Here is a 57,671-nt window from a genome sequence, read left to right on the forward strand (position 1 = left end):
CGTTCGCCACTCGCCACCAGGATTGCTCCCGTGCTGCCGTTCGACTTGCATGTGTAAGGCATGCCGCCAGCGTTCAATCTGAGCCAGGATCAAACTCTTCAGTTCAAACCTGTTACTGTTTTTCGGTCTCTTTCGAAACCGGTCGCTCACTCAACGTACTGACGAATGATTAACCTGTCGGCGTGAATCCACCCCAACAGGAAAACCTTCCTTTAATACTCGTGTGAGACTTGATACTTTTGCTTTATGGCAGGCTCCGAAGAACCCACCCGCATCGCGCATCAAGCGCCCACACTTATCGGCTGTTAATTTTTAAAGATCGAGTCCGCATTCACTACCAAACCGGCACCGCGTTGCACCCACATCACAACCACCCGGTACCGCTTCGTTCTGCGTCGCTGCATCAGCAGCAGAGAAACGAGATTATGGAGAACGGTCGGCATGTCGTCAACCCCCTTTTGTGAATTTTCTTTTGGGCAAATGCGATTTGACGCCAAAACATGCGCACCACTATATGTAGCAAGATCGACGGAAGTCATCCCGTCGTGCAGGGGCGACCGACATCGCCTATAGTGAAGAGCCTGCATACGCGCACGGCGAGCAGTTGAAGTGCCGCCTCCCGCCCCCACCTGAACGTACGGATGACAGGCGATGAACGGGCCTGCGGCAAGAGTGCACAACGAAAGGTGTGCTCATAATGAGCGCAAAGGCGCAAGCTCGTATATAATGCGAGCCGCGCGAATTTCGCACATTTCTATCGGCCCGCTTCGCGCGGGCTCATCTTTTTTGCTCCCCAAGAGCACAGCCAAACAACCGCGTTGAGTCACTCAGGTGATGTTGAGCCATGCTCGAAACGCCTGACGGTAGCGTCTTGCGTCTCATAGCGAAGCCTCTAGAGGAGAATACGTGAACCCTTTTGATCGCGAAGATTCGCAACACGAAACTGCCGGATACACCGCCAAAGCGCCCGCTGGCCGTACAGCCAAGGGCAAAGGCGCAGGCAAAGCGATCCCCGTAGCGGCTGAACTGCTGCCGCAACAAGCCGAAGAGCGCCAGCGCCAGATGCGCGCGCTGATCCAGCTGGGCAAGGAGCAAGGCTACCTGACCCACGCGCAGATCAACGACCACCTGCCCGACAACTTCGCGCAGACGGCGGCGATCGACAGCATCGTCAGCGCCTTCAACGACATGGGCGTGCAGGTCTATGAGCAGGCTCCGGATGCGGAAACCCTGCTGCTCAATTCGAACACCCCTGCTGTGGTGTCGGACGATCAGGCAGACGAGGAAACCGAAGTCGCGTTGTCGACCGTCGATTCCGAGTTCGGCCGTACAACCGACCCCGTGCGCATGTACATGCGCGAAATGGGCGCAACCGAGCTGCTGACCCGCGCGGGCGAAATCGCGATTGCGAAGCGCATCGAAGACGGTCTTCACGAGATGGTGCAGGCGATTGCCGCTTGCCCGCTTGCGATCTCCGCCATTCTGGCGAGCGCCCAGCAGGTCGCGGACGGCGAATTGCGCATCGACGAGATGGTCGACGGTCTGAATGAAGACACGGTCGCCGCGGAAGACGCGAGCGCGGACGCCGCAGCCGACGTTGACGCCGACGCGACCGACGATGACGACAGCGATAGCGAAGACGACGACGACGCCGGTCCGGCCGACTCCTCGGCAGCGGACGAAGCACGTCTGAAGCAACTCACGAACGATTGCCTCGAAATCTTCGCCCAGGTCGGCATCCTGTCCGACCAGATGAACGCCTCGCACACGCGCGGCGACGTCAGTTCGAAGGCTTACCTGCGCGCCCGCGAAGAGATCCAGCAGCACCTCGCCAAGATCCGCTTCACGGCACGCACCATCGACCGTCTGTGCGGCGACGTGCAAAGCCAGGTCGCGCAGGTTCGCGCGATCGAGCGCAACATTCTGCAAATCGTCGTGACGAAGAGCGGCATGCCGCGCGAGCAGTTCATCGAATCTTTCAAGGGCCACGAAGCCGACCTCGGTTGGACCGAGCGTGCCGCGCGCGGTGCGTCGTCATTCGGTGCAGCGCTGGAGCGCCATCTGCCGGCAATCCAATCGGAACAACAAAAGCTGATCGACATCGAGGCGACCGTTTCACTGCCGCTCAAGCATCTGAAAGAGATCAATCGTCAGATGGTCGCGGCCGAGTCGAAGATGCGCAAGGCCAAGAGCGAGATGATCGAGGCGAATCTGCGTCTCGTGATCTCGATCGCGAAGAAGTACGTGAACCGCGGCATGTTGTTCCTCGACCTGATCCAGGAAGGCAACATCGGTTTGATGAAGGCGGTGGACAAGTTTGAATACCGCCGCGGCTGGAAGTTTTCGACGTATGCAACCTGGTGGGTTCGCCAGGCCGTGACGCGCTCGCTCGCCGATCAGGCGCGCACGATTCGCGTGCCGGTGCACATGATCGAAACGATCAACAAGCTCAACCGCATTTCGCGCGAGATCCTGCAGCAGACCGGTCAGGAAGCCCATCCGTCGGTGCTGGCAGAACGCATGGAACTGTCGGAAGAGAAGGTGCGCGGCATTCTGAAGATCGCCAAGCAGCCGGTGTCGATGGAGACGCCGGTCGGCGACGACGGCGACGCCACGCTCGGCGACATGATCGAAGATTCGGCCGCTTCCTCGCCGGCTGACGCAGCGATGCAGGCCGACTTGCGCGCCGCCATCGACGACGCGCTCGACTCACTGTCGCCGCGCGAAGCGAAGGTGCTTCGTATGCGCTACGGCATCAACACGAAGTCGGACCACACGCTCGAAGAAGTCGGCAAGCAGTTCGACGTCACGCGCGAGCGGATTCGTCAGATCGAGAGCAAGGCAATGCGTAAGCTGATGCATCCGAGCCGCGCAGACCGCCTGAAGTCGTTCCTCGACCGTTAAACCGGTCGCGGCGCTTGTCGTGCATCGTGCACGACAAGCGCATCCCCCTCTCCCCATCTTCGATTTGTCCACAGAAATTGTTTGCAAGCCTGTGGATATCCTGAGCAAGAGTCACCCAAGTCGTTGAGCCCATTGGCTTTCATACCTACGCTTCCGACAGGTCGCGCGGCTCACGGCTTCCCGCACATCGCCTGAACCTCCGCCCATTGCTGCGCCGTCAACGCGCTTTCGCCGAGTGGCGATCCCTGACTCCGCTTTTCCCGGTCGATCGTACGCGGATGATCCGAGAGAAATTCAATCGCACCGCTGGCGCTGCCGCTACGTTTTTCGGTCAACGCAAAAAATGCCGCGTGAGGCGCGGCACTGCAGCCGTCGTAATAACGTGTGCCGGTTGGAACAGGAGGTTCCAAAACCGCGTCAGAACGCGCCGCCATGATCGAGCAGGTTCAGCATGCCCTCGCCCGTTCGCGGCGGCGTCTGATCGTTCTGACCGAGCGTCTGCGGGTCGAGTTGACCGGACACCTGCAGCGTATCGGCTGCGAACCGCATCACGCGATGCACCACGATCGGCAGACCCAGACCCAGCGTGAAGATGATGATCGCCAGATTACCCAGCATCATGCCGAGCAGACGCCCGGCGGTGATGCTGCTGCCGAAGCGCAGTTGCGTGCCAAGCGTCGTGTTGCCCATAACATGGCGCGTCACCAGCGCCAGATAGAAGCACTGAATCAGCAACGCGCCGACGATGAACAGCACATAAAACAGGAACAACGAGCCGAAAGCGGCGAACGCAGCGGGATCATGTGCCTTCAGCGGCGCATGCCCGATGGGCAGAAACGCCACGATGCTCTTGAGGAAAACGGCCCCGAGCACAACGAGCAACGCGACGATGCCCAAAAACGTGCCGACGAACGCGCCATACAGCGCACCGGCGCGGCCTTCAAAATGAAACGGCAGGCTGCCGAAACTGCTCGCGTTGATGCGGCGCTCAGTAAGACGCATGGACACCCACGGCACCATCTGTCCAAGCGTGACGATGCACAGCAGGCCATACAGCAATACATACACGCCGTAGACCCACGACGAGCCGGTCATGCCTCCGCGAATCCCACACCATTGGGTGCGGCTCAGGCGGTAACGCTGCGCACTGAAATACGCCCCCGCCGCGACCACCGCAATCACGATGTAGAGGACAATGATCGGCAAAATGGCCAGTGCCGCGCTCCCTGTGATGGCGCGCAGAACCGCGCTGAGAATGCCTGCGCCGACAATCGCTCCGAACATAATCGCAATCGCCAGCAGAAAACCTTTGAACAATTCGCCGCCGGTTCCGGTGTACTCAAAACGCTCACCTTGAAAACGCATGCGCGACCAGATATAGCGGCGGTTATTGGTGGTGGCCCAAAAACGATAAATGCCGAGCGTGATGATCTGCAGCAACAGATTTTTAACGAATATCCCGTACAGCTCTCCAATCTTGCCGTCGTAGCTCAACAGTGGCTGCTTCTGGTCGAGTGAGTTCATTTTTGCTTCCCCTAGCTGGCAATTGTCGTTTTTGTGGCCCGCATGCGCGTAAGCGCGTATGCGTTGCGGGCGGGCGGTCTTTCTAAAGTTACTTCGCCAACCGCTTTAAGGCATCACAAACGTCTTCACGAGCGTCAACTCGCCCGGCTTACGCATCGGCACCCGAATCGTTTCGCTCTTCTCGCTCGGCGTATTCTCGTTCGTAATGATCGTCACCTGCGCGACGGTCATATCGCTGCCGCTGTTTCCGTTGCCGAAGTAATTCACGTAGACCAGATACGTGCCTTTCAACGGCGCCGACGACGAGTAAATCTCCGGTCCATAGCCGGTCGTCACATCCACGTCGAGCGCGCCGCCGTTCGGCGCAACGCGGTCTCCATACCAGGTATGCACGCCGTCCGGCGAGACCACGTGCAAGTCCAGATCCGTGCCATCGGTGTCCCATGCGAGCACCACGCGCAACTTCGGCTGCGTTTCGCCGCTGTACGCGTCGTAAAACTGCACGCGCTTGCGCGAACCATCCGGCGCCCGCAGTTCAACGCTGTTGCTGCCGGACGGAAACGCGTAAGGCCGCGAGAACTTGCCGTCTTCCTCAACGCGTTGCGGCAACGGCGTACCGTCGACCACCAGCGTGCCCACCGTGGTGCCCTTCTTCTTCGGCGCATTGCGGATGTGCCCTTCGATCAGCGCGAATTTCGACTGGCCTTCCGGCGTCGTCACCGACACCGCCGGGTAATGCACATCCTGCGTATAGCGCTCGCTGTCACCGCTGGTGTTGCGCCAGCCGTTCAACGGCGCGCCGAAGTCTATATCGCTCGCGCGCGCCACCGTCGCAGCCTGCAAACAGGCAACGACGAGCATCATCCAGCCAGCCTTCACCCAATCCGTCGTCTCGACCTTCATCGTCACCGCTCCCATCCCGCCGTCAGAGTCGCTCGCTTTTCACGAGCAGCAGGTCGCCGATCTTGCGCAGCGGCACGACCATCGATTCACGCCGTTCGTTCGGCGTGTTTTCATTGAAGACCAGCGTCAGCGTCGCGGTAATCACGTCGCGCTCGTGCGCGGCGGCGTCGAAGTTATAGCCGGTCGAATCGAAGTTGCCCCAGTAGTTCAGAAAGAACAGCCACGTACCGTGCTCGGGCGCCGCCGACGAAAATATTCCCGGTCCCGCGCCGTCCACCGAATCGACGTCGAAGCCGCTGCCGTCTTCGAGCGTGGGATTGGCGAAGAACGCGTGCAGGCCGTTCGGCGTGATCACGTGCAGATCCACCTGCGCTTTCGGATCATCCCACGTGACGATCGCGCGCAGCTTCGCCTGCGGTTTGCTGCGGTCGGCTTCGTAGAACTGCATGCGCTGGTGCTGCTTGCCGTCGGCGGAAATCAATTCGATGCTGTTCGAGCCCGCACCGAACGCCCACGGACGCGCGAATGCGCCTTCGTCGTCGGTATAGAGCGGCGTCGGGTTGCCGTTGACGACCAGAGTGGGCGGCTTGCGCGCGTGTTTGTCGATGTGCTTCAGGCGCCCTTCGATCAGCGTGCGATAGCGTTGCGCGCCACGGTCGACCGGCGGCCGGGGATACGCCGCGACGAAGTGCTCGCCTTCGTTCGTCAGTCCGCTGTGGCGCCAGCCGCCAAACGCACCGGTCAGATCGGCAACCGCACCGCCGCCGCCATCCGCTCCGGCTGCTTGCACATTCGTCGTCGTGCTCGCCGCCAGCGCAGCCAAGGTCACGGCAATTGCCATGCGAACTCGAAAACCGCGCGGATGAGGCGGCAAGGGAACCGCCGTGCGAACTCGACCGCGGCGCGTAAGTGGGGGTGCGGTAACTGCCGAAGGGATCCGAACGCGGCGCATCGAAGGGGGCGCGCAGAACGTGGGAGAAAGCGAGCGCGAGATGGTGTTCATTGGATTGGATTGTCGGTACGGATCAGCGTGCGCGCGGTGCGTTCGACAAACTCTTCATCGAGGCCACGCGGATGATGCTGGAACGCGAGATGAATATATTCATGCGCCAACGCGATGCGGTCCTCTTCGGTCTGTAGGCGATAAACGTACACGCGATTGCGCTGCGCGTCCGCATAGGGCCGTCCTTCGCGCACCGCGCACACGGCCGGCAGATCGGGCGTCTCGTAGCCGGCTGCGCCGTCCATGCGCCTCGCCCACAACGGCGCGTTGTGCTGCAGCCATTGCTCGGCGCCGGTCACCTGGATGCAATCGCCGGACAACGGGCTCTCGAACGACGTCAAGGTCGCTTGCGGCCAGGTGCGCGAGAGAATAGCGTCGAAAGTGAGACCGGCTTGCGCGGAAGCCTTCGCGGCAAGCCAGCTCATCTGACCGGGCGCGGCCTTGTCGTGGTGATACTGAACCGGCACGCCGGTAAGCACAAGCGCGTCGGTCTGATCGGCCGCACGACGCGCAGCAGCGGTCGGTGCGCGCGGCAGAACGCGCTGTGTGCTGCTGCTGTCGTCGATACGGAAGCAGCCGTGATCGTGATTGCCATGCTGTACGACGTAAGACCGCGCCGCCACCGCCAAAGCTTTCGCCGCTTCCGGCTGGCTCGTGTCGCCTTCCCGCTCGACCACCCGCGCGACGTAGTCATTCATGCCGAAGCGGCCCTCTACTTGCGGCGCACCTGCGGCGTCGCGATCGAGCCGCAGTTCGCCGCGGCTTTCCACACGCGCCCAATTGCCGTTCACGAAGCCGATCCGGAAATCGCCCCGCAGCGGACCGTCCGGTACCGCTGCCGACCCTTTGTCGCCGAGCACCTGGCGAATCGGATAACGGCTAAAGAAGTCGACCAGCACACACGCGTTGTCGTCCGGTACTGTGACTTGCGTAAGCAATGGCGCGATGCGCGGCGCGGCGGCCGCCAGCACGCGCGCGCTGCCGCCGGGGCCGCCTAGCCACACCGGCGTGCCGTCGGCAAGCCAGCCTGCCGCACCGCCGATCGATGCGCCCGGCCGAGCCGGGTCCGGCATGGTCCACGTCTTGGCCCGCAGCACGCTGCCATACAGCGACACGGTGCCCTCGCCGCGTCCACTGGTCAGCACCGACACTAGCGTGCTCGCCGCCGCTTCGCGCGGCCGTGCCGGCATCGATTGCAATGCGGCGAGCAAGTCGGCCACCGGCACGCGGCGCGTGGGCGTCATCGCGTGGAGGTCGCGCAGCCAGACGGGCGCATGCGCGGCCGTCCAATACTTGCGCCAATCGGCGGGATCGAGTTGCAGGCGCGCAGGCTCGAAAAAGCGTCCGCACGATTGCACCAGCGCATGTTCGCGGTCGACGTGGCCGCCCTTCATGCAGCAATACACCTCTTCAGGATCGCCGCCGCTGCAGGTGTAGTCCGGCGTGGCGATATTGCGCTCGACCAGATAACCATAGACGAACAGCTTCCACACGCTGCCGAGAGGCGTCTCCAGTGTCGCCGGCAAGGGACGAGCGGACTGCGGCGCGAGGCCGTCCGCGGTGGTGGTGGCAGCGGTGTTGAATTGCCAAAGCTGCGATTGACCGTCGCGCAACCAGGCGAAATGCAGCATGTGCTCCGAGGACGCGGCCGCACCACTAAAAACACACCCCGCTCCCACGGCGAGCACAACCCGCAGCGTAGCTGCCAGACGATCGCGCGAGTGCCGAAGAGCGGAGAACATAGCGGTCTCGCTTACTGAATGCGCAGGGTCGTCACGCGATCGCTCTTGCCGCCTTCGAACGCTTTGGCGTCCGGCTGATACATGCGGAAGTAGCGCGCGGGCGGCAACGCGAACGTGCCGGGCAACGCGAAGCGCACCAGTTGCCGCAGCGTCACCGGACGATCGAGCAAAGGCACCGGCTGGTGATACGCCAGTTCACCCATCTCAAACGAAGCGGCGCGCGCGAACGGCTGCGGACCGCTTGCCCCATCCTTGGCGCCCGGCAAACCGTCGATCGACACGCCCCAGCTGGTCGCCTCGACATCGCCGCCCGGCGGCAGCGGCACGTCGAGCAGACCGTAGTGGTACGCATTGCCCGAGCGCGGCGTGAGCGTGACTTCGTCGACGTACAGCGCATTGCTGTCGATCGCATCGCCCTGCTTCATCAGCCGCGCGGTAAATGCCGAGCGACCCAGTTGACTCTCAGCGCCACCCGCCTTCTTCGGATCAACCTTCACTTCGAGCGGCTCCAGCTTGTAGAAACGGCGTTCGACAGTGATGTTCAGACGACTGTCCTCGCTCGTATGGCTGCGGAGCGAGACCAGTGCGTTCACATCGGTGCGCGCGCCGCCTGCATCGAGTGTGGCCGGCAATCCGGCGCCGGTCCACTTCCAGAGCGGCGTGCCGGTCGGCGTCGCAGCGCGCGTCCAGCCCGCGGCTTGCAGCGACGGCAGCGAAGCCGGCGCCGTGTCGCCACCGAGCGCTTTACGCACCCACAGCAACGTCAACGCACGATCGAGCGTCGGGTAGTCGGCGCTGCTCTTCGCGAGCAAGGCCGATGCATCGGCCGCCGCGCCGCCGTCGCCACCTGTCATGTAAAGCAGGCTCTGCACGAGCGGTGCGGGATCGTTAGCCAATGCCGTACGCGCGGCGCTCGCCGCAGCATCGAAGCCATCCGGCAGTTGAGCACTCGTGCTGCGCGCCATGTTGGCGATCAGCAGCGTCGCCATCTGCTTGCCGCGCGGCGAATCGGCTTGCGCGAACACGATGCTGTCCGATGGGCCATACGTGGCGTTACCAGAAGCCGCCTTGCCGGTAGCCGCTGCATCGCTCATCAAATCCCCGGCGACGCCTGAAACCGGCGTCGCGACTGGCAAGCCCATCTGCTGCATGAACCACAGCGCCAGCGCGCGATGCAACAGCGGCTCTTTCGCACCGGCATCGCGATAGACGTCCATCGCATGCTGCCAGTTGTCGGCGGGCAGCGTAATGCCGAGGCTGCGGCTCGCGAGCCAGTCCGCGTAGTACGCGTAAGCGGTAATCAGCGAACTGCCGCCGGTCGTATCACCCCACCAGCCGAACGTGCCGCCGACACCCGCCAGCATCGCCAGACGTTGCCGCTGATTGCGCAACAGTGCCTCGAGCCCCTGCGTCGAACTCGCATTGTCACCGTGACCGATGGCATCGTGGGCAAGCGCCAAAGGAATCAGACGGCTCGACGTCTGCTCGGCGCAACCGTATGGGTAATTAATCAGATCGTCGGCGACGCGCGCGAACTGGCTCGCGGCACTGCCGATGAAACGCACGCTGACGTCCTGCGCATCCTGCGGCAGATTGAGCGGCTTGTTCGAGCCGTCGAGCGCCATCGTGTTCTGATGCAGATCGAGCCAGCCGCTTGCGTCGAGATGGATGGTGGTCTGCAAGCGATCCACATCCTTACCCCCACGACGCAAGGTCGCGTTGATCACACCTGCCTTCAGCGCGCCGCTCGGAAGACGCAGATAGTTGGCGCCGCGCTTGAGCGTGACCTTCTGGTTCAAGGAGAGACCGCCACCGTCGACCACCCACTCGGCGTCCATATCCGCGTCGGTCTGATTGAAGGCGATCATGTCGATGGCCGGCTGATCGTTGACGCGGAAATGCGACGGCCCGCTCCACTTGAGATACAGCGCCTTGTCCGAACGCACGTAGGCGGTGCGTTGACCGACCATGCCGTCCGGCGCCGCCGCGCGCACGGTGACGCGCCAGCGGGCCAGCGAGTCTGGCATCTTGAACGTCATAGTGGCGTGACCGTTCGCGTCGGTCTTCAGCGTACCTTCCCACGCGGCCGTGTCCTGATCGTCACGACGCGGCCGTTCGAGCACCTTCACGCCGCGCTCGTTGTAGTTCGCGCGTTGCGGGCCGCCTGGCGCGCCCTTCAACGGCGAGCGCGCAAGGTCGTACGTAATGAACGAAAGACTCGACGACGTCCGCACATTGTTGCGGCGCGGGTGATAGAAAAAGTCGACGATATTCGGCGCGATTTCCGGCTGCAACACGTAGACCATTTCATCGACCACGCTCACCGTCAGGTTCGCCGCTTCCGGCTTGCCGTTCAGCGTGCTGTCGAAATTCAGCGTGACCGTATCGCCCGGACCGTACACCGGCTTGTCGCTCTTCACGTTCAGTTCGATCTGCGGTTGCGCGACCACGATGCCCGCGTTCTGGAACACGTATTCGCCGGCATGCACGTACAGCACCGAGAACGTCATGTTCGGTGCGAATGCTTCACCGACCTTGATGCGCGCTTTCCATTGCGAGGGTGCCACGCGTTGCAGTTGCAGCCAGTCGCCGCCGGCTGTCAGCAACGCGCGATGTTCGACGTTGTCGCGCTCCAGCGTCAGGAGTGCATCGTCGACCGGCATCGGGAAGGTGATCAGCGCTTCGGCGGTATCGCCGATCTTGTACCTGTCGCGATCGAACACGATCTCGACGCTGCCCGGAATCGCCTTCAGACCATCGCCCGCAACCCAATGGCTCGCGGCGGCGAGCAGATTGCCCGTGTCGTCCTTGACCGACAGCATGTATGACCCCGGATCATTGAATTGCACCGGAAACGATAGCTTGCCGCCTGCCGTTGCGCCTTTGAGTGCGCCTTCGCCGTGTGTCTGCGATTCGAGGCGCGTCCATTCCCACTTGGCCGGCGCATGCGAAGACGGATCGATCGTACCGAGTGCTTGCAGATCGAAATTGACCGCTTCCTTCGGCTGCGAAAACGACTTGGCCGTCGACAGGCGATAAGGCGTCGCGCCGCGCGCGATCAGCACCTCACGCGTCACACGCACCTTGTAGGCCGCGCCGTCCTGCGCGAACAGCGTCAACGCATAGCGGCTCGGTTCTTTGGCGGCGGGCAGCGTGAGACTCGCGTTGCCGTCGCTATCGGTCGTGAGCTCCTGCTGTTCCAGCTTGACCGGAAACAACCCTGCATAGCGCAGTTCACCGTCGACGATCGTCACTTTCTGCGCACGCAGCGTGACCGAAACCTTGCTGTCGCGCACCGGCTTGCCGTCCGGATAGCGCAACTGGATCTTGCCCTTCAGTGGCTCACCCGTCGCATAGTCGGCTTTATCCATCGACAGATTGACGTCGAAATGCGGCTTCACATATTCGGCGACGCGAAATGCGCTGCCGTATACATCGCCGTTGTAATCGAAGCGCAGCGTGTAGCCGCCGGCGGTGGCATCGGCGGGAAGCGTGAAGGACGCTTCCGCGCCCGTATCGGAAGCAAAATGCACCTTGCTGGTCGCGACCGGCGCGCCGTTCGGATCGAGCACGTCGAGCTTGATATCGGCGTCGGCAGGCGCGGTCGATTGCGTCGCGTTCTGGAACGTGCGGCCGATGAACTTCACATGCACCGCGTCGCCCGGCCGGTACATCGGACGGTCGGTCACCGCGTAGATCTTGGTGTTGTAGATCTCGCTGTCGTAATAGAAATTTTCCGAGACGAACACGCCGCCTTGCGGATCGGTGCCCAGAACATAGCTACGCTCAGGGCTCACGTGTTGCAGCACCAGCGCGCCGTCGTTGCCGGTGGCGCCGCTTTGCAGCACGCCAACGCCGTCGGTCCAGCTCACATCGGTATTCGGCACCGGCTTGCCGTTGTCGCGCCGTGCGGTCCACACCAGCATGCCGCTCGATGCCGCTTTCACGACCGCGACCGTGTCCGACACGAACAGCAAGGTATGCGCGCGATAGTTGCCGATCACCGCCTCGACGATATACAGCCCCGGCGGCAGCTTGCCGACCGGAATCATCACGTTGCCCGAACTCGCTTCGATGAAGTTACTGCTGCTGCCTTCGAGATTCACGCCCTTCGGCGGCTCGATCACCTTCGCGTCCCAGATCGGATAGCGAAAGCGCGCCACCATGTCATAGCCTTTCAGCGGCGCGAACTGCGAGTTCTGCTGGAATTGCGTCTGCTTGCCGGTCTGCTCGCCGAGCTTGAATTGCGGCTCGGCTTGGGTCGCCTTGCTACGCGTCGCGAACGACAGCACACGCTGCCAGGCGCGGCGTGCTTCGGTGAACCAGCGGTCCCACAGATAAGCCAGCGTATTCGCCAGCCCTTCGCCCTGATAATTCGGCGCGACATTCAAGCGATGCAGATTCTTCTGCGCCTTCAAAAAATCCAACGGCTTCGGCACGCGATACACGACGATGTCCGCTCCGCCGTACGCTTGCAGCGCATCCTTGAACTCGCGGCCGGGCGCTTCCAGCCGCACCTGCGCCAACTGATCGCTGCCGAAGCTCGCATCCGACAGCAGGAAAAACGGCTGGCCGTCGACCTTCTGCGAAGCGAAGTTGCTCGACGGCGCCGATTGCAGCGTCGGGTTCGCGGCGATGTTGGTATCGGCGGCGGTGCTCGATGCGCTGTCGTCGGCATAGGCCGTTGGTGCAATGACGAGCGTCATTGCCGCGAAGAGCGCGACCAGCGTGACGCCCACGCGACGATGCAAGTTGCCGAGCCAGGCGCGCGACGCGGTGACGGAATTCATTCGGGTCATGGTGTCAGAAAGTCCAAACGAAACACGCCAACGAAATTCGGATTGCCGTCGAGCGGCTGCCAGCGAGAATCTTTCCATTGCATCAGGTCGGAAACGGCCACGGCGCGCAGACCGGTATCGGTCGGCGTAACGGTGCCTGTGTGATAAGCGATGTAGCGATCCAGCCAGATCATCAGATGCTGGTCGTCACACTGATCGAAGAACAGCAGGTCGCCGGGCAGCGCCTGGTTCACGTCCTTCGAAACAAAACGGCTATTGCGTTGAATCAGTGCGATCGCCGACGCGTACGCGCCGGTAGAACCGTCGAGCTGGGTCCAGCGATTCGCGATTCCGCGTTGCGATGCGGACAGCTGCAGTTCGGGCGGCATGCTGCTGGTGTCCGCGAGACTGGTCATGCCGTTTGCACGCAGCCATTTGGTGTCGTGCGGCTTGAGCGTCTCGCCGACGGCAAAACGCACGAGGCCCGCGCAATCGCGTTGGGTCCAGCGCGGCGTCGGGCCACGACGCATTTGCTGGTCGACGATGCGCACGAACCAGGCGCGGAAAGCGGCGGATTGCTGCGGCGAGAGCGCGTCGGGGTCGGGTGCGGACGTGGTGCTGGTCAGCGCGTTCGCGTACGGCGCGAGGCTGGCCATCACAAACGCGGAAGCCGCGCGACTGAGCCAGACGCGGCGCGTGGTGGCGATGGCACGGGTCATCTGCGAAGTAGCAGCCACGGCAGTCGCGGCAGGTGCGTCGCCCGCGCCAGTGGCGAAATGCGCGGCTAGTACCAGCTCACGCGCCTCACACTCACGCGCCTGCGCCTGCTCGCGTGCATACGTCGCGAACACCACGTTGGAGACGTGAAGGCGGCGCATTCAATCGCCCTCAGTGCCGGGTTGATCCACAGGCGCGTCAGCCACACCGGCGTCCGCACCGCCACTGGCACCCGCCTTCGTACGATCGAACCACCACTCCACGGGCACCCAACCCGTCGAACTCGGCAAGTTTTGCGGCAACGTCAACGAAACCGGCGGGTAGTGTGCGAGCGCATGCAGCTTCGGCACGAGATGCGTGCGCGATGCATTGCGGAACACCGCTTCCTGATCCGCCGGCAACGCTGCGCCCGCTTCGCGTTCGATCAACGCAGCCGCGGACGAAGGCGTGAGCGTCAAAATCGTGCGCGGCAGACGTTGCGGCGCAAGCGTATCGGCGAGTGCCGGATAGCGCTTGTCGAGCACGGCGAGCGTGTCGTCGACCAGGCGTGAATCAGGGGAGAAGATTAGATAGCCGTGCGCCAATGCGAGTGTCACCGGGAAATAGCGCTCCGCCGACAGTTGCGATGCGAACGACGCCTTGCTGGACAAAGCGGTACCCGAGCGCGCACTGACCGGGCGTTGCCACACAGTGACGCCGGCGCCCTGGTCGTGCTTCGTGACCGGCAAGCGGCGATAGTCCGAGTCGGCGTCGCCGGATTTGGCGGCCTTCGCCTCGTACGCGCCGATCACGTCGCCAAACGTCTTGCCGAGTGTGGTCTTCAGCGCAGCGATGCTCGCCGCGTCCTGCGTCTTCACGCGAGCGACGAACACCGGCGCGACCAGCGTGGACTTCGCATACCAGCAGACGGCCGCGGGTCCGGCGAGCTGACCGCCGATCGCAGCAGCGCCATCCGCACCAACATCCGCAACCTTGCCCAACAGGCCCGACGCTTCTTTCCAGTCGGCCGGCAAGCTCGTGCACGCCGCCGGATTGGCCGGCAAGGCGCGCCACAAGTCGGCGCTATTCCACTCCTGTGGCAATTTGCTCGGCTCGATCAGTGCGGAGGTCTGCCAATTTGCCGCCGAGTTTCCGTTCGCCGAAAAATCGAATCGCAGTGCATCGATGCCGGAGAAAAATGCCTGATAGCCAAACGACAAATAATTCGCCGACACCACCAGCCGATGCCCCTTCGGCGCATCGCCGGGCGCATCCAGTTGATAGGCGCGCGCCGCATCGTCGCGGCCGGACGAAAGCATCTCGGACACGGCGTCGGCCCGCTCGCTCAGCACGCCGCCTTTCGGGTCGAGCAGCACGCCAGGGGCGGACATCACAACAAGGCGCTCATCCTTCGTCGCGAACAGAATCGTGCGGCCCACCGCCAGCTTCAACGCGTATACCGGTACGTCGCCAGAAAGCTTGGCGACCTGGCTCAACTGCGAGTCGCTCGCGGTGACGTTGCCGAAGCCTTGCAGCAGCTTCGCGAGACCGTTACGGTGGATCGACATCACCCAGTAACCGAGGCGGCCATCCGGCGAGCGCCACAGCAGCACATGCGCGGGTTCGTCGAATACGCGGCGGATCAATTCATCGCGCCAGTCCAGTTGATGTTCGAATGCGAGACGCCGCAGCGCGCCTTCGGTGGACAGCCGCGTGTCGTTCGATTCGTAATAGTCGACGAAGTCCTGAGTCAACACGTCATGCAACAGCGGCACGCGCAAGATGTCGCGCGGCAAACGCGAGAGCGCTTCGCTGTCGATCACCGCGTCCGGGTGGTGAATATCGAGCACGATTTCGCCGGTCTCGCCGGCTTTGCGATGCGCGAATGGACGCCACAGCGCCTGAATGACCACGCCGGCCACGACCAGAAGACCGACTACCAGGATTGCAATCTTTTTACGCGACATCTTCATCTGATTTCTTCTGGTTCGATGCGACGGTATTAACGTGAATGGCCGATGAATTAACTCATCGGGATCATTCTCCGAATGGCAACGATGATAACCGATATTTTTAGCTAAAAACCAGCGGCACTCTCCATTTAACAGTTAGCCATGTTTCAGGAGTTTGACGAAAATATTGAACGGGAGGAATTAAACCATTAGACAACGCATCCAATCGAAGCGGCGGCTTGAGTTAAAACGGCGTACGAGGAGGCGACGACATGCAAAGGAAACGGCGTGCGCACCTGCTGCCTTGAACGGAGCAGACGAAAGCCCGCGAGCGTAGTCCGGACGCGTGTGACATTACGCTGCTTTACCGGATCGGGATGTCTATGCTAAATCCCTGCGATTTAGCATTTGCATAAAAAAACCCGGCTGCGCACCGCGTGCTCACCGGGTTATTTCAGGTATTGTTCTTACTGCTTTTCCGCCAATACTGCGTTAGCCGCGTTATCCGTCATCAAACGAGTGCGAGTGCCTGCTTCATTCTCTGCACGCCGGTTTCGATATCGGCTACGCCCGGCGCCGCAAATGACAAGCGCAGTGCCGCCAGATCGATATTATCTTTATAGAACGCGACGCCCGGCACGAACATGACATTGCGCTCGATACACGCGCGCAGAGTGTCGGACGCATTCTGCCCACCCTTCAATTGCGCCCATACGAACATGCCGCCGGCAGGACGATGAAATACGATTGCGTCACCCAAATGCTCATCGAGCGCATCGCACAGCGTGCGGCATTTCACGGCGTAGGCGTCGACGATCCGCGGCAGATGTCGCTCGAGCGCGCCGCTCGCGAGGTATTCGGCGGCGATCGCCTGGGTCCACGGCGAACTGCACAGGTCAACCGTTTGCTTGGCGACCACGCAACGGCGCAAGATTTCCGCATGCGCGATCATCCAGCCGACCCGCAAACCCGGCGCGACGATTTTCGACAGACTCGAAAAATGCACAACCCAGTCGCGTGAACCGGGCACCTGATCGCTCAACGCGAGCAGCGACGGCAACGCCGCGCCGCTGAAACGCAGGTCGCCGTAGGGATCGTCTTCGACAATCAGAAAATGGTGACGCGCCGCCAGCCTCAACAACGCCATGCGGCGCTCGAGCGACAAGGTCGCGCCGGTCGGATTGGCAAAGGTCGGTACGGTGTAGAGCAGCTTCGGCGGCCGCGCTAATGTGCCCGCTTCGGTGCCCGTTTCGAGCAACGCGGCGAGCGCGGCAACATCGAGCCCGTCCTGATCGACCGGCACGGTCACCACGTCGGCCTCTTGCAGCTTCAGCGCCTGCAAGGTCGCCGGATAGGCGGGCTGTTCGACCAGCACCACGTCGCCCGGTGCAACCATCACGCGCAGCAGCAGATCGAAGCCTTGCTGCGAACCGGTCGTGACGAGCAATTCATGCGGCGTGCAAGGCGTACCGCGCCGTGTCATCAAATGCGCGAGTTGTTCCTTGAGAACAGCGAGACCATCCGTCGGTCCATATTGCAGGCAGAGCGTGGCCTGCTGCGACGCACGCGCCGCGGCCATATCGAGGCCTTCGCGGTCGAACAGATCGCTCGCCGGATAGCCGCCGGCGAACGAAATCATGCCGGGCTGCGCGAGATATTTGAACAGCTCGCGGATCGGCGAACCGGTCGGCGCTTCGAATGCAGGATTGAACGTGAACATGGTGACGGGCCGTTTATCTTGTCGATGGAAGATCGGCGTCGATTGTGGCCAGCGTCCGGGTGGGCGGCAAACGATATCTACGCACTACGTATTGCGTTTTCCGCATCACCTCGAACACACCGGCTAAACCACGTTCTTCTCCACGATCGGCCGGTTTTCAAGTACGCGAGTAAAGCTCAGCGAACCCAGATCGAGCGTCGTGTAGCGGCCGTGCAGAATCAATTCGCTGATGCCGCGACCGGTTGCCGGACCCTGCTGCAAACCGTGCCCGCTAAAGCCATTGGCAAAAATGCAGTTATCGACGTCCGGGTGGTAGCCGATGATCGCGTTCTGATCGAGCACGTTGTATTCGTAGTAGCCGGACCAGCAGTTCTGCACGCGCAGCGCTTCGAATTGCGGCACGCGATGCGCGAGCGCCGGCCAGATCACGTCGTCGAATATCGCGTGATCGACTTCGTCGAGCGGCAAATCGTCGGGATCGTTGTCCGGTGACGGTGACGTACCGCAAATGAACGATGTGCCCTCGGGCCGGAAATACACACCGCTCGGATCGATCAGCAAAGGACAATGTTCGAGCCGCGCGGGCGATTTGACATTGAAAATACTGCGGCGTCGTGCGAACACTGGAAGATCGATGCCGGCCATCTGCGCGACTTTGCGCGACCAGGCGCCCGCGGCATTCACTATGAAGTCGCAGGCGTAGACCTCGCCATTCGCGGTTTCGACTTGTGTCACGTGTTTGCCGTCGCGATGCAGCGCGGTGACGTCAGCGGCAACATAGCGCGCGCCGAGCGCCTGCGCTTTCTTGCGCAGCGCCTGCACGAGGCCGTAACCGTCGAACCAGCCCTCACCGCTTTCGCCAAAAGCACCGGCAATGAGATCTTCGGTATTGAGCCAGGGAAAGCGCGCTTGCAACGCGCCTTTGTCGAGCAAACTAATATCGGCGCCAAGACTCTTTTGCAGCGCGTGATTCTCACGCAGCGTAGTCTCACCAGCGGGCGTGGCGAGAAACAGATAGCCGCCTTCGTACAGATCGATCGACGGTTTCGCGCCGTCGATCTCGAGCCGCTCGCCGATCGAACGCAGAAACTCGATGCCGAACAGCGACATCTGAATGGAAAGCGGGGTAGAGAATTGCTGGCGAATAGATGCCGCCGACAATGCCGACGACGAACGCGCATACGTCGGATCGCGTTCAATCACCGTGACGCTGACCGATGGATCAGTAAGCCGCAGAAAATACGCAATCGAGCTGCCGATCACCCCACCGCCGACGATCACGACTTTGGAACTCACGTCTTACTCCAGGAGTAGCGTGGCCGCTCTGAAACGGCGGGCGGCGCAAACGAATTGCTGAAAAGAGGTTGTGAACAGCGGCGCGTGAATGCGCCGCTGCTTTCTGCTGAATGCTCGACTGCTTTATGGCTATGTTGCGGTACGGCTACTGACCGGATCAGTCGATATTGAAGTCGATGCCCTGAGCGAGCGGCAACGCCGACGAATAGTTGACCGTGTTGGTCGCGCGGCGCATGTAAGCCTTCCACGCATCCGAACCCGACTCACGACCGCCGCCGGTTTCCTTCTCGCCACCGAACGCGCCGCCGATTTCCGCGCCGCTCGGTCCAATGTTCACGTTAGCGATACCGCAGTCGCTACCCGAGTCGGACAGGAAGCGTTCGGCTTCGCGCAGATCGGTCGTGAACACGCACGACGACAAACCGTGAACGGCCGCATTGTTCGCCTCGACCGCATCCGCGAATTCCGAATAGCGCAGCACGTAGAGAATCGGAGCGAAGGTTTCCTTCAGCACCACCGCCGTTTGCGACGGCATTTCGACGATGGCCGGACGCACGTAGTAACCGCCTTCATGGCCCTTTACCTCGACGCGCTCGCCGCCGAACACCTTGCCGCCTTCGGCCGTAGCCTGCTGCAGCGCTTCCTGCATGCGCGCGTACGATTGCTTGTCGATCAGCGGCCCCATCAGCGTGCCCTTTTCGAGCGGATTGCCGATCGGCACCTTGCTGTACAGCTGCTTAAGACGCTCGATGGTCTTGTCGTACACGCTCTCGTGCACGAACAGACGGCGCAGCGACGTGCAACGCTGCCCCGCCGTACCCACTGCCGAGAACAGGATGCCGCGCATCGCGAGCTCGTGATCCGCCGTTTGCGCGACGATACCCGCGTTGTTGCCGCCGAGTTCGAGCAGCGAGCGGCCGAAGCGCTTCGCCACTTCAACGCCGACCGTGCGGCCCATTTCCGTGCTGCCCGTCGCGCTGACGATCGACGCACGCGGATCGGCCACCAGCTTCGCGCCAACATCGCGGCCACCGTTGATCAGCGCGGTCAGGCCGGCCGGCGCGTCGCCGAACTCCTTCAGTGCCTCGCTGAGGATCTGGTTGACGGCAAGCGCGGTCAACGGCGTCTTTTCCGACGGCTTCCAGATCACCGCGTTGCCGCACACCAGCGCCAGCGCCGCATTCCACGACCACACTGCTGCCGGGAAGTTGAACGCCGAGATAACGACGCACGTACCCATGGGATGCCAAGTTTCAGCCATACGATGGCCCGGGCGTTCCGAGGCGATCGTCAGACCGTACAACTGACGCGACAGACCGACCGCGAAGTCGCAGATGTCGATCATTTCCTGCACTTCGCCCAACCCTTCCTGCAGGATCTTGCCGGTTTCGAGCGTGATGATGCTGCCGAGCGCCTGCTTCTTTTCACGCAGACGGTTGCCCAGCAGACGCACCAGCTCGCCGCGGCGCGGCGCCGGGACGTTGCGCCAGGCCGTGTACGCCTCTTTTGCATTGGCGAGGGCCGCGTCGACTTCCGCCACTGTGTTGCTGGCCACACGGCCGATGAGTTCGCCGGTAATCGGCGAATGAACCGCGATGTCGCCGGCTTGCGCCGCGTGGGCGATGCCGAGGTCGGCGAGGATGGTGGAAGCGTTCATGAGAATCCCTTTAATTTCCGATGCGAAACAAGAGTAAGTTCGGAAACTATACACGCGGGATTTTGTGGCGGCAAGGGTATTTGCCCGGAGCGGTGTGCCTGGGCATGCTAGCGGGCTTGCTGGGGTTGATTGAAGGGTACGGGGCCGGCCTGTGCTGGCTGGTTCGCGGGTGACCAGCGGTAGGTTGGCTGTGCATCGGCAGGTGGCGGCTCGTTTCTTATTGGAAATATCCTTGACGCACTCAAAATTACCGGCGTATCCACCAGTTGCCCATCAACCGTCGCCGTTGCCCGTTGTTCGTTGCTCGTCTCAACAGCGGCAATAGCGCGCTCAAGCAGCCCCCGTTGGCTTTGGCTTTGGTTTCTTACTCGAGCGCTGCCATAGCGCGCATGGTCAGATAGCCTTCGTGGTCTTTGGCCCACAGGTCGATGGTCTTGCCGTCGGAAGAAGGTCTGCCGCATACCGTGAACGGCTGGCCCGCGAAAGTGGGCCGCAGCGCCTTGAACGCGAAGCTTTGCAGCGTCGCGTCCGGTTGTTCGCGGCGCACCAGATCGACCAGCAAGGTTGCGATCAGCGGCCCGTGCACGATCAGTCCCGGGTAGCCCTCCACCTCCGTCACATACGGGTAGTCGTAATGGATGCGATGGCCATTAAAGGTCAACGCGGAATAGCGGAACAACATCACAGCGTCCGCATCGACGGTCCGGCGCCACGTTTCGCCCTCCGGCGCAAGCGCCGCTTGCGGCGGCCGGGCGCCCTCTTGCGGCGCATCGCGATAGACGATGTCGTGCTCTTCTTCGAGCTTCAGTTCACCACCGGCTTCAATCGTGTGCTGCACGGTCACGAACACGAGACGGCCCGAACGGCCGGTCTTGTCTTCGATATTGGCGATGGTTGACGTGCGTTTCGCATGCTCGCCGACTTTGAGCGGCGCGTGGAACGTCAGGCGGCCACCGGCCCACATGCGGCGCGGTAGCGGTACCGGCGGCAGAAAGCCGCCGCGCTTCGGATGACCATCCGGACCGGTCTCGGACTGCGGCGCGATCGGCAGAAAGTACAGCCAATGCCAGAGCGGTGGCACCGTATCGCCGCTTTCTTCCCGGTCTAGGGTCGCGGCCATTGCCGTCAGCGGAAAAGCAGTGATGTCATCCTCGGTCACGGCTTCCTTGTAAAGCCAGTCGTCGAGTTTCTCTGGGGAAGCAGACATGGGAAAAGTCTCCGAATGCGCTGATGAGGCTAAAGAGGGTCTTACTATGAACCTTGCGGCAGGTTTCGCGAAGTTAGCATTTTCGAATCGGGCCTTCGCCTTTGCTTAAGACGCCCCCGACGCCTGAGTCGCGGGTTCGAGCGGCGCGGCCTTAACGATACGGGAATTGGAGAGCAAGAGTCGGAGTGCGTGGCCTTACGCGCGTCCTTACACTCAGTCATCGCTCGATGAATCGCCTTACGGAGAATGCTCATGAATACGGTCGCGAAGGACCCGCAGTCGCAGTCGCAGTCGCAGTCGCAGTCGCAGTCGCAGTCGCCGGAGTTGGGACTGGCAATGGAACTGGAGCTGGGGTTCGAGCCCAAACTGAAACACGCGGCAGCACTGGCGCCAGGCTCCGGTACTGTCACCGGCTCGCTTACGCAGCGAGTCGACGCGATCGACTGGTTCGATGTCGAAGAAGAGCTGAATGGCTACGGCTGTGCGATGCTGCGCAATCTGCTCAGTGCGCAGGAATGCGACGCGTTGACCGCACTCTATCCGCGCGACGACCAGTATCGCAGTCGTGTCGTGATGGTGCGGCATGGTTTCGGCCGTGGTGAATACAAGTACTTTGCATATCCGCTGCCGCATCGGGTGGCGGAGTTGCGCGCTGCACTCTATCCACGCCTCGCGCCGGTCGCAAATCGCTGGAACGAGGTGATGAATATCGACGTGCGCTATCCAGCCGCGCACGACGAATTCATCGAGCGTTGTCACGCCGCCGGTCAGTTGCGTCCGACGCCCCTGATACTTCAATACGCCACGGACGACTACAACTGCCTGCATCAGGACCTATACGGCGAGCATGTGTTCCCGCTTCAGGTCGCGATTCTGCTGTCCGCGCCCGGCGAAGATTTCACGGGTGGGGAGTTCGTGATGACGGAGCAGCGTCCGCGGATGCAGTCGCGCACGGAAGTCGTGCCGCTCGGCAAGGGCGACGCGGTGGTGTTTGCGGTTCATCATCGTCCGGTTCAGGGCACGCGCGGCGTGTACCGCGTGAATCTGCGGCACGGCGTGAGCCGCCTGCGGTCGGGTCACCGGCATACGCTCGGGGTGATTTTCCACGACGCGACTTGATTGAGTTCAACACGGCGCGCACCGGTCTCGGGGGGCGCGCCGCTAGGGCACACATCGGTTCCGCGCGGCCTTCATCCTTACCGGTGCAGCCCTGCTGCGCCGCCACAAAAATTCGACAACCGTAATTTTGACCCGGTATCATCCGGGAAAACCCGAACCCATCGGACGCGCTGTGCCACCCTTTGCAGCGCATTCGGCGTGCCTGTTCGAGTGTTATCGCCCGTCGTCGGACGGGGCTTCCAGCCGGTGATCCCGGCACGGCAGCCTCATTCGACGATACGAAGGTGGCGGGCTCGCATGCCCGCCCTGTCGCAATCGGCCAAAAGCCGGTGGCGGCCATTTAGCCTGGACATCATCGATCATGATTGCTGCCGCGTTTTCGCGCGTCGCCGACCGCCTGCTGGTTGCGGACCCGGGACTCGTGCGTCTCCATACCGCGCTGCGCGTCGCGCTTGCCTGCCTGCTAACCGGTATTGCCAGCATCGCGTGGACCGTCTTTCGTCACCAATCGATTATCCTCGCCGCGCCCGGCATCCTCTTTGCGATGGTGGCGCCTTTGTTCGTGCGCGATGCGCGGCGGTCGGCATGGCTCGGCACACTGTTCTGTCTTTATCTCTGCGCCTGCGTGTGCTTTGCCGCAGCGGGCGTACTGAGCCGTTATCCGCTCGCTGGCGATGCGGGCTTCCTGGTCGTGATGTTCGCCGGCATGCTGGTCCAGGCGTGCGGTCCGCGTGCGCTGGGTTGCGCGATGCTGGGCGTGGTGTGTTTCTACCTTGGGCTGTACCTGCATCCCTCGTCCTTGCACCTTGTGCAATCGCTCTTGCTGTCCGCATTCGGCCCAATGATGGTCGCGCTGGTCGGTCGTGTGATCGTGCCGATGCGGGCGGCTGCCAGCTTCCGGCTTGCCATTCATACGGTGACATTGCGCGCATCGCGTGTACTCACTGCGTCGAGCGCGGCGCATCTGTCGGCACTGAACGAAGCCGCGCTCTCGCTTGAAGAACAACTGGCGTTGCTGAATTCGCTCGATACCGAGACGATTCGCGAGCGGATCGTGGAAGTGGAAGTCGCAGCTGGGCAGCATGCGTTTGCTTCGGCGCCTGCACATGGCAGCGCGCAGGCGAGTGCGGACGTGCTGCGTCACGCGATCGTGCGGCTGAAGGAGATCGCGCATCGGGGCAATGCGCGGCGCCACGCTTCGATTTTGTCGGCTCGCGGTGCAGGTTCTCAGTCCGTCGCCCAACGGTTTGCCGATTTGCGTGCAAAGCTCTGCTGGCTGCCCGCCACGCGCGCAACGACCGCAGCTTTTCTCGCGATGCTGATCGGCCACTCGCTGTCTCCTGAGCGCTGGTTCTGGGCGGTCATCACGACGTTCGTGGTGTTTCTCGGTACGCGTTCACGCGCTGACACGGTTTATCGCGGCGCGCAGCGCCTCGCCGGGACGCTGGCGGGCGCGTTAGTCAGCGTGTTACTGGTCGCGCCGCTGCACGACTCGCCCGTGCTGCTCGTGGCTGCGATGGTGCTGTGCGTGTTCGGTTGGGCTTACTACATCCTGAGTGCGTATGCGCCGGGGGTGTTTTTTATTACCGTGCTCGTCGGGCTCGTGTATGGCGAGTTGGGCTTTGCGATGGGACCGCTGGTTGAGTTGCGAATCGAAGAAGTGCTGGTCGGTTGCCTCGTGTCGTTTGCGGTCGCGATTTTGATGATGCCGCTGGCGGCGACTCGGCATGTCGAGGCGAGGCTTGGGGCTGTGCTTGGTGCACTGCGCGAGGTGGTGCGGCTCACAGGCTCCACTGCTCTAGCGTCTGAGACGGCGCCGGCCATGCGCAAGCTCGATCGCGCCTGGCATGATCTGCGGATCGCGTTAAAACCGCTGCAGACGCAGCGAGTGGTGGTGTGGAATCCCGGCGTCGAACTCGCCACCGGTTCGCTACTGTGTTGTTTGCACTGGGCGCGAGTGTTGAGTGATCCTTCGCGGCGCGGCGCGTCGTCGGAAGATGTGGCGCTCAATGCGGCAGATGTCGGCGCTGCGCATGTGGAATCGATTGTGGCGCGGCTCGATTCGTTGATCGTGCGGTTCAACGGTGGCGTAGCGGATTCTGCGCGCGGCGAGTTGGATGAGCGTGTGTCGGTGACTGCTGCCGTTGATATCGATCCGGCAAAGGCACCGGCACTCGTTCAGCTAGATGGCGCCGTCGCACAGTTGTTTGATCGGTTGACGCAGCCGGTTGCCAAAACGCCGAGCGTGTTCAATTGGGCGCTTAGAGGTAGACGCGCGTAGGCGGCGATGGGGTTTTGGTTCTGTTTGCCTACGGCGTTGGGGGGATTGCTGCTGTTGTGAACTTGTCCACAGAAAATGTTCGCAAGGCTGTGGATAACACCCCCACAACAGCGCCAAGCCATTGATACGAATACGTTCCTGCAAGCTGCACTTGTCAGCCTGCATGGCACGGCCAATTACTGTCCCGACGGCCTGTCGATTGGGTGTGGTGTGAAGGTCATGTATTGCTTGATGTCCGGCTGACCCAATGCAATCAGATTGAGCACTCCACCTCCAAACCGACGCGCGAATTCGCCGTCAAGCTTGAAATCGAATTCGTCGAATAGGATCGGCACTGTGAATATTCCTGCCAAGATCGGGGCCGCCTTAGCCGGGTCAACTAGCTGCACATTCAGCCGTTGACTGTCCTGCTCGTAGTTCAGAACGACGGAACGCGGTAGATCAATAGCCCATACATCGCTTGATACAGAGCAATGCTGATTCCCAGCCAGACAAGGAGGGGGGCAACGACTGCATCCAGCATGAACTTCTGTGACGCAACAGGCTCGCCCTTGGGCCAACTGCTCAGCGTCAAAAACATGGCGGAGCCTTCAGTCACGAGGTACAGCAATACGAAAACCCATACCGATGGTGGCTCAGGCGTCTCCATCTCAGGCGGCATGGGTTGATCCCAACGGAATGTCATCGATCCCCCTGTCTGTAATTCAGGTGTCGAGCGTCCAGTCTTTCTGTGACGCAATCAGGGTTGGCTTCGGACTGCAGGCACACAGGCAGAAGTCCCCCTCCAGGGCGGGCTGCCTGCCAACCAGATCATTGTCGGGGCGGGTACCATCCGGCCCGATCCGGCCAATGGAATTACACGCGGGACACTGGACCCTCGCACCGAGGTAACTTAGCTTGCGGTCGTTCCAGCACACGTCATCAAGACCATCGAGCACGGTGCCGCCCGCGCTGGTCCGGTCATACTGGAGAATGTGGGCACGCTCTCCCATATCAGGCTCCCACCCATTCCCATTCGGTCTTGCCCGCGTCGCCCTGAACCTGCGGCATCTGCTGTCCCGCGCGTCGCGTGATGAGGCTGGAAAGACGGTACGTGTAGTTTCCGGCCCAAGAATCGGGCACGGTTCGCTCGATCCAGCGCCCGTTGCGCGGACAGGGGGCGCCAGGCTTGCAGACATGCTCGGTGCCTTCGATGTAATCGGACGAAAATGGTTTGGTGCGTGTTGGGGCACTGGCTTCCCATACCCACTGCACCGGACCATTGATCTCGACACCGTTCGCGGATTCCATCGGCATCCTCACGTTTTCGGTGGTGGCAATGTCCCCGGCCTTGAATGGTTTGACCTGCAGGCTGCGGTAACTTGCGCCGGAAATCTGGCGCACGGCCCGATACAGACCGTCCTCGGCAAATGTCTCACCAGGCTTTACTGTCTGGAACGACATGTCGGCGCGGTGCTTCGCCTCCCATTGCTCGCGCTCCTGCGGCGTAGAAGGGTAGTCGTGGTCGATGGTCACACGCGTTTTGAGTGGATTGAAAATTACGCGTGTCGAAGCCACCCATCTTTCGCCTTCACATTTAATATTCATAAACGCAATACCCGAAAATTCATACTCACCCTTTGAGCCTTTATCGTTCGGGGATGTCTGAAATTGCAAGATCTTTACTTCACCCGGATTCAAATTAACTATACCATCCGGAAAATCGTCCAGATTGACAAGTTTTTGTCGGCCCAACGCAAATTGCCAAGCCCTTGACGATTTATCCAGCACGTTATTGCTGCTTACCTTGGCGATACCGCCCACTCCCAATCGTCCGCCGACAGCTGTTCCAGTCCATTGATCCGGCGTTGTGAAACTTACGCGCCCATTTCCGGAATTGATAAACTTTACCGACACAACATAAACACCATTTTTTACTTCTATTCTGTAAGTAGAGAAATCAAGTTTGACTAATTTTTTCCCTTCTGCATAAGCCTTGTCGGAAAATTTAGATGTAATCGGATATAATTTTTCCTGCAGGTTTTGTGGGATCAAATGTAGAGAACCTGTCTTGATAACGAGTTCCCCAGCGTCAAGACAAGCCACTGAAAAAGTAGCTGATGAATCAGACAATTCAGGGCCGCCTTTTTGAATATCCTTTTCACACAAAATCTCCCCGGCAGCTTTCACTTCCGCTAGGTCGGCATTCTGCAAGTCAAGCTCAAATGCGCCCACCCCAGCCTGTGTCTCACTACCTTCGGTATCACCCGTTGCGAAATAGAACCTGCGTTCACCATCAAAACTTATTTCCCTTGGTCCATTTTGTAATCCGCCCCCCCAAGACAACGCGAATTGACCTGCGCGAGCAGTTGAAGTCTCTACAGTATTAGCCATGACTTGTGTACCCCCCAAAATCAAATTTAACAGCGGCACCAACATCGTCCAGAATAGGTAGCGTGCTCTGGTTCTTATCGTCCATCGTGCCCGTCGCTGCACTAAATCACGTGCTGCTGGCAACTCCGATTCTCCATTCTTGATTCTCCATTCTTTATTGGTATAGTCACGGAACCATTGCCGGATGTATTCGAGATAGTAAGGTTGCACGGCTGCCGCAGCATGATTGCATCCGTATCCCATGAGATTTGGCTGCGATTCAATTTGCCACGTAACATTTTTAGTTGCATTTTCGTCACCTAAATCAAAATTAAGTGTCTCGTCACTCCTCACGTATTGTTTATGGACGAATCCTCCGTCACTCCAATATTCATCAGGAAAAGCGAACAAATGCCCAGTTTCGTGCGCCTTCACCTGCCAAGTTACGTCGCCGGGCATTCCAGATAAATCAATTTCGGTATCCGTTTCTGGCCAATGCATAGAATCCGCTCGTTTAGTTTCACGAAATATGTCGATAGTCACATTTGCCTTGAGAGTCGCGGCGTCTGCCGGACTAACCACGTGAACATCGGCGCAGAATTTGACCGAGACACGACAACCGCAGGAAGCCCCTTTTTGGCATCCATCAAGTATCAATTTATAGCCCCCCTGATTTAGGGTACTTTCAATCTGATTCTTATATGTCGAAGAATCAACTTCATTTACACTCCGATCAATTAACATCAACCCCTGTTGAGCAAATGTTTTTCCGGAGTTGGCGCCATTTTGACTGCTGTGGTATTTCACTTCAACATAATTGTTTTGCGCGTCACGCAAAGGCTGTTGCGTTGCCGGATCCCTCTTCACAAGCAATCTCGGCACTAAAGCGATCATTACCTTCGCGGTCAATGTTTTGTTATTCGAATCGTAAATGAACTGACATTCCGTAGTACCATTTCCCGCACATTCCACTGCCCCTCCATTAGCATCGGCAATCGGCGCCGATCTATCCAAAACATATTTGTGATATGTCGGCGTCTCCCGATTCAGAATGGCTTTTTTATTAAAGTCGTCCAGTTTCCAGTTGCATGACGCAGGTTGCTTCAGTATGACCGGATCCGGATATTCAATGGGGTTTCTCCCCACGTTCCCTTTTGGGCTGTTGTCTGGATCGTTTATTTTTAATGGGCCTCGTCGTGAGAAGAAGTCACCCAACGGAGACGGTGCAACTGGGCCTGTATTGCCCATTCTTTCCGGCTGCGCCGAGTCCGACTGAAGCGCCGATGGAGCCAAGGCTCCTGTACTGGCCACGTCCTCCAACTGCGGCGTGTCTGGCGCCGGGGCAGGCGCGGTCAGCTCCATGAACTTCGGATTGGTGCGCCATACCTCGCAGTCCGTCGTGAACGGCACGAACTTCGGTGCGAAAGCCGTACCGCCCAGGTCCATCTGTGCAGGACCCGCCATCTTCAGGCTGCTTGTTCTGAACAGGATGCCGCCGCGTGTGCCCGCTTCGATCTTGTCAGGCGTCATGCGGAAATACGAGCCACCTACATTCAGTACGATTTCCTTCGGGGACTTCACATGCACCACGCCGTCAACGGTCTCGATGGTCATGTCCTCCTGGGCGGCGAGCTGCATGGGGCCGCGCTGGGCCTGCATGACGACCGCGCCAGCCGAAGCGACGAGCTTCATGCCCGCCTGCGTGAAAAGCGAAATGACGCCCCGTGCCGCAGCGGTAAGCTGCTTCAGTGTGCTGACGTGGACACCCTTCTTCGCCGTCGCGATGATAGAGCCATCGGCGGCGAGCTGTACGCCATCACCTGACACGATGCCAACCGGGCCGGGTGCAGTGACAAGCGCACCGGGCTGGCTGAGTTCGTTCAGAGAGTCGTTAATCGCTCTCTGTGCGCTGGTGTCCGCTGGCGACGCCTTCGACGCTTCGGCGGATTGCGCCAGCGATTCAGCAAGCGCCAGCATTTCCTTGAGCTGCGCAGCCGTTTCCTGCATGTCGATCTGATGCCCGCCACCACCCGGACGGTTATAAGCCGTCATCATCGCGCCCGCGCCACCGCGCATAACCGATGTTCCGTCGGTGCGAAGCTCGGCACCGTTACCGCGCTCGTTCTGGTCGCGATCAACCGAATGCCCAAGGTTCAGTTGTGACTTTCCCTGTTCCGTCGCAACCTTGATGTGCTCGCGGCCTGCGCGGTCCTCTAACTGGAACGTGTTGTTCGAGCGCGTGCGCAGCGTGTTGCGCGTGCCCCACGGGTAGGTTGAATTGATCGGGTCGGTATCCTGCGCCGTGTGCAGTACCTGACTGATGAAGGGAAGGTCCGGGCAGCCCCACAGGAAACCCACGGTCACGATCGTCCCTTCGACCAGACCGAAATGGAAACCGGTCTGTCCCGCGCCCGCGAACGGCTTCGCCAGTCGCATCGGGCAGCTTTCCAGTCCAGGTTTGCGCTTGTCCTGATCCGCGTGGATGTGCACGATATAGGAGCCCTGCGCGTCCAGATACGGGTCCTTGTACCCGCCCGGCGAGGCAATGGTGCCCGTAATGACCCCCTCGATCCTGGGCCACGTATGTTCCAGCAGAGGCAGCCGGTACAGCCGGTCGGACGGAATCGCGGTGAACTCGACACGGTAAGGCTGCTTGCGCGATGCGCTGCATTTAACCCGTACAGCAACCAGCCCGTACTCGGCGTCGGGCAGTTTCCGGTTCGAGAACTTGAGGATGCAACTGGCCGCGAGGTCCAGCATGTTGCCGGCGCCGCGATACACCGCCTGCGCTGCTACGACCGCCTCGCGCCGCAGCAGCGCTTCTGCCTTCGCCTCATCCTCGCTCAGGTCCGGCGTGCCCCACGTATAAGCCTCGCCATAGGTGGTACGGTCCTCAGTGATCCGGCTGGCCGCTTCGATCGGTTCGGATACCGGACGCTCAGTGCTGAACGTGCGCACCTTGTAGCTCGTCGGCAAGGTCGTCGCGTCCATTTCAAGCGAATCGACCGATTCCGCCCCTGAGCTTTCCAGGCCGCTGTACTGGCGATACGGCACGGTCAGGTCCGGGTCGCGGCGGTAGTGCGTGAAGTCGTCACCAAACCGCACGTTTTCGCAGTGCTTGCCCTGCTCGCAGACAAACCAGATACCAGAGCGGCGGCATAGCCGCGTGATGAAGGTCAGGTCGTCTTCCTGCCACTGCATCACGAATGCGCGCCGACCATATTGACGGTACAGGTTGAACTCGAAGCTTCCGTGGATCCTGTCGAAGCCGTGTTCGCGCAGGATCTGCTCGATGATCTCCGGAAAACTCTTTTCAAGAAAGAACCGGCACCTGGGCGTGTTGCGCAGCAGGGCCAGGCGCGACTCCAGCAACACCTCATAGGTGGTTTCGTCCCGGCTGCTGCTCCGCTGGCTGAAGCCCGTGATCACCCCCTGCACACGCCGTTCGGGTTCCGGCTTGAGCGTCATGAGCGGGTTGAATGGCGGCTGGATCACGAACGCCGCTGGCTTGTTCAGGTAGTCGCTGCGTGAGAGGTCCGGCCGCGGATGCGTGAACCGGATCTGATACCGGGTGGGCTCCCCGATGGTCCGCTCTCCCTCAAAGGCAAAGATATCGGCCAACTCGGCACTGCTGGCCTGTGGCATGTCGAGACGGTAGTGTCGGTGCGCAGAACCCGTTTTTTGACTCACACCCCCTCCTGTTAGAGATTCACGGGATACCCCGGCAAAAACTCTAGTGGACTTTGGGACCGAATCAAATAGGACAGTCTCAGAATGATGTCATTTTTTTTCAACGCAATTCATTTAGTATTGCAAACTGTTAAAGAGATAACTGAATCGCATACTTTTGCGGCGTCGCCGTGGAAGGCACTCAAGAATATGCCGCTATCCGCAGGTACGCTCTAGTTGACAAATAAGGTTTCCAGATAATTTACGAATGAACGGATAGAAGTCTGTCAGACAGATTGTGTGTTGCATAAGACATACATCACATGGTTTGTTTTACGCCCACTTTCCGACTGTTTCCTGCCTATTTCCAGTGCAACGCAGCGGATGGGGAAACGTGGAGGGAATGCGAAAAAACGGCCTGCCTGACTTCATTCCTGATGCCCCACGCGTCCGCAAACCCCGGTCCACAAAGGACCTTACGGAACCTCGCAAGTTATCAACAGAATCTGTTCGCAAGGCTGTGGATAACATCCCCACAACAACGCCAACTGCTTGATCCACTTAACTTCCTAAGCGCTGCACGCTGCGCGCCGAAAGACGACTCCCCTCACCCCGCAGCGATCTCAAACCACGCGTCATGCGTGCGATCACGATCAAGTACCCGCGACTCCGCGTGACCGTCGGCGCGCAGCACCACATCAAACACCGCGTCCCCACGCGTGGCGAGTTGCTGGCGCAACGCCGCGCCTTCGGTGGTGACGCTCGCGGCATCGGCATGCACGGGGCTCAACAACACGACGGACGCATCGCCGATCGACACCATCGCCGACACGGCCCCCAGCCCCGGCAACGCCACTGCCCGCGTCTCCCGCTCACTCACACCGAGCAACGCCCGATACCGCTGCACACTCGCCGTCAGATCCTCCACAGCAACCGTCAAACTCGCTACCCCTCGCACGCCGTTCGCATGCTCACGCACCGCGCCTTCAGCCACACACAGATCACGCGGCGTGATATCCCCGCACAGGAATGGCAAGTCACTGGTCTGCGGCCGGCCGGTCTGCCACTCGAGCCGCGCGCCGTCCGGACGCACACGCCCACCCGCCTGCGGACCGTCGTATTTCAATCCGCGTCCATGCGCAGCGTCGATCACGGCGCCCACGCTCGACGGCAACAACGCGTAATCGACAAAGCCATCGCCGTGACGCTGCCCCACGTCCCACCAACGACGCTGCGGCGCCGCCTGCAAGAAAGCAATTAGCTCGATGTAACTTCCGTCGGCGAAACCGATCAGCGCGTTGTGCGTCACGCCATCGGCATGAATGCCGCCTTGTTGCACGGTGAAACCGAGCGCAGTGAAATCTTCAATGGTCTGCGTTAGGTCGTGGACGCGAATCACGATGTGATCAAGTAAAAGGCCCATGGAGAAAATGTCGTGAATGAACGGATCGTTCGACGGACGGTAGGATGCCTATTTCTGCGCAACCGTCGCTTTGCTCTCAAGCCACGCCCACTTGTCGTTCTTCACCACCACGTTGATGTTTTTCACACCGATCACACGACGCGTCGCCGGATCAAAATTAGCCTTGCCGAACACCACACTCGGAATGTTATGCAGCTTCGGCAGCGCATCGCGCACCGCTTTGCGGTCGGGGTCACCGGCGCGCAGCGCGTAGGCGGCGATGATGACGGCGTCGTACGCATAGGCGTTGAACGCGTCCGGCTCGCGGTGGTATTTCGCTTCGAAGCGTTTGACGAAGCTTTGCACCTCAGGTCCGGACTCGCCGGGGGAAAAAGCTGGTGTTCGTCGCCACGCCGTTGACTGCCGCACCGCCGAGTTCGATCAGGATGCGCGGGTCGTTGACGAATTTCTGCGCAATCGTGATGGATTGGCGCGGGTCGCTCTGACTGTCCTCGAAGACGTAGTTCAGCGGGCGGCCGTTGATGCCGTCGTGGCTGTTGATCTCATCCAACGCGAGATCGAAGCCAGCCTTCCATTGCGCGCCGTACTGGGCATTCTGGCCGGTCAACGGGCCGCTGACGCCTATCAGGACCGGATCGCCCGAAGGTGGCGCCGCTATGGCCGTTGTTGTCGTCGTTATTGCCGATGCGGCGAGCAGCAGAAGTGCCGTGAAGTGAGTGGCCCAGGATGGGCGTAGGCTTGATGTGATCGACATGGCTCCAGACTCGGTTTGCTTGAGATTGGAGTGAGTGTCGGATCTGCCCCGGCTTCGGGCAACCAAGCGATTCGCATATCGTTATGCTGCCGGGGAACTTGTCCACAGAAAATGTTCGCAAGCCTGTGGATAACATTCTGGCAAGCGCGCCAAGTACTTGATGTATCTGGCTTCTCTCGCACTGCACGTCGGCGTGACCGCAGACGCGGTCACGCCTCTCGCATCAAAGGTAAGCAGACTTCGCCACGCTGCGGTTCGCGGGAGCCAGCAGTTTGCTCCGCTCAACCATGGCGCCGAACAGCAGCCCAATGGTCGTCCACATAATCACCTGCATCCCGATCGCCGCGACGCGGAACTTCCACAACAGCACCGCCGGGAAGGCTGCCGGCACTTCGTTGATCGTCGGCATCGACAACTGCACGGCAGCAATGATCACGACAAACACCACACCGGCGACGATCGAGCCATTCCACGCGCCCAGCTTCAGCGCCGCGCGGCGTCGCACCTTCAGCGAGAACACCATCGCGGCCAGCGAGATCGCGATCATCAGGAAGAACAAGCCGGTCCGCATCCCGATCGTGTCAGGATCGCCCACCGAGGGTGGATTCGCCGGATATTTGATGTTCGGAACGATCACCAGCGCAATAAACGCGCCAAGCGCCAGCCATGCGGACAACGCGCGCGCACTCAATGCGCCGACGCGGCCGTACGCATACGCGAACACCAGCGAGAACAGCCCACCGAACGCTGCGCCATACGTCACCACGCCCGTCAACAATCCCAGACCCGCTTGCGTGCCGCGGCTCACCAGTTCGGGTTCAGGCGCGTCGCCTTTGGCGGCCTCGGCCTTTTCCTCGAAGGAAATCGCCTGATCGACCTGCGGTTCGCCCACCAATCTGGCGAAGCCGAACGTGAGCAATCCCGCGGCGATGCCAGCAAGCATCCCGCGTACCAACAATTTACCAACCATGTTCGACTCCGTTAGTGGCAGGGAAAGCCGAGCAGATGGCGGCCGTCGTGCACGAATTCATGCACATACATGCCAGGCACCAGCGAGGTGGCACCCTGTTCCGCACCAACGAAATACAGCGCGAGCAACAGCAACAAGCCGCCGAACACGACCCAAGGCAGCAGTTCACGCAGTGGAATCGGCGTGGGTTGGGCAACGGGCTGCGTCGCGGAATCGAAAGCAGCGTTGGACATAATGGACATCTCCTGGGGGTAACGCGCCCCGATAGTCGATTGAAGAGGGATGATGCGAAGCTCAGGTCTGGCTTTCGGCTCGTGAATGCCGATTACAGTGGCGCGACCGCGCCGGGCTCTCACCGGCTTCCGTGCTTCGCAGTGCCGCTATTCTACGCGCTAAACTTTGCCTCCCGGCAACGCAAAGCATGCGTCCCGCTTTAGTCTGGCCTCTATGGAAATGAACTGAATGGACACACGGCTGTTACTGATCAGCCACGCATCGACCGCGGCGATGCGCGCGGCCCGCTTCCCCGCCAACGATCCGCTCGACGCACGCGGCCTCGCCGAAGCAGACGCCGCGCGTGCGCGTCTGTCGATTCCGGACGACATGGCGGTTTTCGTTAGCCCTGCCGTTTGCGCGCGTGATACGGCGTCGGCCTTGGGCCTCGCTGCAACAGTCCACGAGGGACTGGCGGATATGGACTACGGTCGATGGCATGGCCTCCGTCTCGCGGATCTCGCCGTCGAAGCGCCGCAAGACCTCGCCGCATGGACGCACGATCCCGACGCTGCCGCGCACGGCGGCGAGTCCTTCAGTCAACTCGTGAAGCGGGCAGGTCAATGGCTCGATGCGCTAGACGATACGTTGAGCAAGGGAGCGACCCGCGCAAGGGACAGTGTGTCAAGCGATGGAACAAACGAGGCAAAAAACCGTGCGTTAAGCGCAGGAACAAGCAGCGCGCCGCGCAATATGCAACATGTCGTCGCCGTCACACACGCGCCGGTAATCCGGGCCGCCATTGTTCACGCGCTCGGGGCGTCGCCGGACGTGTTTTCGCGCATCGAGATCGCGCCGCTCGCCATAGTCGAGTTGCGACGTTCGCGACGTGGCTGGACATGGTGGCCGGCGTCACAGTAACAGCGGCCGCGATGCCTGCCACGCGCGGACCGGACCCTGCATCGAGATGGTCAGCAGCGAGAGCGCATTGCGCCGCACCATCACACTGATTCAAGCTCGCCCCGCTCATTGCTCGCATCCTTGGGTGTCGAACATCGCCGACAGTGCGCAGACCGACGTCAGCATGCGCGCGCCATCGTGGCCCACACCCGGCACGATATGAAAACTCTGTTTCAGGCCTTCCGTATGACGCGCCTGGATGTACCGGTAATACGCTTCTGCACGCGCGACGCGCTGCGGACCTTGCGCTTCGGCGGCACAGGTTTTATCGAGCGCGCTTTGCTGCGGATCGTCGTCCGCGCCGCCGACCAGATAGTCGATCCGGCGCGACGCATAAGTCGCTTCGAGTTGCGCGGGCGAGCGGTCGTCAAGGTATGGCGGCCGATTGTCCATGCCGTATTTCCATTGATTGAAGCCGGCGCATTGCGCGGCATCGAACGGCGCTGCTACACCTTGCGCATTCGGCCGTTGTGCATCGAAATACGCATACGTCGACGGGCTCGCCACCAAGTAGCGCACATCAATACCTTCATTGGTCAGCACGTCGATGTTGCGCGCCGCCACAGCGTAACGCTGCACGACCTGTCCACCACCCGAATGCCCTGCGAACACAACGTGCCGCAGATTCGGAAACAGCTTGCGATCCGCGAGGCGCGTAACGATCGTGTCCAGCACCTCGTATGAACTGATGGGCAGCGGTGCCCGCGCCGCCTCGCCGCCCATCCACGCGTCGCCCGTCCAGCGCAACAGATCGGCCGGCTCGTCGTGCACGCGCGTGTCGAGCGTGGCGAGGAATTGCGGCGCGATCAGCAGCGTGCTGTCCGCATCCACGTGAGCGGCGTCGCGTGCATTCTGTGCGGTGCGGAAGTACACGTCCGCGTTGCGCAATTTGCCGTGAATCACGATCACCGCACGCGTCACTTGCGGTTGCGCGACGTTCCAATCCTTCGACAGATATAGCGGAAATTCAGCTTGGCCCTCAGGCGTGTCGATCGCGAACCGTGCATCCGAGATCACGGCCACCGGTTTCAAATGGGACTCGTAGGGATGCACCGCGAATGCCGGTTGCGCAAGCAAGGCGAGCATGGCGGCGCCGGCTGCCGCGCCCCCCATCGCCAGACGTCGTGAAAGATTGAATGACATGCAGCTTGCTTCCGATCAAAGTGCACTGCGCACTGTCTTGAACGCGGCGCATCGTCAAACCCGTCGTTGAAAAGCTCAAAAACTCAGAACCGGTGGCGAACGCCAAGCGTCACGCCGCGTTCAACACCGATGTTGTCACATTGCGGCGGCAGCCTGTCGCAGAGCACGTCTCCACAAAAACCCCAATTCAATAGTTTGCTAACGAATATTTAGGCCATACAATATCGGCCATGTCGAATCTCGATGTCTTGCGCCGCACCGTCAGCAGCACCCTGGTCGTCGCTGCCAGAAAATGGCGGCGCACGAGCCATGGCGTGCTCGCGGCCTTTAACGTTTCCGAAGCGTGCGCCACGCCGCTACTGACCGCCAGCCGGCTCGGTGAAGCGGTGCGGCAGGTCACGCTGGCCGATCACATCGGTATTGAAGGGCCCTCGCTCGTGCGGCTGCTCGATCAACTGTGCGCGGCCGGCCTGATGCGCCGCGACGAAGATCCGGAAGACCGGCGCGCCAAGACCGTGGTACTCACCGATGAAGGCCGCGCAGTCACCGCGAAAATGGAAGAAGAGCTCAATACGTTGCGGGCACAAGCTTTGAAAGGCATCTCGCGCAGCGATCTCGAAGCAACCTTGCGGGTGCTGGCCGCCTTCACGGCCGACGCAGCGGCGCCGCGCAACGCCGGCGATCCCGAGTAACGGTTTATGGTCTATCCCTCCATCCGCGACTGGCTGTTCTCTGTCAAGACGTTTGCCGCGGCGATGATCGCGCTCTACATCGGTCTCTCGCTCGAGTTGCCGCGACCGTACTGGGCGATGGCCACCGTCTACATCGTGTCGAATCCGTTTGTCGGCGCGACCCGCTCCAAGGCGCTTTATCGTGCGCTCGGCACCGCGCTCGGCGCGTCGGCCGCGGTACTGTTAGTGCCGCCGTTCGTCGAATCGCCGTATCTGTTCAGCGTGGTCGTCGCGTTGTGGATCGGCACGCTGCTGTATCTGGCGGTAGCTGACCGCACCGCGCGCAGCTACGTGTTCATGCTGGCGGCCTACACCATGCCGATCATCGCCCTGCCTTCGGTGACGAATCCAGGCGGCGTGTTCGATCTGGCGATCAGCCGCACCGAAGAGATCACGCTCGGCATCGTGTGCGCGAGCATCGTCGGCAGTTCGCTGTTTCCTAGCCGGCTCGCACCTACCATCATCGAGCGGACCGATGCGTGGTTTCGCGACGCCGCGTTCTATGCAACCGAGACGCTGTCCGGGCGCATTGCGGGCTCGGAGATCTCAGGGGCTCGCCAGCGGATCGCGGCCACGATCAACGGGCTGGAACTGCTGCTGAGCCAGCTTGCCTACGACCACACCCGGCCAGACATCCTGGCACGTGCTCACGAGATGCGCGGGCGCATGCAGTTGCTGCTGCCGATAATGTCGGCGCTGGCCGATCCGCTGATCGCCCTCTACAACAGCGGCCGGCAGACATGGCCAGAGGGTCTCGAAGCGTTGCTCAACGACGTCATCAAGTGGTTCAATGCGCCGCTTCCCGCAATCAGCGGAGGCTATCACCCCGACCCAGCAGCCAACGCGTTGCGCGAGCGCATCGCCGCGATGCAGCCGCCGCCGGCCGCGATGGCGACCTGGGACGGCGCGCTGCTTTCGAACGCGCTCTGGCGCACGAAACAGGTGATCGACCTGTGGCAGGACTGCCGCTCGCTGCGCATCATCATCACGCGCGAGGAAGGCTCGTGGCGGCCACGTTTTCGCCATTGGCGGCTGGGCGGCACCGAGCAGTTCTTCGACCGCGGCATCATGCTGTTTTCGACGGTTTCCGCCGGCGCCGCGGTCGTCATTGCGTGCAGTCTGTGGATCAGCTCAGGCTGGGCGGACGGCGCCAACGCAGTGACGCTGGCGGCGGTCGCCTGCTGCTTCTTCGCTGCGCTCGACGAACCCGCGCCCATGGTGTTCAAGTTCTTCGTCGCCACGGCGATCAGCGTGGTGGCAGCCGGCATCTATCTGTTCGCCGTGCTGCCCCAAGTGCACGATTTCCCGATGCTGGTCATCCTGTTCGCCGCACCGTTCATTCTCGTCGGCACGCTGATCCCGCGTCCGCAGTTCAACATGGTGACAGTGCTCGTGGCCGTCAATACCGCCACCTTCATCAGCATTCAGGACGCCTACTCGGCCGACTTCCTGATCTTCCTGAACAGCAATCTCGCGGGCCTCGCAGGCTTGCTGTACGCCTATCTGTGGACCCGCGCGACGCGGCCGTTCGGCGCTGAACTCGCGGCCTCGCGGCTGTTGCGCTCGAGCTGGGCCGACGTGGTGCTGACTGCATCCACACGAACAATCGAAGACCCGCGCAATCTCGCCGCACGCATGCTCGACCGCCTGATGCAGTTGATTCCGCGCCTTGCCGCTACAGACGACCATCGCCATCCGTCGATCGAAAGCTTCCGCGATCTGCGCATCGCCTTCAACGCGCTCGATCTGCGCCGCCTGACACACAAGCTCGGTGGCGAAGCGCCGTCCGCGATCGATCATGTCCTCGAAGACGTGCGCCAATACTTCGAAACGTGCATCGACCAGCGCGCGCGCCAACCGGTGCCCGAGAGTCTGATGTCGTCGATCGACGCAGCCGTGGCGCGCGTCACGGCACAAGGGCTCGCCAATGCCGGCGCGCCGAGCGCGACTTCGCAAACCTCGGCGCGCCATTTGCGCGACGCGTTGCACGCGCTGGTCGGCTTGCGTCTTTCGCTGTTTCCGGCCACGCTAATCACACCCACGCCGCCCGAACCGGAGGCTGCAGCCTGATGCGCCCGTCCTGCAACCCTATCCACCCCTTTGCCCGTTCCCGCGATGATCGGTGAAATCGATATCTTCGGCGTGTTCGTGCCAGCCGTGCTCGTGCTGATGTTGATCGCCTATCTGATCAACCTGGCCATCCGCACGGTGTTCGAACGCGTCGGCTTTTACCGCTTCGTCTGGCACCGCTCCATCTTCGATCTCGGCATCTATGTGCTGGTGCTGGGCCTTGTCGTCGTCGTTTCGCACAGACTAATAACGTGAAAAAAACCTGGTTCTCCGTCGGTCAAATTCTGCTGACCCTGATCGTTGTCGTGGTTGCAGCCTTCGTGCTGTGGAAACTGGTCGCCTATTACATGTTCGCACCGTGGACTCGCGACGGTCACGTGCGCGCCGACGTGATCCAGGTCGCGCCGGATATCTCGGGGCTGATTTCATCGGTCGAGGTGAACGACAACCAGCAGGTCAAGCAAGGCCAGGTGCTGTTCGTGATCGATCAGGCCCGCTATGCGCTCGCACTGCGCCAGGCGCAGGCCACTGCGCAGCAACGCCGCGCCACCCTCGATCAGGCGCGCCGCGAAGACGCGCGTAACCGCCAGCTCGGCAACCTCGTCGCGGCGGAAGTCTCCGAAGAAAGCCGCTCGCATGTCGAAACGGCGGAAGCCGCGCTCGCCGATGCGAATGTCGCGATCGATACGGCCAAGCTCAATCTGCAACGCACCACGATCGTGAGTCCGGTCGACGGTTATCTGAACGACCGCGCGCCGCGTACCGGCGAGTTCGTCTCCGCGGGCCGGGCCGTGCTGGCAGTGGTGGATATGCATTCGTTCCGCGTCGACGGTTATTTCGAAGAAACCAAGATGCGTGGCATCGACATCGGCCAGCAGGTCGATATCCAGGTGATGGGCGAGCCCAAGGTGCTGCGCGGTCACGTGCAAAGCATCGTCGCGGGGATTGAAGATCGCGACCGCACACAAGGGTCTAATCTGCTGCCGAATGTGAACCCGGCGTTCAGTTGGGTGCGCCTCGCGCAACGAATTCCAGTGCGCGTTGCACTCGACGAAGTCCCCGCCGATTTCCGCATGATCGCCGGACGCACGGCGACGGTGTCAGTGCGCGATCTGTCGCCGAACGGCAAGAAGCATCCGGCTGCGGGCGCTTCGGGTACGGTGGATGCATCGGCGGCTCCGGCTATGTCTTCGGCTGCGTCCGCTGCCCCCGCTGCTTCCACTACGCAGCCGACATCTGCTGCCGTCATTTCGGGCGCGTCGCAATGAAGATGTCGCGTGCCCTGCCCTTATTGTCGCTGCTGCCGCTTTTGCCGTTAGCCGTCGCGCTCAACGGCTGCATGAACGTCGGCCCCAATTACTCGTTGCCGAAGCAGGCGCTAGTCAACGCCCCGCTCGCCAATGCGCCGATCGAAGGCGCCGATGCCAAGCTGACCACGCGGCAGAACGTGCCTGCGGTCTGGTGGAAGCTCTACGACGATCCGGTGCTGAACAGCCTCGTCGACGAAGCGCTCCAATCGAATACCGACTTGCGCGTCGCAGCGGCGAACCTCGCGCGTTCGCGTGAAGCGTTGGGCGTCGCGCAGGCGCAGGGCGGTTTCTCCGGCAAGAGTTCAGTGCTGCTCGAACGCGCGCAGGAATCAGCCGAGCAGTATCTGCTTACCCAGAAGCTGCCGGTCGTCAATGAAGGCGACATCGGTATCAGCATCTCGTACGAAATCGATCTGTTCGGCAAGCTGCGGCGTGGCGTCGAAGCGGCGTCGGCGGACACGGAATCCGTGCAGGCGGCCGGCGATCTCGCGCGGATCACAGTGGTTGCGGATGTGGTGCGCTCTTACGTCGAGCAATGCTCGGCCGCCGAGGAGCTCAGGATCGCGCAGCAGTCGCTGGCATTGCAGAAGGAGCGCGTGGACGTGTCGCGCCGGCTGCGCGACGCGGGCCGCGGCAATCAGACCGAGGTGACGCGCGGCCAGACCCAGGTCGATACCTTGGCGGCGGATATTCCGCGTTACACGGCGCGTCGCCAGATTGCGCAATACCGGCTCGCGGCGCTGCTCGCACGCGCGCCGTCCGATTTGCCGCCGGCGGTACTGGCCTGCAGCAAGCTGCCGCAGATCCGTCAGCCGATTCCGGTCGGCGACGGCGCCGCGCTGCTCAAACGCCGCCCGGACGTGCGCGAGGCCGAACGTCAGCTGGCGGCGTCGACGGCACGCATCGGCGTCGCAACGGGCGCGTTGTATCCGACTGTGAGTATCGGGGCATCGACAGGTTTGACGGGGATTCTGGAAGACCTCGGCACGTCACCGACGGCGCGCTGGGCCTTCGGTCCGCTGATCAGCTGGACCTTCCCAACGAATGGCGCACGAGGCCGTGTGCGCGAAGCGGAAGCGTCGAGCTACGTCGCATTGGCGAAGTTCGACGGCGTGGTGCTGACCGCGTTGCGCGAAACTGAAACCAGCCTCGCGACTTATGCGTCCGACTACGCCCGCGCCGACGCTTTGCGTGCCGCGCTGAAGTCGGCCACCGAGTCGGCGGATGAAACGCATCGCTTGTATCGCGCCGGACGCGAGTCGTTTATTTCTGATCTGGATGCGACGCGCACGCTGACGTCGACGAAGTCTCAGGTGGCAGCCGCGGAAGGTCAGGTGGCGATCGATCAGGTCAACCTGTTCCTCGCGCTCGGCGGTGGGTGGGAGACCGATGCGCAGACGGCGGTTGGGGCGGCGGTGTCTAACGCTGCAACTCCCGCTGCTGCGGCGCCGGTCAAGCCCGTCCCCACGGCGGCCACAAAAGCGCCCTGATTGACGCCGCCATCAACGCTTCCAAGAGCCAGGCTAGCCCAGCAGCACCGCGATAGCCGGTCCCAAAGTTTATTTTTGGAAAGCTTTCTTTTACCTTTCAATTGCGATTAAATACGAGCCTTCAACTACACACGTTACGGGGCACGTATGTCGAACTTCATGCAAGGCGCAGCCACGTTGGGCGGCTGCATTGGCGTTTTCACGGTAGTGGTTGCGGTCGTCGAGATGTTGGCGAATTGAGCTTGAGTGGCTCGCGCGGGTCTACGCGTACGCATGCTCGCGCATGCGGCTCTGGCGGCCCTAAGCGGGCCGCCGCTTCCCAGCCGCCTGGTGAATCGCGGCCCGCACCCTCGGATACGTGCCGCAACGGCACACGATGTTGGACATCGCCGCGTCGATGTCCGCATCGGTGGGATTAGGCTTCTGCTTGAGTAACGCGCAGGCGGCCATTAACTGCGCGCTTTGGCAATAGCCGCACTGCACCACGTCGAGATCGATCCACGCCGCTTTTAGCGCCTGCGCTTCGGCGCCTTGCACGCCTTCGATGGTCGTGATCTTCTGCGAGTGCAAGCTCGACATGGGCGTCTGGCAGGCAAGGCTCGCCTTGCCGTCCAGATGGATCGTGCACGCGCCGCAAATGCCCACGCCGCAGCCGAACTTGGTGCCGGTCATGCCGAGGTCGCAGCGCAGCACCCACAAAAGCGGCATATCCGGTTCGGCTTGCACGGCCACCGCCCGGCCGTTGATGTTCAGCGATCCCATGCTTGTCTCCCTCAATCCGGTGCGTTTCACGCGAGCCTCAGCGGCAACGCGCGCAAGCGCTGGCCGGTCAGCGCGAATACCGCGTTGGCCACCGCCGGCGCGATCGGCGGCACGCCCAGTTCGCCGACGCCCTGCGGATGCATCTGGCTCGGCATGATGTCGGTTTCGATCACCGGACAATCGTTCATCCGCACGACCGGGAAATCGACGAAGTTCTTCTGCTTCACCTGCCCGCCGTCGATGATGATTTCGTCCTGCAACGCAGTCGACAGGCCGAACACAATGCCGCTCTCCATCTGCTGACGAATCAGGTTTGGATTCACCGGCAGTCCGCAGTCGATCACGCAGACCACCCGATGCACGCGAATCTGCTTGTTGGGGCCGACCGATACCTCTGCCACCTGTGCGACGACACTGCCGAACGCTTCATGCAGCGCGACGCCACGTGCCCGCCTGGTGCCGTCGGCGGCATGCGTCAGTGGATGTCCCCAGTCCGATAAGGCTGCAACGCGCTTTAACACCGCCAGATGGCGCGGATGCTGCGCGAGCAGCGACGCGCGAAACGCAATCGGGTCCTGACCGGCAGCTACGGCAAGTTCGTCGGTAAAACCCTCGGTGAAAAACGCCTGATGCGAATGGCCGACCGATCGCCAAAATCCAACCGGTACCGGCAATTCGACGATCTTGTGCGCCACGCGCGCGGTGGGCCATTCGTAGGGCTGATCGAACGCGCCCTCGCAAGTGGTTTTGTCGAGCGGAACGCGCGGCACGCCGTAGTAACGCGCGAGCGATTCCGGCACGATCGCCTGACTCGCTGAAGTGGCATGCCACGCGACCAGCTTGCCGTCTTTGTCGAAGCCGGCCTTCAAGCGCGACACGCAAGCCGGACGATAGAAATCGTGGGTGAAATCCTCCGCGCGCGACCAGATTGTTTGCACCGGACGACCACCGCCCTCGCGCGCAATCGCCGCGGCTTGCGCGATGAAATCGAGTTCGAGACGGCGCCCGAAAGCACCGCCGAGCAGTTGCGTTTGCACATCCACCTTGTCGGCGTCGAGGCCCAGCACCTTCGCGACGTGCTGCCGCGCGAGGGCGGGCATTTGCGTCGAGACCCAAACGGTGGCTGCGCCGTCGGCGACCTGCACAGTGCAATTGACGGGCTCGACCGCGCCATGCGCGAGATACGGTGCGTGGTACTCGGCGGTGACGGTTCGCGCCGCGCGGCTCAATGCGGCGTCGACGTCGCCGCGATGGTAGTAGGCATGGCCGTCGCTGTCGTCCAGCGCTTGCGCGAGCTGGGTGTCCACGGACGCGCTCGACAGATTGGCTGCGGGACCGGCATGCCACACCACGTTGACCGCGCTGACCGCGTTCATCGCGCGAAATGCGTTGTCCGCGATGACCGCGACGCCGCCGCTACCGCCGGCATATGGCGCCAACGCGAAGGCCTTGATGAAACCTGGCATGTTCTTCGCAGGTGAAGCGTCGAAATGTGCCACCATGCCGCCCAGTGTGGGGCACATCACCACGCTTGCGTAGATGAGACCATCGGGAAGCGCGTCAATGCCGAAGCGCGCCGTGCCGTTGATTTTCGATGCGGCTTCAATGCGTCGCATCGGTTTGCCGATCAGTTTGAAGTCCGCAGGATCTTTCAGCGCGACCTTACGTGGCAGCGGTTGCTGTGCGGCCATCGCGGACAGTTCGCCGAAGCTCGCTTTGTGGCCTGACGCGTGCAGTACGTAGCCGCTTTCCGTACGGCATTCGCCGGGTGGCACATTCCATTGCGCGGCCGCCGCACCGATCAGCATCGCGCGCGCCGAGGCGCCTGCTTCACGCATCGGTGTCCATAGATCGTTCATGCTCGAGGAACCGCCCGTCATCATCGTGCCGGCGTCGCGCACCAGCTTGCGGGTCATCCAGACCATGGCGCGCTTGACCGTGCTGTCGTCGTCCGGACGGAACGGCAGATCGTCGATGATGCTCTGCACGCTGTTGTAGATCTTGTCGATCGGCGAGTTTTCGACACGAACCTGCGACCAGTCGGCGTCCAGCTCCTCGGCCAGCAGCATCGCGAGGCCGGTATGGATACCCTGCCCCATTTCCGCTTTGCACATCATGATCGTGACGCTGTTGTCCGCGGCGATTTTGACCCAGCCGTTGAGTGCGGCCTGGTTGCCTTCCGCCGGCAGCGGTGTGGAGGAGGTCAGGCGCTGCCCCGGCGGCAGCACCGACCAGCCGACCAGCAGCGCACCGAGCGCGCCGGCGCCGCCTAGCAGGAAGGTTCTGCGTTTTAACATCGTATGAATCGATCAGCTTGCACGGTGGCGGGGAAGCTGTGAAAGCGCGGGCTGGCGCGGGGGTTTGTTTCGTCGGAACAGTAATAAGACGGAAGAGTGGGTGGGCGACTGAAAGCCAGGGATTCCAGCCGATCCGTGCGGCGCTGGCGGATGCCCATAGCGGAAAGGGCGAGCGCGTGCCGTATGTCAGTTCATTAAATGTTATTCGTCGCGTGACGGCACGCTGCAGTGCAACTGGCTTGAACGCAGAAAAATGCTAGAAGGTGGCGGATTTTTGCTAACTGCGCAAGTCGCTGATTACCTCATGCCAATCGAGTACAGCTAAACGCACCCCCAAATCACCCGCCCTCCCGAATCATCTCGATCAACGCCCGCAGCCCCGCCGGCACATGACGTCGCCCGGGATAGTAAAGACACAGCCCGTCGAACGCCGGCGTCCAATCCTCCAGCACACGCTGCAGCGTGCCCGCTTCCAGATCCGCCCCCACGTTCCATTCGGTCATATACGCCAGTCCGAAGCCCTCGCGAGCCGCCTCCATCACCAGCAACGGGTCATCCAGCGTCAGCATGCCCTGCACATCCACGCTGATCGCCTGGCCGCGGCGCTCGAACTCCCAGTGATAAATACGCCCGCTCGGCATGCGCAGCCGGATACAGCGGTGTGCACGCAGATCATCCGGTCTGCGTGGTTTCGAATATTCGGCGAAATAAGCCGGACTCCCAACGACTGCAAAACGCTGCGGCCGGTTGAACGGCACGGCGATCATATCCTGCGGCACAGTCTCAGCCAACCGAATGCCGGCGTCAAAGCCCTCAACCACGATGTCGATCATGCGCCCCTCGGTGACGAGATCCAGCTTCATCTCCGGATAGCGCCGCAGGTATTCCAGCAGCAAAGGCATCACTTGCCGCGCCGCGCCCGCCGATGTGTTGATGCGCAGCGTGCCCGCAGGTGTGTCGCGATAGCTGCCGGCCTGCTCGATGGCCACGCGGATGGTCGACAACGCTGGCGCCACACTGTCGACGAATTGCGCGCCCGCTTCGGACAACGACACACTGCGTGTCGTTCGATTAAAAAGCCGCACGCCAATGCGCGCCTCCAACGCTGCAATCGCATGACTGAGCGCCGATGTCGACACGCCAAGCTCCGTCGCCGCTGCGCGGAAGCTGCGATGGCGCGCCACCGCGAGCACGCCTTCCAGTTCGCTCAAACCCGGCGTCTTCATTATCCCATCCTGCTCAATGAATCATCCTTGATTATATGGCTAGTCGGCTTAATCCATTGAGCCTATCTTTGAGGCAACACGACTTCCTGGGTAGGAGCTTTCATGCAGCACATTGACAAGATCTATATCGACGGCGCGTTCGTCACGCCCCACGGCGAAGAGTGGTTCAACCTGTTCAACCCGGCTAAGGAAACGGTGATCGGCAAGGTGCGTCTGGCCGACGCGGAAGACGCTCGCCGCGCGATCGCAGCCGCCAAACGCGCCTTCCCGGAATTTTCCCGCACCAGCAAGGAAGAGCGGATCGCGCTGCTCGAACGCATGCACGCCGCGGTTCAAGCGAGAGAAGACGACCTCCTGGAAGCGATCGTCGAGGAATACGGTGCGCCGGTCTCACGCGCGCGCTGGATGGCGAAATACGCAGCCGACGTGCTGGCGGAAGTCATCAAGGTCTTGCGGACCTATGATTTCACGCGCCGCGCCGGCACGGCCGACGTCGTCATGCAGCCGCTCGGCGTCGCAGGACTGATTACACCGTGGAATAGCAATGGCGGCTTTATCTGCGGGAAGCTGGCAGCGGCGATTGCAGCGGGCTGCACAGCCGTCGTCAAACCGAGCGAGATGAGCGCGATTCAGACACGCATCATTACCGAGGCGCTGCACGAAGCCGGCTTGCCCGCGGGCGTGTTCAATATCGTCACGGGCCGGGGCGACACGGTGGGTGCGGAAATAAGCGCGCATCCGGACGTGGCGAAGATTTCCTTCACTGGATCGACGGCGGTCGGCAAGACGATCCTGCGCACCGGCGCCGAGACCTTGAAACGCGTCACGTTAGAGTTGGGCGGCAAATCGCCGATGGTCATACTCGATGACGCCGATTTCGCGGAAGCGGTGCCGTTAGCGCTCCAGGCAGGGTTCATGAACAGCGGTCAGGCGTGTATCGCCGGTACGCGGATTCTTGTGCCGCAAAGCCGCGCGGCGGAGTTTGAGGAGCGCGTGCGCTTTGAAGTCGCTCGCACGCAAACCGGCGATCCGCGCGATCCGGCTACGCAGATCGGCCCGATGGTCAGCCGTAAGCAGTGGGAGCGCGTGCAACGCTATATCCGCATCGGCATCGACGAAGGTGCGCGATTGATTGCCGGTGGCGAGGGCCGACCGGAAGCGTTGGAGCACGGCTGGTTCGTGCGGCCTACCGTATTTAGCGGCGTCAGCAACGACATGACGATTGCCCGCGAGGAAATTTTTGGGCCGGTGCTGTCGATCATTGCGTATCGCGATACCGAGGAAGCGATCGCGATCGCCAATGACACAAACTACGGGCTGCAGGCCTACGTACTCTCGGCCGATGTGGCACGGGCTCGCGCAGTCGCCACTCGCATCGACGCAGGACGCGTACTGATCAACACGTTTGCACACGAACCGGCCGCACCATTTGGCGGCTTCAAGCAATCGGGTATCGGGCGGGAATATGGCACGTTCGGGCTGGAAGCCTTCATGGAGCCGAAGTCGTTGCTCGGCGTGAACTGACAACAGGTCATTGGCGGATTTCACGCGGGTCCGATCGCTCAGCCGGCGGTGCGTCAGCATGTGCATGACGCACCGCCTGCTGACTCACCGCCGGTTCGACCCTGACACCACATCGATCCACACAGCCAGCACAAGAATGCTGCCCTTCACGATCATCTGCCAGTACGCGTCGACGTCGAGCATCGACATGCCGTTATCCAAACTCGCATCACCAGTGCGCCGATCAAAGCACCGTAGACCGTTCCGGAGCCGCCGCGCATCGACGTCCCGCCGATAAAGCACGCGGCGATCGCGTCGAGTTCGCCCATCGAGCCCGCCGACGGCGAGCCGGCCGCGAGCCGCGCCGTATTGACGATCCCGGCGAACGCGCACATCAGTCCCATCAGCGCGAATATGGCCAGCTTTACGCGGTTGGTATTCACGCCGGAGAGCCGCGTCGCTTCCAGGTTGGACCCCACTGCATAGATACGCCGCCCGAACACGGTCTGCGTCGCGATCCACGTGAAAATACCCAGCAACGCGAGCAGCAGCAGAACCGGCACGGGAATCCCGCCATAACGATCGAGCGTGGCGACAAACGCGGCCAGAATCACGCCCGCACCGACCACCTTCACGACGTCCTGCCAGATCGGCACCACCCGCAACTTATAACGCTCGCGGTTGCTTCGTTGCCGCACCGTCAGAAAGGCCAGCACCACAAACAGCACAACGGCAAGCGTATCGCCCGCGAGGCGCGGCAGATACCCTTGGCCGACAAATACAAAACCATCGGAGACCGGCGCGATCGTTGAACCGCCTGTAACGCCAAGCAGAATGCCGCGATACGCGAGCATGCCACCCAGCCCGACAATGAACGACGGCACACGCCGGTACGTCGACCACCATCCGTTGAACATGCCGACGAGCACGCCGAGCAGCATCACCACAGGCACGTCGACACCGATCGGCCAGTGCCGGTTCACGTCGAGAATCGCCGCCACACCGCCGAGCAGACCAAGCAACGACCCGACCGACAGATCGATCTCGCCCGCGATAATCACGAACACCATGCCGCACGCGAGCATGCCGGTAATCGACATCTGCCGCAGCAGATTCGACAGATTGCGCGGCGTCACAAACGCGCCGTGCGTAAGAAAGGAAAAGAAAATCCAGATTACGGCCACGGCGATCAGCAACGCGAGAATCTTGTAGCGCGCGAACAGTTGCTGAATGCGCTGCGGGCCACCGAATGCGCCTCGCGGCACGGCGCCTTCTGCGGGTTGGGAAGTGACGTCGGGAGTCATGCGGCACTCGCTGCGGTTGGCGCGGTTGGCGCTGTTGGGATAAGGGATCGCCGTACGGGACGGATCGCGGCGCTGAGAATGTCCTCTTGCGTGAGGCCGTCGTTGACGAAGTCGCCGCGCAATTCGCCTTCGCCGATCACCAGCACGCGATCGCTGATGCCGAGCACTTCGGGCAATTCGGACGACACCATCACGATCGACATGCCGCGCTGTGCCAGCTGAAAAATCAGTTTATAGATTTCGTATTTCGCACCGACGTCGACACCTCGCGTCGGTTCGTCGAGGATCAGCACTTTCGGGTCGGTCAGCAGCATGCGGGTCAGCACGGCCTTCTGCTGATTACCACCCGACAAGCTCGCGATCGACAACATCGGATGCGCCGCTCGTACTGAAAGTCGCTTCATTTCCGTGTGAATCGTATCGAGTTCGGCGGCGGAATCGATACGGCCACCCTTCGCGAAGCGTTGCAACACCGAGAGCGTGATGTTGTGCCCGACACTCAGACCCGGCACGATGCCGTGGCGCTTGCGATCTTCCGGCACCATACCGATGCCGGCGCGAATCGCATCGACAGGCGCGCGGATCTTCAATGGCTTGCCATCCATCATCACAGTCGCCTCGCTCAGACCGGGATACGCGCCGAAGATCGCCTGCATCAGCTCCGTACGCCCTGCGCCGACCAAACCGGCAACCCCGAGAATCTCACCGCGTCGCAACGCAAACGACACATCGTTCACGCGCTTGCGGCGCGGATTGGTCACATCGAAACAGGTCACGTGGCGCGCTTCGAAGATCACGTCGCCGATTGGATGGGGTTCACGCGGAAACAGGTTCTTGATCTCGCGGCCCACCATCAGCGAGATGATGCGGTCGGTGGTTAGCGCACGCATCGGTTCGGTCGCGACGTGACGGCCGTCGCGAATCACGCTGATCGTGTCGCACACGGCCGCGACTTCGTCGAGCTTATGCGAGATATACACGCAGGCGACGCCGCGCCGCTTCAGATCGCGCACGATATCCAGCAGGATGTGTATCTCCGTAGCGGTCAGCGACGACGACGGTTCATCGAGGATCAACAGCTTCGCGCGCTTGTTCAGCGCCTTCGCGATCTCGATCAGCTGCTGGTGGCCGCCGCCGTAGTTCATCACCGGCTGCGCGGAGTTGATTCCGCCTATGCCGAGCTCGCGCAGCAGTTCATCGGCGCGCTGGTACATGGCGGCGTAGTTCATCCGGCCGCCGGGCAGCGTGATTTCATTGCCGAGAAAGATATTCTCCGCGACCGAGAGCTCCGGCACCAGCATCAACTCCTGGTGGATGATGATGATGCCCGCGCGTTCCGTGTCCCTTATGCTCGCGGCCTTTAACGGTTCGCCTTCCCAGATTATTTCGCCATCCCAGGTGCCGTGGGGATAGACGCCGGACAGCACTTTCATCAGCGTCGATTTGCCCGCGCCGTTTTCGCCGCACAAGCCCACGCACTCGCCTGGCGCCACCGTCAGGTCGATGCCGTCGAGCGCCTTCACGCCGGAAAACGCTTTGACGATGCCGCGCATCGTCAGTAATGGTTGCGTCATTCGCTATGCCTCGCTGCAAGGCGCGCGGTGGCGCCGATGTGCCTGACGCATACCCGGCACACCGGCTTGAACCGCGCACACGTTACGCTCATTGGCTCGCGAGCTGGGCCTGGGTGTAGAAGCCGTCCTTGACGACCACATCAACATTGCTCTTGGTGAGCAACGTGGGTTGCAGGAGCACCGTGTCGACCTTCTTCTTGCCGTTGTCGTACTGAGAATTGAAGGCTGGCTTCTCGCCCTTCGCAAGCGCGACAGAAAGTTTCGCCGCTTCGCCTGCAATCAGTTTCAGCGGTTTGTACACGGTCATGGTCTGCGTGCCGGCGATCACGCGCTTCACTGCCGCAAGATCGGCATCCTGACCCGACACCGGCACTTTGCCCGCCATGTGCTGTGCAGCAAGCGCCTGAATCGCGCCGCCCGCGGTGCCGTCGTTCGACGCGACGATTGCATCGATCTTGTTGTTGTTCGCTGTGAGTGCATCTTCAACGATGCGCAGCGCCGTCGACGCGCTCCACTCCGGCACCCACTGCTGACCGACGATCTTGATATCGCCCTTGTCTATCGCGGGCTTCAACACTTTTAGCTGGCCTTCACGCAGCATCTTTGCGTTGTTGTCGGTCGGCGCGCCGCCGAGCATGAAGTAGTTGCCCTTCGGTTGCGCGTTGTAGACACCTTGCGCTTGCAGTTCCCCGACCTTCTCGTTGTCGAACGAGATATAGGCGTCCACATCGGCGTCGAGAATCAGGCGGTCATACGAAACGACCTTGATGCCCGCTTTCTTGGCTTCGGCGACCACATTGCCGAGCGTCTTCGAATTGAACGGCACGATCACGATCATGTCTACGCCGCGCGAGATCAGGTTTTCGATTTGCGAAATCTGTCGCTCTTCGCTCGCATCGGCGGATTGCACCGATACTTTGGCGCCAAGTTTTTCTGCTGCTGCAACGAAATAGTCACGATCGCGCGACCAGCGCTCGACACGCAGATCGTCGATACAGAAACCGATTTCTGGATGATCCTTGCTTGCATGCGCGAGCGGCGCCACAAGCGACAGGCTGGCGAGCATCGCTCCACACACGAGCGAACTCAGTACGGTACGACGCGTTGCGAATTTCATGTCTCACTCCTTGTTCTGATAGCCGGAATACCGGATTGGACGGTCTGTGCTGCGAGCTACAGAACCGGACAAGCGACAACCCAAAGCTTCTTTCATTCGCGCGGTCAACGTGGCCGCGCGATTTTTTATGTCTTACTGCATGCCCTTTTTCGGGCGTTACTTCGTGACTGCCTTTTAGCGCCTGCTGTAAATCGCCTGATTCACAACGTTTTCCAACTGCTCCTGCCGACCGCTCGCGTGCTGCGGATTCAGGCCACGCGCCAAGGCATCCGTGGCCAGCGTCGAGAGCGAATAGTCGCCCTTGAGAATCTTGCGACCGAATTCCGACTCCCAGCCCGCATACCGTTGACGCTTGAACTGTTCGAGCCGGTCGTTTTCGATCAGCGTCGCTGCACGTTCGACGGCGAGCGCCAGGTTATCGATGGCACCGATATGGCCGAAAAACAGATCTTCCGCGTCGACGCTCTGCCGCCGTACTTTTGCGTCGAAGTTCATGCCGCCGGTGGTGAAGCCGCCGTGCTTGAGAATTTCGTAGAAGGACAGCGTTAGTTCTTCGACGCTGTTTGGAAACTGGTCCGTATCCCAGCCGTTTTGCTGATCTCCGCGATTCGCGTCGACGCTGCCGAAAATACCCAGCGCATAAGCCGTGGCGATCTCGTGATGAAACGAATGGCCAGCAAGCGTCGCGTGATTGGCCTCGATGTTCACGCGAATCTCTTTCTCCAGCCCGTATTGCAGCAGGAAGCCGTGGACGGCCGCCACGTCGTAGTCGTATTGATGCTTGGTCGGCTCCTGCGGCTTCGGCTCGATCAACAATGCGCCTTTGAAGCCGATCTTGTGCTTGTGTTCGACCACCATGTGCAGGAAACGGGCAAGCTGATCGCGTTCGCGCGCGAGGTCGGTATTGAGCAGCGTATCGTAGCCCTCGCGGCCGCCCCACAACACATAGTTTTCGCCGCCGAGCCGTTGCGTCGCATCGAGTGCGTGGCGAACCTGCGTTGCTGCAAACGCGAAAATCTCAGGATCTGGACTGGTCGCAGCGCCCGCTGCGTAACGCGGATGCGAGAAAAGATTAGCCGTGCCCCACAGCAGTTTGATGCCCGTGTCCTGCTGCTTGCGGGCGAGATAGTCGGCGATACGCGTGAAGTTCTCGCTATAAGCCTTCAGGCTGTCGCCTTCCGGCGCGACGTCGGTATCGTGAAATGTGTAATACGGCGTGCCGAGCTTCGAGAAAAACTCGAATGCCGAATCGGCTTTTTGCTGCGCTCGCTCCATCGCGTCGCCGGCTTGCTGCCAGGGACGCCGAAACGTCCCCTGCCCGAAGATGTCGACGCCCGGCCACACGAACGTATGCCAGTAGCACACGGCGATACGCAGATGTTCCTCGAGTGTCTTGCCGAGCACGAGTTTGCTCTTGTCGTAATGACGATACGCAAGCGGGTTATCCGATTGCGGGCCTTCGTAGCGGATCTCGGGAATGTGTTCAAAGTAGGACATCAGCGTCTCCGGTTTTATGCTGCACTGCAACCCGTGCGACATCGCCGCGCCGGTTGACAAGGTGACGCCATGCTGCCGCTTGCAAGATGCATCGGCAATTGCGAAATTGCGCAGCGTGCTTAACGTTTCTTACTGCCCACGCGTTTGTTTCACACCAGCGCGATCTTCGCGGCCTAGAATAACCAGACGCTTAAAAACGGTGCCACCTTCTGAGCGCACCCAACCGCAACCATCTTGCATGGGACCAGAGTAAGTGCTTTGCATGGGATCAGAGTAGCGCGCTGAAGCGCGAACTCTGATCGACAGCTAAAGCGCCAACTCTGGCCGACAGGAGACGAAGGCGCTGCGAGTCCTGCCGGTCCGCACGCCACCCACTGCCATGACCCGTCCGCAAACACCACAGACGACCCACCGGATCGCGCTGCTGTTCAACGCGAACAAGGTCTACGACCGCGAGATCATCACCGGTATCGGCAATTACCTGCTGTCGACGCGCGTGGCGTGGGATCTCTTCCTTGAAGAAGATTTCCGCTGCCGGCTGACGGGTATCGAGCGCTTCGACGGCGACGGCATCATCGCGGATTTCGACGATCCCGCTGTGGGCGAAGCGCTGCGCGATTGTCCGTTGCCGGTGGTCGCGGTCGGTTCATCGTTTGAAGATCCGGCGCACTACCCCCCGGACTTACCCTATATCGCAACCGATAACGCCAAGCTCGTTTCGCTCGCGTATACGCATTTGATCGGCGCGGGTCTCGAACACTTCGCGTTGTATAGCCTTCCGCAAGCGCAGGAGAATCGCTGGGCGCAGCAACGTGAGTTGGCATTCGCTCACCTGCGCAGCGCGGACGGCCACAGTGCCGAGCAGATCGGCACCGAGATTTATCGCGGCCTGTCGACCAGCGCGCCATCGTGGAATCAGGCCATCGAGCAGCTCACCGCCTGGCTGAGCCAACTGCCGAAGCCGGTCGGCATCATCGCCGTCACCGACGCTCGCGCGCGGCATCTGCTGCAGGCCTGTTTGATCGCGGGTATTCCCGTTCCCGAAGAAGTAGCGATCATCGGCATCGACAACGATCCGCTGACGCGTACCTTGACCCGCATTCCGCTTTCCTCCGTGATTCAAGGCACCGAAGAAATGGGCCGCACAGCTGCTCACTTGCTCCATCAGATGCTGCACGGTGCGCGTTTCCCAGGGCGCCGCATTCTCGTGCCACCGGTCGGCATCAATGTGCTCGAATCGACTAAACACCAACCGCTCGCGAGTCCGTATGTGATGCGCGCGCGGCATTTCATCCGGCAGTACGCCTGCCAGGGCATTCGCACCGAACAGGTTGCCGATTACGTGGGCGTGTCGAGATCGTCGCTCGAAGAGTACTTCCGGCGCGAACGGCAGTGCACCGTGCATCAGGAAATCCTGCGCTACAAGCTCGACGTCGCCAAAGCGCTGCTTGCCAAGCGCGATGCGTCGAGCGCGGAGGTGGCGATCCGTTGCGGCTTCACGTCGTTGCAATACATGTACGCGGTGTTTCGCCGTGAACTCGGCTGTACGCCGCGCGAATACCAGGAACGTGCGAATTCGACAGCAACGCCTGGCTGAGCATGCCTTTCATCTTTTATCTCCACCGACGACATGATCAGCATTGCACCTCTTTCTTCTGAGCCATGGGGCACGCTGCCCGGCGGCGATCGTGTGCGGCTCTTCACGCTGCGCAATGCACACGGCATGAAAGTCGCCATTAGCGACCTAGGCGCGACGCTGGTCTCGTGGCATGCGCCGGACCGCGCGGGTCGGCTCGGCGACATTCTGCTCGGCCACGACACGCCCGCTGAATACGTTGCGGCCACCACCTACATGGGCGGACTGATCGGCCGGTGGGCGAACCGCATTGCCGGTGCGCGCTTCACGCTCGACGGTATCGAGTACACGCTCGATCGCAACGAAGGCGCGAATCTGCTGCATGGCGGCACGCAGGGTTTTCATCGCACACTGTGGGACGTGAGCGAGGATAGCGGCGCGCTGGTCATGCGCCTGGAATCGCCCGAAGGCGACGCCGGCTTTCCGGGCAATGTCACAGTGCAAGTGCGTTACACGCTCGACGACGACGGCACCTTGACGATCGCCTATGAAGCCATGACGGACGCAGCGACGCCACTCAATCTGACGAGCCATCCCTACTTCAACCTGACGGGTCGGCGAGGTGCCGACATTCGCGGCCATGTGTTATCGATCGATGCCGACCGGTTTTTCGAAGTCGATGCAGCAATGATTCCTTGCGAGCTTGCCGAAGTAGCCGGCAATGCATTCGACTTCCGGCAGAGCGCGCCGATCGGCGCACGGCTCGATTGGCCGCATGCGCAGCTTGCGAGGGCCGGCGGCTTCGATCACTGCTATGTGCTGCGTGACGCGCCTGATGCCACCATCGCCGGGCGCGAGCCGCAGGTACGCCAGGTTGCATGCGCATATGATCCCGGCAGCGGACGCGAACTGACCGTGTCGACTGATCAGCGCGGCTTGCAGTTCTACACCGGCAATTCGCTGAATGGCGACACGGGGCGCGGCGGCATCGCATACCAGCCGCACGCCGGGCTGTGTCTGGAAGCGGGCTGCTTCCCGAACGAAGTCAATATGGCTGAGCAGGAGCAGGTTATCGTGCGGCCTAGCCGCGCATACCGGCAGGTGACGGCGTATCGAGTCGGCGTACGTTCTGGAGTCTGAAGCAATTTTTCATGGCTTACGAAGAGCATTACATATTGCCGACTTATCATTTGCTGCAAGACTGAATTACCGGTTTAGGGGTTTGCCCTAGATCACCCACTTCCTAGAATCCCTCCATAGGTCGCCGAACCCATGTTGCGGCGCCGGTTAAGACAATTCCCGGAGGGAAGCATCATGAAATCGTTGATCAAAGCAGTCGCACTGGTCGTTGTTCTCGCAGCCCCGGTGGCTTCGTTCGCACAGTCGGAGCAACCGCTGACCCGTGCGGAGGTCAAGGCGCAACTGATTCAGATTGAACAGGCCGGCTACAACCCCGCTGTGGCAACTGACTCCACCTACCCCGCTGACATTCAGACAGCCGAAGCGCGCGTAGCCGCACAGCATGACACCACTGGCTATGGTTCTTCGGCAAACGGATCGTCGCAAACCGGCACGATCGCACCCGCTGCGCCCGCGGTTCAGCCCGAGCCGATGGGCGGTCAGTAAAACGCCAACGTTGTCTGTCGTTGCGTAGTTCGATGCGAGCTATGCTTGTTGAAGCATGCGCTCGCATGAACGCGTTCCACTGTGCATAACGATGACAGCACAGTGTCAGAAAATCCTTTGACGAAAATAATGTCTCATATATCCTAGGGCGGCAGTTTGGTGGTTCTCGCAGCACGGTCGATCTGCATCAGCGAGGACTTCTACTCAACGTCGCTTCGGGTTCCATCGTGAAAGTCCGTGGTCCATTGGTGAGATATCAGCCTGGTCGGGAAAGAACTTTCCTGTCCGGCTGTTCGAACGCTCATCAGGGGAGCAACTGCGCTTCGCCATCCCGCCCCCTGTCCATCGATACCGTGTTGTCGCGGCGCTCTGTCCGCCGACACAACGTCATTGCAGCCCCTGCCGCCATTGGGGTGCGAACTGACGAAATCGCGTCGCTTCTGCCTTAGTCCCCTTCTCTTTTCGCGAGCCAGTGTTGCATGCGTTTGGGCCGCTTATTTAGCGGTCGAACGTCTGCAGTGCGTTTGTCTGTCCGTGCTTTGCAAGTTGTCTTGCTAGCGTTGGCCGGCTTATAGCGCTCGCCTATCTACGTCCCTATTAGCTCTGCTGTGCGCTTGCGCTGCGGCAGGCGGCGTCGCGTCCCTTACTCGTCCGCATTCGTGCCGGACATACGGACGTGCGGGTCGTCACGCTCGTGCATCTGCACCTGCGCTGCGGCGAAAACTAAAGATCGAAACCAAGGAGATAGTTGAATGAAGATCCGTCATGCCAAGCTTGTCTCGCTCACCGGCACGATGCTGTGCTCGCTGACCGCTTTATCCCCAATGAACGCTGCACGCGCAGCGGACACGACGATCAACGTCTACAACTGGTCGGATTACATCGCCAAGGACACAATTGCAGGCTTCGAAAAGCAATCCGGCATCACGGTGAAATACGACAGTTACGATAGCGACGACACACTGCAGGCGAAACTGCTTGCAGGCAGCTCCGGGTATGACATCGTTGTGCCCACATCGAGTTATATGGCGCGCCAGATCGAAGCCGGCGTGTATCAGAAGATCGACAAATCGAAGATGCCGAATCTCGCGAACCTCGATCCGGGATTGATGAAGCTGATTGCCGATGCGGACCCCGGCAATCAATATGGCGTGCCCTGGGCTTGGGGCACCGATGGTATCGGCTATAACGTTCAGGCCGTGAAAAAAGCACTCGGCGCCGATGCGCCGGTTGATAACTGGTCGCTGTTGTTCGACCCGGCGAATCTTTCGAAGCTAAAAAGCTGCGGCGTGTCTTTCCTCGACGCGGCTGCGGATGTTTTC

Annotated in this window: 39 protein-coding genes, 1 rRNA gene, 2 pseudogenes and 1 riboswitch (1 of these 43 running past the window's edge); of the genes and pseudogenes, 14 read left to right on the forward strand and 28 right to left on the reverse strand. The window is 61.2% G+C overall.

The features are described 5' to 3' along the window. A 16S ribosomal RNA gene (locus GNZ13_RS00235) occupies positions 1-105 on the reverse strand; the annotation flags it as partial. Positions 106-906: 801 nt separating this feature from the next. On the opposite strand from GNZ13_RS00235, the gene rpoD reads away from it, so the two are divergent. Then, complete coding sequence (gene rpoD, locus GNZ13_RS00240; RefSeq protein ID WP_172159425.1) at positions 907-2,904, forward strand: RNA polymerase sigma factor RpoD; 1,998 nt, start codon at positions 907-909, stop codon at positions 2,902-2,904. Positions 2,905-3,321: 417 nt separating this feature from the next. Here the strand turns inward: rpoD and GNZ13_RS00245 are convergent, their stop codons facing one another. The 11 genes from GNZ13_RS00245 to GNZ13_RS00295 all read right to left on the reverse strand — a co-directional run bounded on the left by GNZ13_RS00245 (position 3,322) and on the right by GNZ13_RS00295 (position 21,382). Next, positions 3,322-4,428, reverse strand: coding sequence for a YjgN family protein (locus tag GNZ13_RS00245; RefSeq protein WP_172159427.1), 1,107 nt, complete (start codon positions 4,426-4,428; stop codon positions 3,322-3,324). A gap of 105 nt (positions 4,429-4,533) precedes the next feature. Further along, positions 4,534-5,331, reverse strand: a complete 798-nt coding sequence (locus GNZ13_RS00250) for a YfaP family protein (RefSeq protein WP_172159428.1) — start codon at positions 5,329-5,331, stop codon at positions 4,534-4,536. A gap of 22 nt (positions 5,332-5,353) precedes the next feature. After that, complete coding sequence (locus GNZ13_RS00255; protein WP_236001745.1) at positions 5,354-6,172, reverse strand: YfaP family protein; 819 nt, start codon at positions 6,170-6,172, stop codon at positions 5,354-5,356. 158 nt (positions 6,173-6,330) lie between these two features. After that, complete coding sequence (locus tag GNZ13_RS00260; protein WP_172159432.1) at positions 6,331-8,076, reverse strand: DUF2300 domain-containing protein; 1,746 nt, start codon at positions 8,074-8,076, stop codon at positions 6,331-6,333. Between the two features lie 11 nt (positions 8,077-8,087). After that, entirely contained in the window at positions 8,088-12,875 is a 4,788-nt protein-coding gene (locus GNZ13_RS00265) for an alpha-2-macroglobulin family protein (RefSeq protein WP_172159434.1), read from the reverse strand. Further along, positions 12,872-13,573: a DUF1175 domain-containing protein gene (locus GNZ13_RS00270; protein WP_172159502.1), complete on the reverse strand. Its 702-nt coding sequence runs from the start codon at positions 13,571-13,573 to the stop codon at positions 12,872-12,874. The genes GNZ13_RS00265 and GNZ13_RS00270 overlap by 4 nt, the downstream gene beginning before the upstream one ends. A 159-nt stretch (positions 13,574-13,732) precedes the next feature. Next, positions 13,733-15,523: a DUF2138 domain-containing protein gene (locus tag GNZ13_RS00275; protein WP_172159436.1), complete on the reverse strand. Its 1,791-nt coding sequence runs from the start codon at positions 15,521-15,523 to the stop codon at positions 13,733-13,735. Positions 15,524-16,013: 490 nt separating this feature from the next. Further along, positions 16,014-17,222 carry an aminotransferase-like domain-containing protein gene (locus GNZ13_RS00280; RefSeq protein ID WP_172159438.1) on the reverse strand — a complete coding sequence of 403 codons (1,209 nt, stop codon included), beginning with the start codon at positions 17,220-17,222 and terminating at the stop codon, positions 16,014-16,016. A gap of 123 nt (positions 17,223-17,345) precedes the next feature. Further along, positions 17,346-18,518: an NAD(P)/FAD-dependent oxidoreductase gene (locus GNZ13_RS00285; RefSeq protein WP_172159440.1), complete on the reverse strand. Its 1,173-nt coding sequence runs from the start codon at positions 18,516-18,518 to the stop codon at positions 17,346-17,348. A gap of 157 nt (positions 18,519-18,675) precedes the next feature. Then, a complete protein-coding gene (gene amaB, locus GNZ13_RS00290) occupies positions 18,676-20,175 on the reverse strand; it encodes an L-piperidine-6-carboxylate dehydrogenase (protein WP_172159442.1) in 1,500 nt (499 codons plus the stop codon). A 364-nt stretch (positions 20,176-20,539) separates the two neighbouring features. After that, positions 20,540-21,382 (reverse strand): FAS1-like dehydratase domain-containing protein, encoded by an 843-nt coding sequence (locus GNZ13_RS00295; protein WP_172159444.1) that lies wholly within the window; start codon positions 21,380-21,382, stop codon positions 20,540-20,542. Positions 21,383-21,634: 252 nt separating this feature from the next. Here GNZ13_RS00295 and GNZ13_RS00300 point away from each other — a divergent pair, with 252 nt between their 5' ends. Next, complete coding sequence (locus tag GNZ13_RS00300; protein WP_172159446.1) at positions 21,635-22,501, forward strand: 2OG-Fe(II) oxygenase; 867 nt, start codon at positions 21,635-21,637, stop codon at positions 22,499-22,501. 361 nt (positions 22,502-22,862) lie between these two features. Continuing rightward, on the forward strand, positions 22,863-24,782 hold the full coding sequence (locus tag GNZ13_RS00305; protein ID WP_172159448.1) for an FUSC family protein: 1,920 nt from the start codon (positions 22,863-22,865) through the stop codon (positions 24,780-24,782). Between the two features lie 176 nt (positions 24,783-24,958). On the opposite strand, the gene GNZ13_RS53740 is transcribed toward GNZ13_RS00305, so the two are convergent. The 8 genes and pseudogenes from GNZ13_RS53740 to GNZ13_RS00340 all read right to left on the reverse strand — a co-directional run bounded on the left by GNZ13_RS53740 (position 24,959) and on the right by GNZ13_RS00340 (position 34,183). Beyond that, entirely contained in the window at positions 24,959-25,117 is a 159-nt protein-coding gene (locus GNZ13_RS53740) for a hypothetical protein (RefSeq protein WP_328807153.1), read from the reverse strand. 83 nt (positions 25,118-25,200) lie between these two features. Then, entirely contained in the window at positions 25,201-25,467 is a 267-nt protein-coding gene (locus GNZ13_RS00315) for a hypothetical protein (protein WP_172159423.1), read from the reverse strand. Between the two features lie 19 nt (positions 25,468-25,486). Then, positions 25,487-25,774: a PAAR domain-containing protein gene (locus GNZ13_RS54115; protein ID WP_407945594.1), complete on the reverse strand. Its 288-nt coding sequence runs from the start codon at positions 25,772-25,774 to the stop codon at positions 25,487-25,489. Between the two features lies 1 nt (position 25,775). Further along, complete coding sequence (locus tag GNZ13_RS00320; RefSeq protein WP_328807154.1) at positions 25,776-30,824, reverse strand: type VI secretion system Vgr family protein; 5,049 nt, start codon at positions 30,822-30,824, stop codon at positions 25,776-25,778. 586 nt (positions 30,825-31,410) lie between these two features. Then, the gene (locus GNZ13_RS00325; RefSeq protein ID WP_172159450.1) at positions 31,411-32,226 is read right to left on the reverse strand and encodes a VOC family protein; all 816 of its coding nucleotides are present in this window, start codon (positions 32,224-32,226) and stop codon (positions 31,411-31,413) included. A 48-nt stretch (positions 32,227-32,274) separates the two neighbouring features. Next, a pseudogene (locus GNZ13_RS00330) lies at positions 32,275-32,980 on the reverse strand (ABC transporter substrate-binding protein). Positions 32,981-33,203: 223 nt separating this feature from the next. Then, a complete protein-coding gene (locus GNZ13_RS00335; RefSeq protein ID WP_172159452.1) occupies positions 33,204-33,950 on the reverse strand; it encodes a CbtA family protein in 747 nt (248 codons plus the stop codon). An 11-nt stretch (positions 33,951-33,961) separates the two neighbouring features. Next, positions 33,962-34,183 (reverse strand): CbtB domain-containing protein, encoded by a 222-nt coding sequence (locus GNZ13_RS00340; RefSeq protein WP_172159454.1) that lies wholly within the window; start codon positions 34,181-34,183, stop codon positions 33,962-33,964. A 53-nt stretch (positions 34,184-34,236) separates the two neighbouring features. Beyond that, positions 34,237-34,324: riboswitch (adenosylcobalamin (AdoCbl) riboswitch) on the reverse strand. 88 nt (positions 34,325-34,412) lie between these two features. Here GNZ13_RS00340 and GNZ13_RS00345 point away from each other — a divergent pair. After that, the gene (locus GNZ13_RS00345; RefSeq protein WP_172159456.1) at positions 34,413-35,084 is read left to right on the forward strand and encodes a histidine phosphatase family protein; all 672 of its coding nucleotides are present in this window, start codon (positions 34,413-34,415) and stop codon (positions 35,082-35,084) included. Between the two features lie 105 nt (positions 35,085-35,189). On the opposite strand, the gene GNZ13_RS00350 is transcribed toward GNZ13_RS00345, so the two are convergent. Continuing rightward, positions 35,190-36,266: an alpha/beta hydrolase gene (locus GNZ13_RS00350; RefSeq protein ID WP_172159458.1), complete on the reverse strand. Its 1,077-nt coding sequence runs from the start codon at positions 36,264-36,266 to the stop codon at positions 35,190-35,192. A gap of 230 nt (positions 36,267-36,496) precedes the next feature. Between GNZ13_RS00350 and GNZ13_RS00355 the strand changes: the two genes are divergently transcribed. Genes GNZ13_RS00355 through GNZ13_RS00375 form a run of 5 tightly spaced genes read left to right on the forward strand, consistent with a single transcriptional unit; the run spans position 36,497 to position 41,867 of the window. Next, the gene (locus GNZ13_RS00355) at positions 36,497-36,958 is read left to right on the forward strand and encodes a MarR family winged helix-turn-helix transcriptional regulator (RefSeq protein ID WP_172159460.1); all 462 of its coding nucleotides are present in this window, start codon (positions 36,497-36,499) and stop codon (positions 36,956-36,958) included. Between the two features lie 6 nt (positions 36,959-36,964). Beyond that, complete coding sequence (locus tag GNZ13_RS00360; protein ID WP_172159462.1) at positions 36,965-39,067, forward strand: FUSC family protein; 2,103 nt, start codon at positions 36,965-36,967, stop codon at positions 39,065-39,067. 45 nt (positions 39,068-39,112) lie between these two features. Continuing rightward, positions 39,113-39,322 carry a DUF1656 domain-containing protein gene (locus GNZ13_RS00365; protein ID WP_054040146.1) on the forward strand — a complete coding sequence of 70 codons (210 nt, stop codon included), beginning with the start codon at positions 39,113-39,115 and terminating at the stop codon, positions 39,320-39,322. After that, positions 39,319-40,335: an efflux RND transporter periplasmic adaptor subunit gene (locus GNZ13_RS00370; RefSeq protein WP_172159464.1), complete on the forward strand. Its 1,017-nt coding sequence runs from the start codon at positions 39,319-39,321 to the stop codon at positions 40,333-40,335. Before GNZ13_RS00365 ends, GNZ13_RS00370 begins: the two co-directional genes overlap by 4 nt. Beyond that, positions 40,332-41,867, forward strand: coding sequence for an efflux transporter outer membrane subunit (locus tag GNZ13_RS00375; RefSeq protein ID WP_172159466.1), 1,536 nt, complete (start codon positions 40,332-40,334; stop codon positions 41,865-41,867). Before GNZ13_RS00370 ends, GNZ13_RS00375 begins: the two co-directional genes overlap by 4 nt. Before the next feature lie 300 nt (positions 41,868-42,167). Here GNZ13_RS00375 and GNZ13_RS00380 read toward each other — a convergent pair whose 3' ends face one another. From GNZ13_RS00380 to GNZ13_RS00390, 3 genes are all read right to left on the reverse strand, one after another. Continuing rightward, positions 42,168-42,629, reverse strand: a complete 462-nt coding sequence (locus GNZ13_RS00380) for a (2Fe-2S)-binding protein (RefSeq protein WP_172159468.1) — start codon at positions 42,627-42,629, stop codon at positions 42,168-42,170. A gap of 26 nt (positions 42,630-42,655) precedes the next feature. Beyond that, positions 42,656-44,926 (reverse strand): xanthine dehydrogenase family protein molybdopterin-binding subunit, encoded by a 2,271-nt coding sequence (locus tag GNZ13_RS00385; protein WP_172159470.1) that lies wholly within the window; start codon positions 44,924-44,926, stop codon positions 42,656-42,658. Between the two features lie 338 nt (positions 44,927-45,264). Next, positions 45,265-46,152 carry a LysR family transcriptional regulator gene (locus GNZ13_RS00390; RefSeq protein WP_172159472.1) on the reverse strand — a complete coding sequence of 296 codons (888 nt, stop codon included), beginning with the start codon at positions 46,150-46,152 and terminating at the stop codon, positions 45,265-45,267. 102 nt (positions 46,153-46,254) lie between these two features. On the opposite strand from GNZ13_RS00390, the gene GNZ13_RS00395 reads away from it, so the two are divergent. After that, positions 46,255-47,676 carry an aldehyde dehydrogenase family protein gene (locus GNZ13_RS00395; protein WP_172159474.1) on the forward strand — a complete coding sequence of 474 codons (1,422 nt, stop codon included), beginning with the start codon at positions 46,255-46,257 and terminating at the stop codon, positions 47,674-47,676. 84 nt (positions 47,677-47,760) lie between these two features. Here GNZ13_RS00395 and GNZ13_RS00400 read toward each other — a convergent pair. The 4 genes and pseudogenes from GNZ13_RS00400 to xylA all read right to left on the reverse strand — a co-directional run bounded on the left by GNZ13_RS00400 (position 47,761) and on the right by xylA (position 53,147). After that, positions 47,761-48,959, reverse strand: a pseudogene (locus GNZ13_RS00400) (sugar ABC transporter permease). Then, on the reverse strand, positions 48,956-50,533 hold the full coding sequence (gene xylG / locus GNZ13_RS00405) for a D-xylose ABC transporter ATP-binding protein (RefSeq protein WP_172159476.1): 1,578 nt from the start codon (positions 50,531-50,533) through the stop codon (positions 48,956-48,958). Before xylG ends, GNZ13_RS00400 begins: the two are co-directional and overlap by 4 nt. Before the next feature lie 88 nt (positions 50,534-50,621). Continuing rightward, positions 50,622-51,650, reverse strand: coding sequence for a D-xylose ABC transporter substrate-binding protein (gene xylF, locus GNZ13_RS00410; RefSeq protein WP_172159478.1), 1,029 nt, complete (start codon positions 51,648-51,650; stop codon positions 50,622-50,624). 174 nt (positions 51,651-51,824) lie between these two features. Continuing rightward, positions 51,825-53,147 (reverse strand): xylose isomerase, encoded by a 1,323-nt coding sequence (gene xylA / locus GNZ13_RS00415; protein WP_172159480.1) that lies wholly within the window; start codon positions 53,145-53,147, stop codon positions 51,825-51,827. A gap of 379 nt (positions 53,148-53,526) precedes the next feature. Between xylA and GNZ13_RS00420 the strand changes: the two genes are divergently transcribed. The 4 genes from GNZ13_RS00420 to GNZ13_RS00435 form a co-directional block, all read left to right on the forward strand. Further along, on the forward strand, positions 53,527-54,744 hold the full coding sequence (locus tag GNZ13_RS00420; RefSeq protein WP_172159482.1) for a XylR family transcriptional regulator: 1,218 nt from the start codon (positions 53,527-53,529) through the stop codon (positions 54,742-54,744). A gap of 33 nt (positions 54,745-54,777) precedes the next feature. Next, on the forward strand, positions 54,778-55,863 hold the full coding sequence (locus GNZ13_RS00425; protein ID WP_172159484.1) for an aldose epimerase family protein: 1,086 nt from the start codon (positions 54,778-54,780) through the stop codon (positions 55,861-55,863). A gap of 174 nt (positions 55,864-56,037) precedes the next feature. Then, the gene (locus tag GNZ13_RS00430) at positions 56,038-56,349 is read left to right on the forward strand and encodes a DUF4148 domain-containing protein (RefSeq protein ID WP_172159486.1); all 312 of its coding nucleotides are present in this window, start codon (positions 56,038-56,040) and stop codon (positions 56,347-56,349) included. 794 nt (positions 56,350-57,143) lie between these two features. Continuing rightward, on the forward strand, positions 57,144-57,671 hold the 5' end (the start) of the coding sequence (locus tag GNZ13_RS00435; protein ID WP_236001751.1) for a polyamine ABC transporter substrate-binding protein. 549 nt of this gene lie beyond the right edge of the window; the window shows 528 of its 1,077 coding nt (coding positions 1-528); it begins with the start codon at positions 57,144-57,146; its stop codon lies off the right edge, out of view.

Source organism: Paraburkholderia elongata (assembly GCF_013177735.1).
Classification (GTDB): Bacteria; Pseudomonadota; Gammaproteobacteria; order Burkholderiales; family Burkholderiaceae; genus Paraburkholderia; species Paraburkholderia elongata.

What these genes read in the sequence shown, in the direction of transcription:
- GNZ13_RS00375 (WP_172159466.1), top strand. Translation starts at nt 40,332, where the DNA reads ATGAAGATGTCGCGTGCCCTGCCCTTATTGTCGCTGCTGCCGCTTTTG.
- GNZ13_RS00300 (WP_172159446.1), top strand. Translation starts at nt 21,635, where the DNA reads ATGAATACGGTCGCGAAGGACCCGCAGTCGCAGTCGCAGTCGCAGTCG.
- GNZ13_RS00380 (WP_172159468.1), bottom strand. Translation starts at nt 42,629, where the DNA reads ATGGGATCGCTGAACATCAACGGCCGGGCGGTGGCCGTGCAAGCCGAA.
- GNZ13_RS00365 (WP_054040146.1), top strand. Translation starts at nt 39,113, where the DNA reads ATGATCGGTGAAATCGATATCTTCGGCGTGTTCGTGCCAGCCGTGCTC.
- GNZ13_RS00250 (WP_172159428.1), bottom strand. Translation starts at nt 5,331, where the DNA reads ATGAAGGTCGAGACGACGGATTGGGTGAAGGCTGGCTGGATGATGCTC.
- GNZ13_RS00425 (WP_172159484.1), top strand. Translation starts at nt 54,778, where the DNA reads ATGATCAGCATTGCACCTCTTTCTTCTGAGCCATGGGGCACGCTGCCC.
- GNZ13_RS00335 (WP_172159452.1), bottom strand. Translation starts at nt 33,950, where the DNA reads ATGGTTGGTAAATTGTTGGTACGCGGGATGCTTGCTGGCATCGCCGCG.
- GNZ13_RS00260 (WP_172159432.1), bottom strand. Translation starts at nt 8,076, where the DNA reads ATGTTCTCCGCTCTTCGGCACTCGCGCGATCGTCTGGCAGCTACGCTG.
- GNZ13_RS00325 (WP_172159450.1), bottom strand. Translation starts at nt 32,226, where the DNA reads ATGGGCCTTTTACTTGATCACATCGTGATTCGCGTCCACGACCTAACG.
- xylG (WP_172159476.1), bottom strand. Translation starts at nt 50,533, where the DNA reads ATGACGCAACCATTACTGACGATGCGCGGCATCGTCAAAGCGTTTTCC.
- GNZ13_RS00390 (WP_172159472.1), bottom strand. Translation starts at nt 46,152, where the DNA reads ATGAAGACGCCGGGTTTGAGCGAACTGGAAGGCGTGCTCGCGGTGGCG.
- GNZ13_RS54115 (WP_407945594.1), bottom strand. Translation starts at nt 25,774, where the DNA reads ATGGGAGAGCGTGCCCACATTCTCCAGTATGACCGGACCAGCGCGGGC.
- GNZ13_RS00265 (WP_172159434.1), bottom strand. Translation starts at nt 12,875, where the DNA reads ATGACCCGAATGAATTCCGTCACCGCGTCGCGCGCCTGGCTCGGCAAC.
- GNZ13_RS00245 (WP_172159427.1), bottom strand. Translation starts at nt 4,428, where the DNA reads ATGAACTCACTCGACCAGAAGCAGCCACTGTTGAGCTACGACGGCAAG.
- GNZ13_RS00420 (WP_172159482.1), top strand. Translation starts at nt 53,527, where the DNA reads ATGACCCGTCCGCAAACACCACAGACGACCCACCGGATCGCGCTGCTG.
- GNZ13_RS00340 (WP_172159454.1), bottom strand. Translation starts at nt 34,183, where the DNA reads ATGTCCAACGCTGCTTTCGATTCCGCGACGCAGCCCGTTGCCCAACCC.
- GNZ13_RS00350 (WP_172159458.1), bottom strand. Translation starts at nt 36,266, where the DNA reads ATGTCATTCAATCTTTCACGACGTCTGGCGATGGGGGGCGCGGCAGCC.
- GNZ13_RS00275 (WP_172159436.1), bottom strand. Translation starts at nt 15,523, where the DNA reads ATGAAGATGTCGCGTAAAAAGATTGCAATCCTGGTAGTCGGTCTTCTG.
- GNZ13_RS00360 (WP_172159462.1), top strand. Translation starts at nt 36,965, where the DNA reads ATGGTCTATCCCTCCATCCGCGACTGGCTGTTCTCTGTCAAGACGTTT.
- GNZ13_RS00305 (WP_172159448.1), top strand. Translation starts at nt 22,863, where the DNA reads ATGATTGCTGCCGCGTTTTCGCGCGTCGCCGACCGCCTGCTGGTTGCG.
- GNZ13_RS00295 (WP_172159444.1), bottom strand. Translation starts at nt 21,382, where the DNA reads ATGTCTGCTTCCCCAGAGAAACTCGACGACTGGCTTTACAAGGAAGCC.
- GNZ13_RS00270 (WP_172159502.1), bottom strand. Translation starts at nt 13,573, where the DNA reads ATGACCCGTGCCATCGCCACCACGCGCCGCGTCTGGCTCAGTCGCGCG.
- GNZ13_RS00395 (WP_172159474.1), top strand. Translation starts at nt 46,255, where the DNA reads ATGCAGCACATTGACAAGATCTATATCGACGGCGCGTTCGTCACGCCC.
- GNZ13_RS00430 (WP_172159486.1), top strand. Translation starts at nt 56,038, where the DNA reads ATGAAATCGTTGATCAAAGCAGTCGCACTGGTCGTTGTTCTCGCAGCC.
- GNZ13_RS00255 (WP_236001745.1), bottom strand. Translation starts at nt 6,172, where the DNA reads ATGGCAATTGCCGTGACCTTGGCTGCGCTGGCGGCGAGCACGACGACG.
- GNZ13_RS00385 (WP_172159470.1), bottom strand. Translation starts at nt 44,926, where the DNA reads ATGTTAAAACGCAGAACCTTCCTGCTAGGCGGCGCCGGCGCGCTCGGT.
- GNZ13_RS00280 (WP_172159438.1), bottom strand. Translation starts at nt 17,222, where the DNA reads ATGTTCACGTTCAATCCTGCATTCGAAGCGCCGACCGGTTCGCCGATC.
- GNZ13_RS00345 (WP_172159456.1), top strand. Translation starts at nt 34,413, where the DNA reads ATGGACACACGGCTGTTACTGATCAGCCACGCATCGACCGCGGCGATG.
- amaB (WP_172159442.1), bottom strand. Translation starts at nt 20,175, where the DNA reads ATGAACGCTTCCACCATCCTCGCCGACCTCGGCATCGCCCACGCGGCG.
- xylF (WP_172159478.1), bottom strand. Translation starts at nt 51,650, where the DNA reads ATGAAATTCGCAACGCGTCGTACCGTACTGAGTTCGCTCGTGTGTGGA.
- xylA (WP_172159480.1), bottom strand. Translation starts at nt 53,147, where the DNA reads ATGTCCTACTTTGAACACATTCCCGAGATCCGCTACGAAGGCCCGCAA.
- GNZ13_RS00315 (WP_172159423.1), bottom strand. Translation starts at nt 25,467, where the DNA reads ATGACATTCCGTTGGGATCAACCCATGCCGCCTGAGATGGAGACGCCT.
- GNZ13_RS00355 (WP_172159460.1), top strand. Translation starts at nt 36,497, where the DNA reads ATGTCGAATCTCGATGTCTTGCGCCGCACCGTCAGCAGCACCCTGGTC.